This is a genomic window from Streptomyces sp. NPDC007856 (assembly GCF_042868225.1).
Lineage (GTDB): Bacteria > Actinomycetota > Actinomycetes > Streptomycetales > Streptomycetaceae > Streptomyces.
This window is the reverse complement of record NZ_JBIAEC010000007.1, coordinates 281254-338924: the sequence shown is the minus strand read 5'-3', so window position 1 is coordinate 338924 and position 57671 is coordinate 281254. Positions and strand designations below refer to the sequence as shown.

Here is a 57671-nt window from a genome sequence, read left to right as displayed (position 1 = left end):
GGGCGCGATCCTGATGGCCCGCGCCGAACAGGACACAGGGCCCTTGGCCACGGCGGTACGGGAACTCGGGCCGCTGCTCGACTCGGCGGTGGGCCCGCCGGGGTGACGCCACGGAGGCCACCGGCCGGGTGGGCGTGACGGTGGGCGTCGGTCCGGGGTGGGCGCGGCCGGGGTGGCGGGCGTGGGTGGTCGGGGCGATGGGGTGGTGGCTGCGGTGGGCAGCTCGTGTGGCGGATGGGGCGGATCGTGCCCGGGCGCTGCGCCAGTTGGGGCCGTGCGGTCGGTGTGGCGGGGCGGCAGCGGCATCGGTGTGTGGGTGCAGCCGGTGCGGCTGGAGCATTCGGCGTGACGGACGCCGACGAAACTTGATGACCTGCGGTGACGGCATGGATCGGTGCGTCCAGATCCCGGGATTCCCGGTGGGTCTTCCCGCCGAACGAGCTTGGAGGAGCAGAGTGCTGTCCCACGGGAGGCTGTCAGTGCTCCTTCATAGGATCACGGCATGTCTGATGCCTTCACTGTCTTGTGGACCCATGACACGTGCCGTGCCCTGCGTAAAGCGGGTCGCGTGGGAGAGCGGCCGCCGGTCGCCTTCAGCGGCGTCCATTCCTCGCTGCCCGCCTGGTCGGGGGCCCGAGCCGGGGACGTGGTGTACGCACTGCACGTCAACCGGCGCGTCGTGCACGTCGTGAGCCGGATGCGGGTGATCGACATGGAGCGGCGCGACTGCTGCGGCACGGCCCCCGGGACGTGGCAGGACCCAGCGTTTCCCGGGCACAGCGCCTGGTCGATGCTCGGTGCCGGCGGCTGCGGTGCTACGGCAGTGCACGTGGACGCGACGCCCATACGCTTCGACATGCCGATACCTGGCGATCTTTTGATGAGGCTCACCTGGCGTAATCGCCGAGGCCAGACCCGCGGTCCGAAGTACGTGGTCGACGGCCGGCTCGAGCGCTCGGTCAGCCTCCAGGGCTTCTACCGGCTGACCACCGAGTCGGCCGACGAGTTGGCAGAGCTTGTCGGCGACAACGGCGGTTCGCGGGTCGCCCGGTGCTTGTCCGGCCCTCCTCGGCGCACTACCCTCCGCCCGTGATCAACGGTGCACATGTGGTGCTCTACAGCCGGGACGCGGAGGCGGACCGGGTCTTCCTGCGCGACACCCTCGGGTGGGCGCACGTCGACGCGGGCCACGGATGGCTGATCTTCCGGGCGCCGCCCACCGAGGTGGCCTGTCACCCCACCGACGGCGAGCCCGCGCACGAGCTGATGCTGATGTGCGACGACCTCGATGAAACGCAGCGTGAACTCGCCGAGCGGGGAGTGGAGTTCACCCGGCCGGTGGAGGAGGCCCGCTGGGGCCGGGTGACCGCCCTGCGCCTGCCGGGCGGCGGCGAACTCGCCCTGTACGAGCCGCGCCACCCGACCCCCTGAGCGGACGGTCCCCGGCCGTGGACGCACCGGGCGCACCTCGGACCGGGCCGGTCTCAGGCAGTCACCCGTTCCGCCCGCTGCGCCTCCCGGCCCGGGCGTTCGCCGAGCAGTTCCGTCGGGACCCTGTGCGTCTCGCGGGCGGTGAGTGCGGCCAGGGCCGGCGGGAGGCACAGCGCGGCCGTGAACAGGGCCACCGCCGACCAGTCGTCGCCGCCCGGACCGGCGATCTCGGCGGCGAAGGTGACCGCGAACCCGGCGACCGCGAAGCCGATCTGCGTGCCGATGGCCATGCCCGACAGCCGTACCCGGGTCGCGAACATCTCGCCGTAGAAGGCGGGCCACACACCGTTCGCGGCGCTGTAGACGAGACCGAAGGCGACGATCCCGAGGAGCAGGGTCAGCGGGCGGGAGCCCGTGGAGATCGCCCACAGATAGCCGGCCATCGCGGCCGCGCTGCCCACCGCGCCGATCAGGAACACCGGCCGGCGCCCGATCCGGTCCGACAGCGTGGCCCACAGCGGGATCGCGGCCAGCGCGAAGAGGTTGGCCAGGGCGCCCACCCACAGCATGAACGTGCGGGACATGCCGACCGCGTCACTGGTGGCGTACGCCAGCGCCCACACCGTGAAGATCGTGCTGACCGAGGCGATGAGCGCGCCCGCGATCACTCGGAGCACATCCGCCCAGTGCTCGCGCATCAGCACCGCGAGCGGCAGCCGGACCACGCCCTCCGTCGCCGCCTGCCGGGTGAAGGCCGGGGTCTCGCGCAGCCGGCGCCGGACGACGTAACCGGCGACGGCGACCGCCACGCTCAGCCAGAACGGCACCCGCCAGCCCCAGGAGAGCAACTGGTCCTCGGGAAGCCTGGAGACGGGGATGAAGACCAGCGTGGCGATGAGCTGACCGCCCTGGGTGCCGCTGAGCGTGAAGCTGGTGAAGAACCCGCGCCGGCCCGGAGGCGCGTGCTCCAGGCTCATCGAACTCGCGCTCGCCTGCTCTCCGGCCGCCGATATGCCCTGCAGCACGCGGCAGAGCACGAGCAGCACCGGGGCGAGCGAGCCGGCCTGGGCGCGGGTGGGCAGACAGCCGATCAGGAAGGTTGACAGGCCCATCAGGATCAGTGTGAAGACCATGATCTTCTTGCGGCCGAGCCGGTCGCCGACGTGCCCGAGGACCAGTGCGCCGAGCGGCCGGGCGGCGTAGGCGACGCCGAAGGTGGCGAGCGACAGCAGGGTCGCCGTCGCCGGGTCGGAGGAGTCGAAGAACACCTTCGGGAAGATCAGTGCTGCGGCGCTGCCGTACACGAAGAAGTCGTAGTACTCCAGCGCGCTGCCGATCCAGGCGGCCGTCGCCGCCTTCCAGGGCTGGCCCGGTGGGGCCTCGGCGGCGGGTGCGGGGGTGGGGACGGACACGGCGGTGCTCCTTCGGGGAAACTCCACCCTAGGGAAGGGCGGGGTGAGCGACGAGGGGAGGGAGCGGGCGAGTGCCGGATCTCGGCTGCTAATTAACCCACTGGATAGTTAGTCGTGGTGGGTGGGATGTTGCGCCCGTGTTTCCCCGCTGTCAAGAGTCCCGGGGGCAGTCCGTACGGCGACGCGCGCCCGCCGGGTCAGCCGGCCGCGCGCTCCGCCGTCAGGTAGGCGATCACCATGTCGCCGAGCATGGTCCGGTAGCGCTCCCGCTGGGCCGGGTCCACCAGGTCCCGGCCGAACAGGGCGCCGAAGGTGTGCCGGTTGGCGACCCGGAAGAAGCAGAAAGAGCTGATCATCGCGTGCAGGTCGACCGCGTCCACGTCGGCCGTGAACAGCCCCGACTCCTGCCCCGCGGTGAGGATCCGGCGGATCACCTCCAGGGCCGGGGAACCGATCCGCCCGAGCTTCGCGGAGGCCGCGATGTGCTCGGCGCCGTGGATGTTCTCGATGCTGACCAGGCGGATGAAGTCCGGGTGCCGCTCATGGTGGTCGAAGGTCAGCTCGGCCAGGCGGCGGATCGCGGCGACGGGGTCCAGATGCTCGACGTCCAGCTGCTGCTCGGCCTCGCGGATCACCCCGTACGCCCGCTCCAGCACGGCCGTGAACAGCTGTTCCTTGCCGCCGAAGTAGTAGTAGATCATCCGCTTGGTGGTGCGGGTGCGGGCCGCTATCTCGTCGACCCGGGCCCCGTCGTAGCCGGCCCGCGCGAACTCCTGCGTGGCCACATCCAGGATCTCGGCCTGGGTGCGGGCCGCGTCGCGCACCCGTCCCCCGGGTCGTACGGGTTCTTCGACGCTGGTCATCGCTGTCCTTCGGGCCGGTGTACGCCTGGGCGGCACGCTCGCTGTGCGTGCCGGTGATTGTAGAAGCAGGACCCCCGACCGTCGCCGAGGTCTTCCTCACGACATCCGCGACTGATATAGCTAACGTACTAGTTCGTACATTAACGCCGCCTTGGGAGGCCCGCATGGCCAAGGACTCGTATCTCGTCGGGCTGATCGGGGCCGGGATCGGCCCCTCCCTCAGCCCCGCCCTGCACCAGCGGGAGGCGGACCGGCAGGGCCTGCGCTACCTCTACCGGATCCTCGACATCGACGTCCTCGGCCGCGCGCCGGAGGCGGTCGGCGATCTGGTCCGCGCCGCCCGCGATCTCGGCTACGACGGGCTGAACATCACCCACCCCTGCAAGCAGCTGGTCATGGACCACCTCGACGCGCTCGATGCGCGGGCCGAGGCGCTCGGCGCGGTCAACACCGTGGTCTTCGAGAACGGCCGGGCCGTGGGCCACAACACCGACGTGACCGGTTTCGCCGCCTCCTTCGCGCGCGGCCTGCCGGACGCCCCGCTGGAGCGGGTCGTCCAGCTCGGCGCGGGCGGCGCGGGCGCGGCCGTCGCGCATGCCGTGCTCACCCTGGGCGCCGGGCGGGTCACCGTCGTCGATGCGCTGCCCGAGCGAGCGGCCGCGCTCGCCGACTCCTTGGTCCGGCACTTCGGCCCGGGGCGGGCGGGCGCGGCGACCGTCGATCGGCTTCCGGCGCTGCTCGGCGAGGCCGACGGCTGTGGGGGGCTCGTTCACGCCACACCCACCGGCATGGCCGCGCATCCCGGGCTGCCCCTGTCCGCCGAGCTGCTGCATCCCGGTCTGTGGGTGGCGGAGGTCGTCTACCGGCCGCTTCGGACGGAGTTGCTGCGGGTCGCCCACTCGCGGGGCTGCGCCGTTCTGCCCGGAGGAGGGATGGCCGTGTTCCAGGCCGCCGACGCGTTCCGGCTGTTCACGGGGAGAGAGCCGGACAGCGGGCGGATGCTGGCCGACTTCGCGGAGCTGGTGGGCGTCGAGCGCTCGGGGAGTGCTGTCGGATGACGACGAACACGGGCATGCACACCTCCATCGCCACCGTTTCCCTGAGCGGTACCCTCACCGAGAAGCTCGCCGCCGCCGCGCGTGCCGGGTTCGGCGGGGTGGAGATCTTCGAGAACGATCTCCTCGCCTGCCCGCTCGCCCCGAGGAGATCCGAGCGCGCTGTGCCGACCACGGGTTGAGCATCGATCTGTATCAGCCGATGCGGGACATCGAGGGCGTGCCCGACGAGGTCTTCGTACGCAATCTGCGGCGCGCCCGGCACAAGTTCCAGCTGATGAACCGGCTCGGCGCCGACACCGTGCTCGTGTGCTCCAGTGTGTCGCCGGACGCCATGGACGACGACGCACGAGCGGCCGGTCAACTCGCTCGACTGGCAGCGCTGGCAGAGGAGTTCGGGATACGGGTGGCGTACGAGGCGCTGGCCTGGGGGCGGCATGTGAACACCTACGAGCACGCGTGGCGGATCATCGAGGCCGCCGACCACCCGGCGCTCGGCGTCTGTCTGGACAGCTTCCACATCCTCTCCCGCGGCTCCGACCCCAAGGGCATCGAGGGCATCCCCGGCGAGAAGATCTTCTTCCTGCAGCTCGCCGACGCCCCGCTGCTCGCGATGGACGTCCTGCAGTGGAGCCGCCACTACCGCTGCTTCCCCGGCCAGGGCGGCTTCGACGTCGCCGGGCTGCTGCGCCACGTGCTCGCCGCCGGATACCGCGGGCCGCTGTCCCTGGAGGTCTTCAACGACGTCTTCCGGCAGGCCGACGCCGGCCCCACCGCCGTCGACGCCCACCGCTCCCTGCTGCTTCTGCGGGAGGCCGTCGGCGCCGCCGAGCTGCCGCCGCCCGGCGTGCCCACCGGCGTGGCCTTCGCCGAACTCCTCACCGCGGACGCCGAACCCGTCACCGCGCTGCTGACCGCGCTCGGCTTCACCCGCACCGCCCGCCATCGCGGTAAGCCCGTCGACCTGTGGCAGCGCGGCGAGGCCCGCGTCCTGGTCAACACCGCCGCCACCGCCCGCCGCGATGGCACCAGGCTGGCCGCGATCGGCCTGGAGTCCCCGGACCCCGCCGCTGCCGCCCGCCGCGCCGAGGCGCTCCTCGCCCCCGTCCTGCCCCGCCACCGCCCGCCCGGGGACGTCCCGCTCGACGCCGTCGCGGCCCCCGACGGCACGGAACTGTTCTTCTGCGCCACCGGCGACCCCGAACTCCCCGACTGGCGGGCCGACTTCGCCGACCTGGCGGACAGCCCGGCGCTCTCCGCGACCCGCATCGACCATCTCGCCCTCACCCAGCCCTGGCACCACTTCGACGAGGCCACGCTCTTCCACCGCAGCGTGCTCGGCCTCACCGCCCAGGAGAGCGTCGACGTCGCCGACCCCTACGGGCTGATGCGCAGCCGCGCCGTCACCGACGCCGACGGCAGGGTCCGTATCGCCCTCGGCGTCGGCGCGGCACCCACCGACGACACCGTGCACGCGGCGCACATCGCGCTGGCCACCGACGACGTGGTGGCCGCGGCCCGCGCCTTCCGCGCCGCGGGCGGCCGGCTGCTGCCGGTGCCGGCCAACTACCACGACGACCTCGCCGCCCGGTACGACCTCGCCGACGACGAGCTGGAGACCTACCGGGAGCTCGGCATCCTCTACGACCGGGACGCGGGCGGCGCCTTCCGGCACTGCTACACCGAGACCGTCGGCCGGGTCTTCTTCGAACTCGTCCAACGCGATGACGGCTACCGTGGTTACGGCGCCGTGAACGCCCCGGTCCGTCTGACGGCCCAACACGCCGGACGATTCTTGCGCTGATCCGACCAGGCTCTTACCAGGTCCCCGGCAGGGGTGAGAGGCCGGTGAGACCTCCATGGGGTTCAACTCCGCTTCAGGTTCCGTACATGTCCGGGCGCGGATACTCCGCAAGATCCGGTATGCGCGCTGCGCCCGGATCACTCCGTTTCCGGGAGCCTGAAAGGCCGTCCATGCTGAGCACCCCCACCGAGTCGGCGGTCCGTGACGACGGACCGACGTCCGTCGCTCCGCCCCGCCCGCGCGCCAGCCGGTACGAGCGTCCCGCGCTGCTCGCCATAGCCGCGCTCGCCGCCCTGCTGTCCCTGTGGGGCCTGAACCACAGCTCGTACCACGGTTTCTACGCCGCCGCGGTGCGCAGCATGACGGACAACCCGGTCGCGTTCTTCTACGGCTCCTTCGACCCGGGCAACACCCTCACCATCGACAAGCTGCCCGGCTTCCTGTGGCCGCAGGCCCTGTCGGCGCTGGTTCTCGGTTTCCACCCGTGGGCGCTGGTACTGCCGCAGGCGCTCGAAGGGGTGGCCTCGGTGGTTCTGCTCCACGTGCTGGTGCGCCGCTGGGCGGGCGTGCCGGCCGGGCTGCTGGCGGCCGCCTTCCTCGTCCTCACACCGGTGATCGTCGGCCTCGGACGCTCCGTCACCGAGGACGCGCCGTTCGTCCTGTTGCTGATGCTGGCCGCCGAAGCCGCCTGGCGGGCGACCGAGCGGGGCCGGATGGGCCCGCTGCTGCTGGCCGGCTTCTGGGTCGGCGTGGCCTTCCAGTGCAAGATGCTGGAGGCCTGGGCGGTGCTGCCCGCACTCACCGCCCTCTACCTGGTCGCCGCTCCGGTGAGCCTGCGCCGCCGGCTGCGCGACCTCGCTGCGGCCACCGCGGTGATGCTCGCCGTGTCGCTGTCGTGGATGCTGGTGGCCGCCCTCACCCCGAGCTCCGACCGCCCGTGGCTCGACGGCACCACCGACAACTCGCCCTTCGGCCTGGTCGTCGGCTACAACTTCCTGACCCGCTTCCACGGGGTCGGCATCGACGCGGCCAGCACCGGCAGTGTCGCGCCCAATGCGAGTCTGCGGGCGGCCGGGACGGGCCCCGGCATGGGCGACAGCGTCTGGAAGATGTTCAGCCCCGGGCTCGCCACCCAGACGGGCTGGCTCTACCCGCTGGCGGCACTCGGACTCGTGGGCGGCGCGCTGGCCCTGTGGCGGCGACGTGCGCCCCGTACCGACCGCGTGCTCGCGGGCCAGGTGCTGTGGGGGGTCTGGCTGGCCACGTTCTTCCTCGTCTTCAGCTTCGGCAGCGTGACCGGGCACACCTACTACATGGGGGTGGTCGCGGTGCCCCTCGCCGCGTTCTCCGCCGCCGGTGTCGTACGGGCCTGGCGGGCGGGACTGCGGGGCGGCCGACGGGCCTGGGTGCTGCCGGCGGCGCTGGCCGGGAACGCCGCCTGGTGCGTGGCGCTGACCCTGTGGTACCCGCACTTCCTCCCGTGGTCGGCTCCGACCGCGACCGCCCTCGCCGTCGTCGCGCTGGTGCTGACGGCGCTGCGCCGCCGTCCGCGTGCCGTCAGCTCCGGCCTGGCCCTGGGCCTGGCCGCGGCCCTGCTCGTGCCCGCCGCCTGGTCGGCGTCGGCGATGTCGTTGCGCTACAACCAGCCCGGTTCCCTCGCCCGCGTCGGCCCCACCAACCACCGGCAGGGCAACCCGCTCGCGAAGCTCACCCCCGCCCAGCGGCAGCTGCTGGCCTACCTCACCGCGCACCGGGCCGGCGCCGAGTACCTGGCCGCAGTCCCCGGCTGGTGGGCGGCCGCGCCCTATGTCATCTCGGCCAACGCGCGCATCCTGCCGATGGGCGGCTTCACCGGAAGGGTCCCGTCCCCCTCGGCCGCCCGCTTCCACCAGCTGATCGACTCCGGCCGGCTGCGTTACCTCCTGCTGCCCGGCAGCGACGCCAGGGCCGCCCGCCGGCACCGGCCGAGCACCCTCGTCGGCCGGCTGGAGCGATGGACCGTGGGGCACTGCACCCACGTCCCGGCCGCCGCGTACGGCTCCCTGGACGCGACGCATCTCCTCTACGACTGCGGCCCGGCCCACCAGAGGTGAACCGGGCCGCGGACGACGGGACGTGCGGACGAAGAGCCGTTACGGCCGTCTGTTCCACTCGGCGATCACGGGCCGCCCGTGCTCGGTGGACAGCCGGCTGACCGTGCCGGTGGCCAGCTGGAACAGCCGGCCCTCGGCGGGCGGCAGGCCCAGCCGGCGGGCGGTGAGCACCCGCAGGAAGTGGGCGTGGGCGACGAGGACCACGTCCCCCTCCGCCAGGGCCGGGGACAGCCGGGCCAGCACCCGGTCGGCGCGTGCGCCGACCTGCTCGGGCGACTCGCCCGGGTGCCCCTCGGGGCCCGGCGGCACACCGTCGGTCCACAGGTCCCAGTCGGGGCGCGTCCGGTGGATGTCGACGGTGGTGACACCCTCGTAGCCGCCGTAGTCCCACTCGTGCAGACCGGGGTCGGGCACGACCCCGGTCAGGCCCGCGAGTTCGGCGGTGCGCAGCGCGCGGTCCAGCGGGCTGGCGAGCGCCAGGGCGTAGGTCCGGCCGGTGAGGAGCGGGGCGAGGGACTTGGCCTGTCGCTCGCCGTCCTCGGTCAGGGGCAGGTCGGTCCAGCTGGTGTGCTGTCCCGACCGGCTCCACTCCGTCTCACCGTGGCGGACCAGCAGGAGGTCCCCCACGGCGGTCAGTCCTTCTTCTCGACCGCGTGGCCGCCGAACTGGTTGCGCAGCGCCGCGATCATCTTCATCTGCGGCGAGTCGTCCTGCCGGGAGGCGAACCGGGCGAACAGGGAGGCGGTGATCGCGGGCAGCGGTACGGCGTTGTCGATGGCCGCCTCGACGGTCCAGCGGCCCTCGCCGGAGTCCTCCGCGTAGCCGCGCAGCTTCTCCAGGTGCTCGTCCTCGTCCAGGGCGTTGACCGCGAGGTCCAGCAGCCAGGAACGGATGACGGTGCCCTCCTGCCAGGAGCGGAAGACCTCGCGCACGTTCTCCACCGAGTGCACCTTCTCCAGCAGCTCCCAGCCCTCGGCGTAGGCCTGCATCATGGCGTACTCGATGCCGTTGTGGACCATCTTGGAGAAGTGCCCGGCGCCGACCCGGCCCGCGTGGACATAGCCGTACGGGCCCTCCGGCTTGAGCGCCTCGAAGATCGGCTCCAGCGGCTCCACGTGCTGCTTGTCGCCGCCGACCATGAGCGCGTAGCCGTTCTCCAGGCCCCACACACCGCCGGAGACACCGGCGTCGACGAAGCCGATGCCCTTGATGCCGAGGGCGGCGGCGTGCTTCTCGTCGTCCGTCCAGCGGGAGTTGCCGCCGTCGATCACCGTGTCGCCGGGCTCCAGCAGGTCGCCGAGCTCGTCGATGACGGTCTGCGTGGCGGTGCCGGCCGGGACCATCACCCACACATGGCGGGGCGCGTCCAGCTTCTCGACCAGTTCGGCGAGGGACTTGACGTCGGAGACCTCGGGATTGCGGTCGTAGCCGATGACGGTGTGGCCGGCGCGGCGGATCCGCTGGCGCATGTTGCCACCCATCTTGCCGAGACCGATGAGACCGAGCTGCATATCAGTTCACTTCCGATGCGTTCTTGAGCGTGCGGTAGGCGGCGACGAGGGCCTTGGTGGACGGGTCGAGACCGGGGACGTCGGCGCCCTCGGTGAGGGCGGGCTCGACGCGCTTGGCGAGGACCTTGCCCAGCTCCACGCCCCACTGGTCGAAGGAGTCGATGTTCCACACCGCGCCCTGCACGAACACCTTGTGCTCGTAGAGGGCGATCAGCTGGCCGAGCACGGACGGGGTCAGCGAGCCTGCGAGGATCGTGGTGGTGGGGTGGTCGCCGCGGAAGGTGCGGTGCGTGACCTGCTCGTCCGGCACGCCCTCCGCGCGGACCTCCTCGGCACTCTTGCCGAAGGCCAGCGCCTGGGTCTGGGCGAAGAAGTTGGCCATCAACAGGTCGTGCTGGGCCTTGAGTTCACCGCTCAGCTCGTCGACCGGCCGGGCGAAGCCGATGAAGTCCGCCGGGATCAGCTTGGTGCCCTGGTGGATCAACTGGTAGTAGGCGTGCTGCCCGTTGGTGCCCGGCGTGCCCCACACCACCGGCCCGGTCTGCCACTCCACCGGCCGGCCGTCCCGCTGCACCGACTTGCCGTTGGACTCCATGTCCAGCTGCTGGAGGTAGGCGGTGAACTTCGACAGGTAGTGGCTGTACGGCAGGACGGCGTGCGACTGGGCGTCGTAGAAGTTGCCGTACCAGATGCCCAGCAGACCCAGGATCAGCGGGGCGTTGGCCTCGGCGGGTGCGGTGCGGAAATGGTCGTCGACCAGCCGGAAGCCGTCGAGCATCTCGCGGAACCGGTCGGGTCCGATCGCGATCATCAGGGACAGGCCGATCGCCGAGTCGTACGAGTAGCGGCCGCCGACCCAGTCCCAGAACTCGAACATGTTGTCCGGGTCGATGCCGAACTCGGTGACCTTCTCGGCGTTCGTGGACAGCGCCACGAAGTGCCGGGCGACGGCCTTCTCGTCGCCGTCGAAGGCGTTCAGCAGCCAGGAGCGCGCCGAGGTGGCGTTGGTGATCGTCTCGATCGTGGTGAACGTCTTGGACGCGACGATGAACAGGGTCTCCGCCGGGTCCAGGTCTCGGGTGGCCTCGTGCAGGTCGGCGCCGTCGACGTTCGAGACGAACCGGAACGTCAACTCCCGTGCGGTGTACGGGCGCAGCACTTCGTACGCCATCGCCGGGCCGAGGTCGGAGCCGCCGATGCCGATGTTGACGACGTTCCTGATGCGCCTGCCGGTGTGGCCGGTCCACTCGCCGGAGCGGACCTTGGCGGCGAAGCCGGCCATCTTGTCGAGGACGGCGTGCACCTTCGGGACGACGTTCTCGCCGTCGACCTCGATCGCCGCGTCCCGCGGGGCGCGCAGCGCGGTGTGCAGGACGGCCCGGTTCTCGGTGACGTTGATCTTCTCGCCGCGGAACATGGCGTCCCGCAGCGTGAACACACCGGTGGCGGTGGCGAGTTCCTGGAGGAGGGCCAGGGTCTCGTCGGTGATCAGGTGCTTGCTGTAGTCGATGTACAGGTCGCCGACCCGTACGACGTACCGCTCGGCGCGGCCGGGGTCCGCCGCGAACAGCTCGCGCAGGTGCGGCTGCCCCTCGGCGCGGTGGTCGGCCAGGGCCGTCCACTCGGGCCGGTTGCTGAGCTTCGGAAACTCGGACTCTGCCATCTCAGGCGTTCTCCTTGGCGGCCTCGCCCTTGAGGGCGATGGCGTACATCTCGTCGGCGTCGAGGCGGCGCAGTTCCTCGGCGATGAGTTCGGAGGTGGGGCGGACCTTCAGGGCCAGGGTGCGCGGCGGCTGGCCGGGCAGGGACAGCGTGGCGAGGGGGCCCTCGGGGCGGTCGATGCGGATCTCGCCGTTCTGGGTGCCCAGCCGTACGGCGGTGACGACCGGTCCGGCGGTGACCACGCGGTCCACGGACACCTGTAGGCGGGCCTCCAGCCAGCGGGCCAGCAGCTCGGCGCTGGGGTTGTTGGCCTCCGCCTCGACGGCCGCCGACGTGATCCGCGCGCGGGCCTGGTCCAGGGCGGCGGCCAGCATCGACCGCCAAAGGGTGAGGCGGGTCCAGGCGAGGTCGGTGTCGCCGGGGGCGTAGTTGCGGGCGCGGGTGTCCAGGACCTCCATCGGCCGCTCGAACGCGTACAGGTCGGTGATCCGGCGCTGCGCGAGCGCACCGAGCGGGTCCTCGGACGGGGCGTCGGGGGCGTCCACCGGCCACCACACGACGACGGGCGCGTCCGGCAGCAGCAGCGGCAGCACGACCGAGTCGGCGTGGTCGGACACCTCGCCGTAGGTGCGCAGCACGACCGTCTCACCGGTGCCGGCCTCGGAGCCGACCCGGACCTCGGCGTCCAGCCGCGAGTGGGTGCGGTCGCGCAGGGTGCGGACATGCCGCTTGATGACGACCAGGGTCCGCATGGGGTGCTCGTGCGAGGCGTCCTCCGCGGCCTTGATCGAGTCGTAGGCGTTCTCCTCGTCCGTGACGATGACCATCGTCAGGACCATGCCCACGGCCGGGGTGCCGATGGCGCGGCGGCCTTGCACCAGCGCCTTGTTGATCTTGCTTGCCGTGGTGTCGGTCAGGTCGATCTTCATGGCCTGCGCCAGCTCCGTCCGTCTCGTGCGAGCATCTCGTCCGCTTCCCTCGGTCCCCAGCTGCCCGACGCGTACTGCGCCGGCCGCCCGTGTGCCGCCCAGTACTCCTCGATCGGGTCGAGGATCTTCCAGGACTCTTCCACTTCCTGGTGACGGGGGAACAAATTCGCGTCGCCGAGCAGCACGTCCAGGATGAGCCGCTCGTACGCCTCCGGGCTGGACTCGGTGAACGACTCGCCGTAGGCGAAGTCCATCGACACGTCCCGGATCTCCATCGAGGTGCCCGGCACCTTGGAGCCGAACCGCACGGTCATGCCCTCGTCGGGCTGGACGCGGATGACGATCGCGTTCTGCCCGAGCTCCTCGGTGGCGGTGGAGTCGAAGGGGGAGTGCGGGGCCCGCTTGAAGACCACCGCGATCTCGGTGACCCGGCGGCCCAGCCGCTTGCCGGTGCGCAGGTAGAAGGGGACGCCCGCCCAGCGGCGGTTGTCGATGCCCAGCTTGATCGCGGCGAAGGTGTCGGTCTTCGACTGCGGGTCGATGCCCTCCTCCTCGAGGTAGCCGACGACCTTCTCGCCGCCCTGCCAGCCGCCCGCGTACTGTGCCCGCACGGTGTGCCCGCCGAGGTCCTCGGGCAGCCGCACCGACTTCAGCACCTTCAGCTTCTCGGTGAGCAGCGCCTCCGCGTCGAACGCGATCGGCTCCTCCATGGCGGTCAGCGCCATCAGCTGCAGCAGGTGGTTCTGGATGACGTCACGGGCGGCGCCGATGCCGTCGTAGTAGCCGGCCCGGCCGCCGATGCCGATGTCCTCGGCCATCGTGATCTGCACGTGGTCGACGTAGCTGCGGTTCCAGATCGGCTCGTACATCTGGTTGGCGAAGCGCAGCGCCAGGATGTTCTGGACGGTCTCCTTGCCGAGGTAGTGGTCGATGCGGAACACCTGGTCCGGCTCGAACACATCGTGCACGATCGCGTTCAGCTCGCGGGCGCTGGCCAGGTCGTGGCCGAACGGCTTCTCGATGACCGCGCGCCGCCAGGAACCCTTGGTCGGGTTCGCCAGGCCGTGCTTCTTCAGCTGCTGCACGACCTTCGGGAAGAACTTCGGCGGCACCGAGAGGTAGAACGCGAAGTTGCCGCCGGTGCCGCGGGAGGCGTCCAGCTCCTCCACGGCGTCCTTCAGCTGCTTGAAGGCGGTGTCGTCGTCGAAGTCGCCGGGGATGAACCGCATGCCCTCGGCGAGCTGCTGCCACACCTCCTCGCGGAACGGGGTGCGGGCGTGCTCCTTCACGGCGTCGTGCACGAGCTGCGCGAAGTCCTGGTCCTCCCACTCCCGGCGGGCGAACCCGACGAGTGAGAAGCCCGGCGGCAGCAGACCGCGGTTGGCGAGGTCGTACACGGCCGGCATCAGCTTCTTGCGGGACAGGTCACCGGTCACCCCGAAGATGACCAGCCCGGACGGGCCGGCGATGCGGGGGAGCCGGCGGTCGCGGGCGTCCCGCAGCGGGTTCTCCCAGTCGGCGGCCGGAGCCACCGGGACCTGCACCGCCTCGGGTGCGGGCGCCTGCGCTGCGGGCGCCTCGGCGGCGGGGGCTTTCTCGGTCATCGGGCGTCAACTCCCTTGCTGTTCAGGGACGTCGCCACGGCGTCCAGCAGTTCCTGCCAGGCCGCCTCGAACTTGGCGACGCCCTCGTCCTCCAGCTGCTGGACGACCTCGTCGTAGGAGATGCCGAGCCGCTCCACGGCGGCCAGGTCGGCGTGGGCCTGTGCGTAGCCGCCGGTCACCGTGTCGCCGGTGATCTCGCCGTGGCCGGCGACGGCGTTCAAGGTGGCCTCCGGCATGGTGTTGACCGTGCCCGGCGCGACCAGCTCGTCCACGTACAGGGTGTCCTTGTAGGCGGGGTCCTTCACACCCGTGGAGGCCCACAGCGGACGCTGCCTGTTGGCCCTGTCCCCGGCGAGCGCGACCCAGCGGGCGGAGGCGAAGACCTCCTCGTACGCCTCGTAGGCCAGCCGGGCGTTGGCCAGGGCCGCGCGTCCCTTGAGGGCGAGGGCGTCGTCGGTGCCGAGGGCGGTCAGCCGCTTGTCGATCTCGGTGTCCACACGGGAGACGAAGAAGGACGCCACCGAGTGGATCGTGGCCAGCTCGATGCCGCGCTCGCGGGCCTTCTCCAGGCCGGCCAGATAGGCGGCCATGACCTCGCGGTAGCGCTCAAGGGAGAAGATCAGCGTCACGTTGACGCTGATGCCGAGCCCGATGACCTCGGTGATGGCCGGCAGGCCCGCCCTGGTCGCCGGGATCTTGATCATCACGTTGGGGCGGTCGACCAGCCAGAAGAGCTGCTTGGCCTCGGCGACGGTCGCCGCCGTGTCGTGCGCCAGGCGCGGGTCGACCTCGATGGAGACCCGGCCGTCCCGGCCGCCGGAGGCGTCGTACACGTCACGCAGGATGTCGGCGGCGTCGCGCACGTCGGCGGTCGTCATCATCCGCACCGCCTCGTCCACCGTCACACCGCGTACGGCGAGGTCGGTGAGCTGCTCCTCGTAGCCCTCGCCGGAGCCGATGGCGGCCTGGAAGATCGAGGGGTTCGTCGTGACACCGACGGCGCTGCCGCTCGCCACCAGCTCGGCGAGGCTGCCCGAGGTGATCCGCTTCCGCGACAGGTCGTCGAGCCAGATCGACACGCCCTCCTCGGCGAGGCGCTTGAGGGCTCCCGGGGTCGCGATTGCTTCGGTCACAGTGATCATTCTTCTTTCGGGTCGTATCGGGCGTCGGTGTCAGGCGCGCGCGGCGGCGAGCGACTCGCGGGCCGCCGCGGCGACGTTCTCAGGGGTGAAGCCGAACTCGGTGAACAGGGTCTTCGCGTCCGCGGAGGCGCCGAAGTGCTCGAGGGAGACGATCCGTCCCGCGTCGCCCACGTACCGGTACCAGGTCAGACCGATCCCGGCCTCCACGGCGACCCGGGCCTTGACGGCCGGCGGCAGCACCCGCTCGCGGTAGGCGCGCGGCTGCTCCTCGAACCACTCCACGGACGGCATCGACACCACGCGCGTGCCGATGCCCTCGGCCTCCAGCTGCTCACGCGCGGTCACGGCCAGCTGCACCTCGGAGCCCGTCGCGATGATGATCACCTCCGGGACCTGCGTCGAGGACTCGCGCAGCACATAGCCGCCCTTGGCCGCGTCCTCGTTCGGCGCGTACACCGGCACGCCCTGGCGGGTGAGCGCGAGCCCGTGCGGGGCGGGGTTCACGGCGTGCCTCTTCAGGATCTCGGCCCAGGCCACCGCGGTCTCGTTGGCGTCGGCCGGGCGGACGACGTTCAGGCCCGGGATGGCGCGCAGCGAGGCCAGGTGCTCGACCGGCTGGTGGGTGGGGCCGTCCTCGCCGAGGCCGATGGAGTCGTGCGTCCACACGTACGTCACCGGCAGCTGCATCAGCGCCGACATGCGCACGGCGTTGCGCATGTAGTCGGAGAACACCAGGAAGGTGCCGCCGTAGATCCGGGTGTTGCCGTGCAGGGCGATGCCGTTCATTTCCGCGGCCATGGAGAACTCGCGGATGCCGAAGTGGACGGTACGGCCGTACGGGTCGGCCTCGGGCAGCGGGTTGCCCTTCGGCAGGAAGGAGCTGGTCTTGTCGATGGTGGTGTTGTTGGAGCCGGCGAGGTCGGCGGAGCCGCCCCACAGCTCGGGGATCACCGGGCCGAGCGCCTGCAGCACCTTGCCGGAGGCGGCGCGGGTGGCGACGGACTTGCCCTCCTCGAAGACCGGGATGCTCTGCTCCCAGCCGTCGGGCAGCTCGCCCTTGGCGATCCGGTCGAAGAGGGCCGCCCGCTCCGGCTGGGCCGCACGCCACTCGGCGATCCGCTTGTCCCAGGCCGCGTGCGCCTCGGCGCCGCGGTCCAGGGCCCGCCGGGTGTGCTTCAGGACCTCGTCCTCGACCTGGAAGGTCTGCTCCGGGTCGAAGCCGAGCACGCGCTTGGTGGCGGCGATCTCCTCCTCGCCGAGCGCGGAGCCGTGGGAGGCCTCGGTGTTCTGCGCGGTCGGGGCGGGCCAGGCGATGATCGTGCGCATCGCGATGATCGAGGGCCGCTCGGTCTCGGCCTGCGCGGCCTTCAGCGCCGCGTACAGGGCGGGAACGTCGATGTCGCCGTCGGCGGTGGGCGCGACGCGCTGGGTGTGCCAGCCGTAGGCCTCGTACCGCCCCAGCACGTCCTCGGAGAAGGCGGTCGCGGTGTCGCCCTCGATGGAGATGTGGTTGTCGTCGTAGAGGAAGACCAGGTTGCCGAGCTTCTGGTGGCCGGCGAACGAGGATGCCTCGGCGGAGACGCCCTCCTCCAGGTCGCCGTCGGAGACGATCGCCCAGATGGTGTGGTCGAAGGGGGAGGTGCCCGCGGGGGCGTCCGCGTCGAACAGGCCGCGCTCGTAGCGGGCCGCCATCGCCATGCCGACCGCGTTGGCGACGCCCTGGCCGAGCGGGCCGGTGGTGGTCTCGACGCCGGCGGTGTGGCCGTACTCGGGGTGACCGGGGGTCTTGGAGCCGTGCGTGCGGAACGCCTTCAGGTCGTCCAGCTCCAGCTCGTACCCGGAGAGGAACAGCTGGGTGTACAGGGTCAGCGAGGTGTGCCCGGGGGACAGGACGAAACGATCCCGGCCGGTCCACTCGGGGTCGGCGGGATCGTGACGCATCACCTTCTGAAAGATCGTGTACGCGGCAGGTGCCAGGCTCATCGCCGTGCCCGGGTGCCCGTTCCCCACCTTCTGCACCGCATCGGCCGCCAGCAGACGGGCGGTGTCCACCGCACGCCGGTCGAGGTCGGTCCACTCGAAGCCGTCGGAAGTCTGCGTGGTCATCTTCAAGAAGTCCTCGTTCAGTGCGGGATTGCTGACCTGACGCGTTCAAACTTAAAAGTATGACTTTTTCGAGGAAAGGTCGGGGTGTGTCAGCCTGTGGTGAATCTGGGACAGTGATCGCGCGACAGGGACGGCACGAAAAGGACATGGCTGACAGAAGATCCCAAGCCGACGGCGACGGCATCAGAACTTTCCCTTTCCCGGCCGAACTGGCCGTGGGCGGCGTCGGCATGCAGGTCGGCCCCATGGGCACCGACCGCACCTGGCACGCCGACGCCCCCCTGCACCGCGTCCACCGCATCGACTTCCACGTCATCATGCTGTTCACCGCCGGCCCCGTACGGCACATGATCGACTTCGCCGAGTACGAGGCCGGCGCCGGCGACCTGCTGTGGATCCGCCCCGGACAGGTCCACCGCCTCTCCCGCGACGCCGTGTACCGCGGAACCGTCCTGACCATGCAGCCCGGCTTCCTGCCGCGCGCCATCGTCGAGTCCACCGGCCTGTACCGCTACGACCTGCCGCCGCTGCTGCACCCGGACCCGGACCGGCTCGCCGCGCTCCAGGCGTCCCTCGACCAGCTGCGCCGCGAGTACGAGGACACCGCGACGCTCCCGCTGAGCCTGCACACGGCCGTCCTCCGCCACACCCTCACCGCGTTCCTGCTGCGCCTCGCGCACCTCGCGGCCAGCTCCGCCGAGGCCGACCGGCAGCACACGGACAGCACCTTCACCCGCTTCCGGGACGCCGTGGAGCAGGGCTTCGCCACCAATCACAGCGTCAGTGCCTACGCCGACGCCCTCGGCTACTCCCGCCGCACCCTGGTCCGCGCCGTCCGCGCCGCCACCGGTGAGACGCCCAAGGGCTTCATCGACAAACGCGTCGTCCTGGAGGCCAAGCGCCTCCTCGCCCACACCGACCTGCCGATCGGCCGCGTCGGGGCGGCCGTGGGCTTCCCCGACGCGGCGAACTTCACCAAGTTCTTCCATCTGCACACCGGGCAGACGCCGGTCGCGTTCCGGGCGGAACTGCGGTGACGCACGAGTCGTCCGCGAGCTGACCGCCCCCCTACATGACGAGGCGGGGGTTGACCCATGGATGCGGGCCAACCCCCTGTCGTCGGCTGATCAGTGCCCGAAGTCGAACCAGTTGACGTTGACGAAGTCGGACGGCTGGCCGCTGGTGAAGGTCAGATAGACATCGTGCGTTCCGGTCACCGAGCTGATGTTGGCCGGAACCGTCCTCCACGTCTGCCAGCCCCCGGTGTTGCCGACGGCGAAGCTGCCGATGGGCGGATTGCCGCGGCTGTCCAGGCGCACCTCGACCAGTCCGCTGACGCCGTCGGCCGCGCCGCTCGCCACCCGGGCGTAGAACTGGGTGGCCGCCGTGGAGCCGAAGTTCACGCCCTTGTACAGCGCCCAGTCGCCGTTCGCGATCCAGCCGATGTCCTGGCCGCCGCCGGTGTCGGTCGTGGTCTCGGTGCTGATGCCGGACTGGCTGTCGTAGGACTCGGCCTGGACGGCGCTGTAGGCGTCGCGGTTGCCGGGCGGCGGGGGAGTGGTGCCGCCGCCGCTGCCCGAGGACTGCAGGACCTGCACGTAGTCGACGACCATCGGGTGGCCCGGCTCCGTGGCGCCGGTCGGGCCGCCGCCGAAGGCCCCGGGGAAGCCGCCGCCCATCGCCACGTTCAGGATGACGAAGAAGCCGTGGTTCGTGGCGTTGGCCCAGGTGGTCGCGTCCATCTGGTTCGCCGTGACCGTCTGGTAGTTGACGCCGTCGACGTAGAAGCGGATCGCCTCCGGGCTCACCGAGCGGTCCCACTCCATGGTGTAGGTGTGGAAGCCCGACTGGCAGGTGGTGTTGGGGCACGCCGTCGAGTTGCCGAGGCCCGTGGTCTCGTTGCAGGGGCCGCCCGGGTTGGTGCCGCAGTGCATGGTGGCCCAGGTCTTGTTCAGGCCCTGGACGTTCTCCATGACGTCCAGCTCGCCGACGCTCGGCCAGTTCTGGTAGTTGCCGCGGTAGGGCGCGCCCAGCATCCAGAAGGCGGGCCAGTAGCCTGCGGCCGCGTCCCCGGTCACATTGGGCATCTGGATGCGGGCCTCCACGCGCAGCTTGCCGCCGGCCGGGGGCTGGAAGTCGGTCCGGGTGGTCTCGATCCGGCCGGAGGTCCAGTTGCCGGAGGCGTCGCGGCGCGGGGTGATGAGCAGGTCGCCGTTGCCGTCCAGTGCCACGTTGTTCGCGCTGGAGGTCATCGTCTCGACCTCGCCGGTGCCCCAGTTCGCGGCACCGCCCGGGTACGAAGTCCCGGTGTCGTACTGCCAGTTGGCCGTGTTGACACCGGAGCCCGCCGCGCCGTTGAAGTCGTCCGCGAAGACCTGGGTCCAGCCGGAGGGCGGGCTGGGGGCGGTGGCGCCGGCGGGGGCGGTGGCGGCCGTGGCGACCGCCACCGCCAGGCCGAGCGTGGCGACGGCTGCGACCAGCGCACGCCGCAGGGGGCGGGGTCTGGGTATGCCGGAGGAATCGCTCATGGGGGCCTCTCGGTAGGTACGGGGAGTGTGCGAGGTGTCGTGAGAGCGCTCCCATACTGAAGCCTGAGAGCGCTCTCAAGGTGTCGCCAATGTGCTCCCCACCCCTGCGGTCGTCAAGATGTGAAGCAAGGAAAGTCGTTGGTACGCAGGGGAGTTCAGGGGGTGAAGCCGCCCGTACCGGCTCAGACCGCGCTGATTCCCGTGAGGAGACAGGCCGGGACGACCACATCGGCAGAGCGGCGTTCTTCGAGCGCTGCTTCCCCACCGCGTACCGGTTCGCCGAGCAGCGCCTGCCGGGTCACCGCTCGCGCCGCCCCGGCCGCCAGCCCAGCGCCCGTGAGATCCCCCGGGCCGCCAGCCGTACCGCAGGAGCCAGGGCCGGCACCTGGGCGCCCGCCCGGGGCACCACCACCGACACGGCCGCCACCACCTCCCCGCCCGGCCCGCACACCGCCGCCGCCACCGACAGCGCGTCCTCCGTCACCTGACGCTCACTCACCGCCACGCCTGAGCGTCGCACTTCGGCGAGCGTACGGCGCAGCCGCACCGGATCGTTGATGGTGTACGGCGTGAAGGCGGCCAGCGGCCCGGCGCAGTACTCCTCCTGCACGTCCGGGTCCGCGTGGGCGAGGAGGGCGAGCCCGACGCCGGTGGCGTGCAGCGGCCAGCGCGCGCCGACCCGGATGTGCACGCCCACCGCCGAACGGCCCGACAGCCACTCGATGTAGACGACCTCCGCGCCGTCCCGCACGGCCAACTGCACGTTCTCGTGCGTCGCTTCGTACAGGTCCTCCAGGTACGGCAGCGCCAGCTGCCTGAGGCCCAGGCCGCGCGGCGCGAGCGCGGCCACCTCCCACAGCCGCAGCCCCACGTGGTAGACCCCGGACGCGTCGCGCTCCAGTGCGCCCCACGCGGTCAGGGCGCCCGCCAGCCGGTGCGCGGTGGTCAGGCTGAGCCCGGCCCGGCGGCCGATGTCCGTCAGGGACAGGGCGGGGTGCTCGTGGTCGAACGCGGCGAGCACGGCCAGCAGCCGGTCGGCCGCGGACCGCTCGCTCACGGACACCCCACCCTGTCGCCGTACGTCGTGGCCCGGATCGTAGCCGACGCCGTCGGCCCAGGCGGGCAGCGGCTGCTCGGTCACGCCGGTCACAGGTCCTCCGGCGGGGTCAGCGCGTCATGAAGGAGGTGACGGGCAGCGCCCGGGAGACGATCCGGACGTCGCCGAGGCGTCCGTGCAGGATCTGGTCGATCCTGTCCGCGTACTCGTAGCCGCCGAGCAGCCAGGGGCGCCCGGACGAGGCGATGCCGATCGCCGGGGCGTGCGGGTTGCGCGCCACCGGGCAGCCCTGGACGTACATGATCGTGTGCTGACCGTCGTTGACCACGGCCAGGTGCCACCAGGTCTCCCGGGCGGTCTCGTCGCCCCAGTTGGTGGCCAGCTGCCGCTGGTTGAGCGGGTGGACCGCCCACTGCGGGCCAGGGCCGTCGGACAGGGACAGCGTGGCCAGCGGTTCGTCCGGGTCGTCCGTGACCGTGCCCACCGAGCCGTTGCGGCCGGTGCGGCTCACCAGCCCGGACCAGGCGTTGTGCGAGGTGTCCCAGTCGGCGGGCAGCCAGTAGAAGGCCTCGATCGTGTAACCGTTCTCGAAAGTGGCCGAGTTGAGCGGCGCGGAGTCGACGGTGCGCAGATACGCGCCCTTCAGCGGCGACTTGTACCCCTGGAACTCCAGGCTGCCGTGGCCGGGCTGGTCGGGGTGGTGGTCCGCCGACCAGCCCAGTGTGCCGCCGCCCACCGAGACCACGGTGAGGTCGTTGCCCCGGCCGGACAGGTCGCGGACGGTGCCGGTAACGGGCGACTCGAAGCGCCAGTAGGCGACCGTGCCCGGTATCAGCATCCTCGACACCGGCCGGGCCGGGCGGGCCGGCACCGGGTCGAAGCCGGAGAAGCGGGCGGCGAAGTCGATCTCGACCGAGAAGCGGTCCGCGTCGCCGCTGAGCTCGATCTCCTGCCGCTCCAGCTCGTTGAGCCCCTGCTTCGCCCGGCCGAGGATCCACGGCGAGACCGTCTCCACGTCGATGACGTTGCGGCCCAGGTCGAAGTGGTAGAGGCGGATCATCGCCGCGCCGCCGAAGTAGCGGTTCTGGTAGTTGGTGAGGTGCAGATGCACCTCGTTGCCGGCCGCGTTCTTGCGGGTCGCGCGGCCCGCGGGCCAGTAGTGGCCGTTCAGGGTCAGAAAGATCTGGTCGTGGTCCTCGATCAGCTGGTCCCACAGCTGCTGCCCGTACGCCGACAACTGCTCGTCAGCGACGACCAGTTCATGCGTGGTGAGCACGACCGGCGTGCTCGGGTGCCGGGCGAGCACCTCCTTCGCCCAGGCGTTTCCCTGCGCCGACAGCCGCCAGTCCAGCGCGAGCACCATCCACTCGCGGCCGGCGGCCCGGAACAAGTGGAAGGTGTTGTAGCCGTCCGGTGAAGCGCCCCCGAACGTCGGCTTGTCCCGGAAGCGCTGCGGCCCGAAGGCGTCCAGGTACGGCGTGGAGCCGCGCTGGTCGTCCGTCGACGACCTGATGTCGTGGTTGCCGGCCAGCACGCTGTAGCCGACCCCCCGACGGTCGAGGACCCCGAACGCCTCCCCGATCACGGCGAACTCGTCCGCGGCACCGTTCTGGGTCAGGTCCCCGAGGTGGCTCAGGAAGACGATGTTGTCGTCCTTGCCGTGCTCCAGGAGATAGCGCAACGAGGCTTCGAGGGGCGCCGGGTAGATGCTCGGGCCGTCGAACAGGTACTGGGTGTCGGGCATCACCGCGAGCGTGAACCGGCGGCTGTCCGAGTCCGGCCGCCAGCCGCTCCGCTCGGCCGCCTCGGCGCCGGCCGGGACGGCGACCCCGGCCGCGGCGGCGGCGCCGAGCAGCGCGGTGGCCCTGAGAAAACCACGTCTTCCGGCACCGGCCTGCACGGCCTCGCCCTGGTTGTGGTCGTGCGACGTACACATGGGTGCTCCGGGAGGGTGACGGGACGGGAGGGCAGGGGGAACGAGGGGGCGGATGAGGGGGGGACAGGGGTGGACGAGGGGGTAGGGTCAGGTGGCCACGGAACGAAGGGCTCGCGGGGCACCGGCCGGACCCTCCGTACGAGGACGAGCCGTCGGCACCGCCCGCAGCCGGATGCGTGGCGCGCACACCTCGGTGCCACGCGGCGCCGACGGCTCGTCCTCGGCCGTCACCACCCGCAGCGTCAGCCACGCCTCACCGCCGCCCTTCGGCAGGGTGAAGGGCAGCGGTACGGCCGCGGTCTCGCCGGGCCGCAGATCGGGCAACGGGGCCGGAGCGGTCAGGGTGGGGCCGTCGGCGGGCGCCAGTTCCCAGGTCGCCGTCAGCCCGGCAAGACCCGGGAAGCGCCGGTGGTTGGCGACGACGATCCCCTCGTGCCGGTAGCACCGGATCCGGACCGGTGCCACGAGCTCCCGACGATGGTGCGGGTCCGGTAGCGGAATGCGGTCGCCGCGGCCGGGGAAGACCACCACTTCGGCCCCTTCGGCCTCGTCCACCCCGTCCGCGGTGCCGGGGCTCTCGTGGTCGCCGCCGTACGCCCGGCGGCAGCCGGGTGGGGTGACACCGTTGTCGTAGTGCCCGGCAGCCGCGTGCCCGGCCGGTCTTCCCTCGCTCACGCGCCGAGGATTCCGTGGTCCCAGGACCCCCGGATGAAGCCGTCCTGAAGGCCCGGCGTGGACTCGGTGGCCGCCCAGTGGTCCGCGCGCCCGGAAATGATGGGATGCCGGTGGACCCGGCCACCGCCCGGTCCGCCCACCAGGGGCCGGGGCCGAGGTGGTCGTGGCGCAAGTTCGGGGAAGGACGCAGACGTGAAGCTGACGATTCTGGGCGGCGGCGGGTTCCGGGTGCCGCTCGTCCACGGTGCACTGCTGACCGACCACGCCGAGGAGCGGGTCACCGAGGTCGTCCTGCACGACCTGGACGAGCGCCGGTTGCACGCAGTACGCCGGGTACTGGACGAACAGGCCGCCGGCGTCCCCGACGCGCCCCGGGTGACCGCGACCACCGACCTCGACGAGGCGCTCGCCGGCGCGGACTTCGTCTTCTCCGCGATCCGCGTCGGCGGCCTTCAGGGCCGGGCGGACGACGAGCGGGTGGCGCTCGCCGAGGGCGTGCTCGGCCAGGAGACCGTCGGCGCGGGCGGCATCGCCTACGGCCTGCGGACCGTGCCCGTCGCCGTCGACATCGCCCGGCGCGTGGCCCGCCTCGCCCCGGACGCATGGGTCATCAACTTCACCAATCCGGCCGGCCTGGTCACCGAGGCGATGTCCCGGTACCTCGGCGACCGTGTCATCGGCATCTGCGACTCGCCCGTCGGTCTCGGCCGCCGAATCGCCCGCGTCCTCGGCGCCGACCCGAAGGAGGCCTTCGTCGACTACGTCGGCCTCAACCACCTCGGCTGGGTGCGCGGCCTGCGCGTCGCAGGACACGACGAACTGCCGCGCCTGCTCGCCGACCCCGCCCGGCTCGGCTCCTTCGAGGAGGGCAGGCTGTTCGGCGTCGACTGGCTGCAGTCGCTCGGCGCGATCCCCAACGAGTACCTGCACTACTACTACTTCAACCGGGAAGCCGTACGCGCCTACCAGCAGGCGGGGCAGACCCGGGGTGCCTTCCTGCGCGACCAGCAGGCCCGGTTCTACACGGAGGCACTGCACCCGGACCGGTCCGCGCTGCAGGTGTGGGACCGCACGCGCGCCGAGCGCGAGGCCACCTACATGGCCGAGAACCGGGAGAGCGCCGGCGCGGGTGAGCGCGAGGCCGAGGACCTGTCCGGCGGCTACGAGCAGGTCGCGCTCGCCCTGATGCGGGCCGTCGCCCGCGACGAGCGGACCACGCTGATCCTCAACGTGCGCAACGGGAACACGCTGTCCGTGCTCGACGGCGACGCCGTGATCGAGGTTCCCTGCCAGGTCGACGCGGGCGGTGCCCATCCGGTCGCCGTCGCCCCGCTGCCCGATCACGCCACGGGACTGGTCTGCTCGGTCAAGGCCGTCGAGCGTGAGGTGCTCGCCGCCGCCGAGTCCGGCTCCCGGCAGACGGCCGTGAAGGCGTTCGCGCTGCATCCGCTGGTCGACTCCGTGAACGTGGCCCGGCGTCTGGTCGAGGGCTACACCGCAGTCCATCCCGGTCTGGCGTACCTTGGTTGATCACCAACCGGTAAGCGCTTTCCAGCCCGCTCGCCCCTCCCTCCCTGGAGGCCCCTGATGCACGACGAACGCCGCCGGATCGAGGAGCGCGCCGAGCGCCTCCACACCCAGCGCATCAAGCCCGCGATCTACGCGGCCACCATCCCGATGGCGGTCGAGGCCTGGCAGGCGCCGGGCGAGCCGGTCTCCTTCGAAGAGGCCGCGTCCGCGCCCTACGAGCCCTTCGCGATGGACACCCCGTGGGGCCCGCCCTGGGGCACGACCTGGTTCCGGGTGAGCGGCCGGGTCCCCGCCGCGTGGGCGGGCCGGCGCGTCGAGGCGGTCATCGACCTCGGCTTCATCGGCGACTGGCCGGGCAACCAGGCCGAGGCCCTGGTCCACCTGCCCGACGGCCGCCCGCTGAAGGCGGTCAACCCGCTCAACCAGTACGTCCCGATCGCCAACCCGGCGGCCGGCGGCGAGCAGATCGACTACCTGGTCGAGGCGGCCTCCAACCCCGACATCCTCGCGGACAACTTCGCGGCGCCGACCCCGCTGGGCGATGTCCTGACCGCCGGCCACAAGCCGCTGTACAGCTTCCGGCGCGCCGACCTCGCCGTCCTCGACGAGGAGGTCTGGCACCTCGACCTCGACCTCCAGGTGCTGCGCGAACTGATGGTCGAACTCGGCGAGCACGACCCGCGCCGGCACGAGATCACGCACGCGCTGGACCGCGCCCTGGACCTGCTGGACCTCGACGACATCTCCGGCTCCGCCGCCGCCGTGCGCGAGGCCCTGCGCCCGGTCCTGTCCAAGCCCGCCCACGCCAGTGCCCACGTCATCTCCGGCGTCGGCCACGCGCACATCGACTCGGCGTGGCTGTGGCCCATCCGCGAGACCAAGCGCAAGACGTCCCGGACGTTCTCGAACGTGACGTCCCTGGCCGACGAGTACGAGGAGTTCGTCTTCGCCTGCTCGCAGGCCCAGCAGTACGAGTGGGTGCGCGACAACCACCCGCACGTCTGGGCCCGCATCAAGGAGTCCGTGAAGAAGGGACAGTGGGCGCCGGTCGGCGGCATGTGGGTCGAGTCCGACGGCAACCTGCCCGGCGGGGAGGCCATCGCCCGCCAGCTCATCCACGGCAAGCGGTTCTTCATCGAGCACTTCGGTATCGAGACCAAGGGCGTCTGGCTGCCGGACTCCTTCGGCTACAACGCCGCCTACCCGCAGCTCGCCAAGCTCGCCGGCAACGAGTGGTTCCTCACCCAGAAGATCTCCTGGAACCAGACCAACACCTTCCCCCACCACACCTTCTGGTGGGAGGGCATCGACGGCACCCGCATCTTCACCCACTTCCCGCCCGTCGACACCTACAACGCCCGCTTCAGCGGCGCGGAGATGGCCCGGGCGGTCCGCAACTACGCCGAGAAGGGCGCGGCTTCGAGGTCTCTCGCTCCCTTCGGCTGGGGCGACGGCGGTGGCGGCCCCACCCGCGAGATCATGGAACGGGCGCGCAGGCTCGCCGACCTGGAAGGTTCGCCCAAGGTCGTCGTCGAACACCCCGATGCGTTCTTCGCCAAGGCCCGCGAGGAGTACCCGGACGCCCCGGTCTGGGTCGGCGAGCTCTACCTGGAGCTGCACCGCGCCACGTACACCTCCCAGGCCCGCACCAAACAGGGCAACCGCCGCAGCGAACACAAACTGCGCGAGGCCGAGTTGTGGGCGACGACCGCCGCGCTGCACGCGCCGGGCTACGCCTACCCGTACGACAAGCTGGACCGGCTGTGGAAGACGGTGCTGCTGCACCAGTTCCACGACATCCTGCCGGGCTCATCCATCGCCTGGGTGCACCGCGAGGCGGAGGCCGAGTACGCCCGCGTCGCACAGGAGTTGGAGGAGCTGACGGCCGAGGCGGTGGCCGCGCTGGGCGCCGGCTCGACCCGGGTCTTCAACACCAGCCCGTTCGACCGTGCCGAGGTGATCCGCACGGCGGCGGGCGCGTCGGCGTACGTGCAGGTGCCCGCGAGCGGCAGTGCGCCCCTGACGGAAGCCGAGCCCCCGCACCCGGTGACGGTCGACGAAAGGGTCCTCGACAACGGCCTGGTCCGCGTGGTGGTCGCCGAGGACGGCACCCTGCCCTCCGTGGTCGACCTGCGCGCCGACCGCGAAGTCCTCGCCGGTCAGGGCAACCTGCTGCGCCTGCACACGGACCTCCCGAACTACTGGGACGCCTGGGACGTCGACAAGCACTACAAGAACCGCTACACGGACCTGCTGGAGGCCTCGCAGATCGAGGTCGTCGGCCAGGACCCGCTGCGCGGCTCGATCCGCGTCACCCGCTCCTTCGGCAAGGGCTCGCGGATCACCCAGACGATCACCCTCCGCGCCGGCAGCCCCCGGATCGACTTCGAGACGGACATCGACTGGCACGAGGCGGAGAAGTTCCTCAAGGCCGGCTTCCCGTTCGACATCCGTGCCCCGCACTCCTCCGCCGAGATCCAGTTCGGCCACATCCAGCGGCCCACGCACACCAACACCAGCTGGGAGGCGGCCCGTTTCGAGGTCTGCGGCCACCGCTGGGTGCACCTCGGCGAGCCCGGCTACGGCGTCGCGCTCATCAACGACTCGACGTACGGCCACGACGTCTCCCGCACCGTCCGCGAGGACGGCGGTACGACGACCAGGGTCAGCCTCAGTCTGGTGCGCGCCCCGCGCATCCCGGACCCGGGTGCCGACCAGGGCCGCCACCGCCTCACCTACTCGCTCCTGCCCGGCGCCAGCATCGCGGACGCCGTGGCCGAGGGGTACGCCCTCAACCTCCCCCTCCGCGTGGCCGATTCGGCGGGCGAGCCGCAGCCGGTCGTCTCGGTGGACGGCGAGGGCGTGACCGTCGAGGCCGTGAAGCTGGCCGACGACGAGAGCGGCGACGTCGTCGTCCGCCTCTACGAGTCCCGCGGCGGCCGCGCGACGGGTGTCGTACGCACCGGCTTCCCCCTCGCGGGCGCCCAGGTGACCGACCTGCTCGAACGTCCGCTGGAAGACGCGGAGTCGACGGACGGCGGAGTCTCCGTTTCCCTCCGCCCCTTCCAGATCCTGACGCTCCGGCTGCGGAGGGCCTGACCGATGGGCATACGACCCCGACTGCCTCCCGACGGGGCGGCCCGATTCCGACGGTCACTCACAGGTAGCCGTCGTCCCGGTCCTCGCTGGGCTGCTGCCGGGCCTCCCGCCGTCCTCGTACGAGCTCGGTCAGGGGAGCCCGGAGCGCGTAGACGCCGGCCAGGGCGCCCGCGATGCCCGCCGCCGTGTACAACCCGTCCTGCATCGAGGCGAATCGGTGCGACCAGGTGTCGCGCACGCTCAGGTGGACGCTGATCGGCGGGGCTAGGGTGTCCAGGGCACGATCCGAGTCACCCTGGAAGGTGGTGACGGTGAGGGCGAGGTCGTGGTCGCCCGGCTCGCCGGCGGACACACTCCACTGCCACTCCGCGAGGTCCCCGGGCTGTGCGATGACCTGCTTGACGTCGGGGGTCAGCGACACCACCCGCACGTCCGAGTCGCCGGCCGACAGAGCGGCCTCCTCCACCCCGCCCACCTGGAACGACCGGGTCACCAGCGCGGCCTGCGCGGTGCCGTGCGAGGACTTCTCGCCCCGCGCGGTGAGGCGGACGTCGTAGGTGAGGCTGTCGCCGACGGACACCGAGACGGAGGGGTCGTAAGCGAGGGAACCGTCGAAGAGGTGCTTGCGGTCGTCGACGATCGAGGACTGCAAGTCCGCCTGACCGGGGCGCTGCCCCACGGACTCGGGACCCTTGTTGCTCTCCCCGGGCACCCCGCAGGCGGCGAGGCCGAGCGCGAGGAGGAGCAACAGACACCAGGCGGCCGCGATCCTCTTCTTCACGCCTGTGCCGCCCCCGATTTCCGTCATGCCGAACCACGGGGAGGCCCCCGCAGCGGGACAAGATTCTTCCCGCCGCGGAGGCCCGGGCGCCAGCCCTCCTTCCGGTCGCCGTCAGCCGGTGAAACCGGCCGTGATCGAGGTGAACTGCCAGTCGTTCTGGCTGATGCCGGAGCAGTTGCTCACCACCCCGCCGCCCGGGCACGGCCGGTCACGGTTGACCGACCAGAACGCGAGGCGGGCGATGTGGTGGCTGTTGGCCCAGTCCCTGATCTGGGTCCAGATCGCCGTGGTCGTGTTCTCCTGCTGGTCGGACAGGCCGTTCATGCCGGAGATGCCGATGTGGGAGTACGCGGTGGCGTCGTCCCACCCGAACGTCGACTTGAGCTTGGCCTTCAGCCCTTCCGCCGCGTTCACGGTGTTGCCGTACATGTCCGAGCCGCCGCCGAAGTCGAACGGCATGATGGTGAACACGTCGATGTTCGCGCCGAGCGACTGCGCCTGCTCGATCAGCCGGTTGCCGTAGTAGGTCGGGCCCGTGGTCGAGGTGCCGAAGGTGACGATGGTCTTCAGGCCGGGGTTGTTCGCCTTGACCGTCTTCAGCGCGGTGAGGATCTTCGCCTGCACGGCCTCGTTCTCGAACTCGTCCGTGTTCTCGATGTCCATGTCGACGGCCTTCAGGCCGTAGGCGTCGATCACCTTCTGGATGGCTCCCGCGAGCGTGGCCGCGGAGGAGCAGTTGGCGCCGAGCTTGCTGCCCTGCCAGCCGCCGAAGGACGGCACGATGTCACCGCCGGCGGACCGGACGGCGTTGATCGCGCTCTGGTCGGCGCCACCGGTGAGCGGCCGGCTGCCGTCCCAGGCCGGGGTGCAGCCGCCGGAGTCCAGCACGAACGCCATCGTGAACCACTTGATCCCGGTCGCGCTCATCACCGTCGCCGGGCTCGGCGGATCGCCCCAGCCCTCGTACAGATACGGCGCGGCCTGAGTGAACCCGGTGCCGCCGCCGCTGCCCGCGTCCGTGGTCACGGAGACGGCGTTGGAGGCGGCCGAGACGTTCCCGGCCGCGTCGTGCGCCTTGACCGTGAAGGTGTACGAGGTGCTGGTCGACAGCCCGCTGACCGTGGCGGATGTGCCGGAGACGGTCAGCACCTGGTTCGGGCCACGGTAGATGTCGTAACCCGTTACGCCCACATTGTCCGTGGCGGCGTTCCACGACAGCGAAACGCTGGACGAGGTCTTGCCGGTGGAGATCAGGCCCGTCGGCGCGGTCGGCGCCTGGGTGTCCCCGCCGCCCCCGCCGCCCGGGCCGTCCAGACCGATGTCGTCGGCCCAGTAGGTGCCCTGGGCGTACCAGCCGTGGACATAGATGGTGGCGCTGGTCTGCGAGGCACCCGTGGTGAAGGACACGCTCAACTGGCTGTACGCCGTCGGCGAGGTCGTCCAGGTCGAGGCGCCGCCGTTCACGCCCAGGTACACATAGCTGCCGCGTACCCAGCCGCTGAGGGTGTACGTCGTGTTCGGCTGCACGGCGACCGTCTGGCTGCACTGCGCGTCGTCGCTGTCGGTCACCGCGCCCTGCAGCGCCTTGGAGCCGCTGTGCACGGGGGAGGAGACGACCGAGCCGAGATTGCCGGTGCAGGTCCAGGGGGACAGGCCGCCGGACTCGAAGCCGGGGTTGGTGAGGATGTTGGCCGCCTGAGCGGTGCCCGGAAGGGCGATGGCCCCGCCGACCGCGAGGGCGACGGAACCGAGGAGAGCGAGAAGCCGACGTCTGTGACGTCCGAGTGGATTGCGCACGCGATCTCCCTGTGGGGATGGGGTGTTCGGGAGTGCACGGCTGTGCGGAGGTGCGCTGAAGAATTTGGTATGGACCAATGCGGGTGTCAAGGGACTTGGCTGGATTGGTCCATACCGACGAGCGAAGACGCGCCCCAAAGGGGAGCGGGGCTGTATGAGATATCCGGCTCCGCCGCGCGGGCGCGACAAGCCACGATGTACCCGCAGTCGGCATACCGCCTAAATCGGCAGGGCCTCCACCGCCGAACCCGCCTGCACAGGCAACGTCGGAAGGGGCGTCTCCGCCTCCCTCTGCTGCGGAAGCGCCGCAGGCACGGGCAGAAGCGACCGCGGCCCCGCCACCACCGTGTAGTCCTGCCCCAGGAACGGCGGCTCGATCACCCCGGGATCCTCACCCAGAGCCAACTGCACGGCGGCCCAGGGCACGTTCACCCCGCACAGCGACACCTGGTGCAGGCCCCCGGAGGGCCTCGTGTTGACATCCAGCAGCACGGGCCGGTCGCCGAACATACGGAACTGGATGTTGGACAGGTGGTGCAGCCCGAAGCCCTCCGCGATCAGCCGGGCCGGCTCCAGCCACCGCTCGTCCAGCGTGAAACCCCTGCGGCGGCCGTTCTTGGTGCGGCCCACCGCGAGCCGCAGCCGGTTGTCGGGCCCGGTCAGGCAGTCGACCGACACCTCGGGCTGCTCCAGGCGCGGCATCACCAGCCAGTCCACCGGTTCCCCGGACCGCCGCAGCGCCTCGACGACGAGGTCCAGCTGGACGTACGGGCTCGGGAACCCTTCGAGGTGGCCGAGCGAGAACGGGGCGCGGGTGATCACCCGGAAACCGACCCCGCCGGCACCCGCGGCCGGCTTGAAGCAGGGCTTGTGCCCGGCCGCCTCCAACTCCTCCACGGCCACGAGGAGTTCGTCGGCCGTACGCACCCGCCACCACGGCGGCACCGGGACGCCCACCGAGCGGACCGCCTCGTACGCGGTCGCCTTGTCCTCGAAGACGGCCACCGCCTCGGGTGTCGGCGCCAGCAGCGCCGTACCGGCCGCGGCGAACTCCGCGCGGTGCCGCACGATCGCCGCCTGGTGCAGCCGGGGCACGAACACGTCGATGCCGCGTCGGGCGCACTGGTCGAGCGCGTACTCCACGTAACCGGCCGGGGACAGGCCCTCCGGCTCCAGGTCGGCGGTGTCGGCGGCGGCCAGGACGGGGGAGTCGGGGTCCCCGTGCGTGGCATGGATCTCCACCGCGCGATCGCTGGGATTTCTGCGCAGCTGATCCATGAAGAAGACGTTCTCCGCGTACGTGCGGTTGAGCCAGACGCGTACGCGAGAGAGCATGCAGGCCGCCTTTCACGGTTTTCGGGCAGGGCTCGGCGGCCCGTGCCCGGGCAGGAGGGAGGAAGGGACGCCAAAGGACCCCTGAGAAAAGGGAGATTGGGGTGATGGTGTCGGGGCGATCATACGGCTTTCGAGAGCCCGCGCGTGCAACGCGGATGTTACGGATTTCCGGGACTCGTCCAGTAGGCTCGCCGGAGTCCCCCAGGGCGGCGCCGACCCGCCGCCGCGCCCCGCGACACGGTCGCCGGGGCCCCTTGTCGGGGTGTCCGGGAATGTGTTCTCGTGGTCCCCGGCGGAGGAAGATCGGAAGGGGTGCAGGGTGGAGTCTGCGGCCGGGGCCGGGCAGCTGCTGGCCATCAGCGACCTGCACATCACCTATCCGGAGAACCGCGCCCTGGTCGAGGAGATGCGGCCCGCCGGCGACGAGGACTGGCTGATCGTGGCCGGTGACATCGCCGAGACGGTGGCCGACATCCGCTGGACCCTTCAGAAGCTCGCGGGCCGTTTCCGCAAGGTGCTGTGGGCCCCCGGCAACCACGAGCTGTGGACGCACCCGAAGGATCCGGTCACCCTGCGCGGCGTCGCCCGCTACGAGCACCTGGTCGCGCTGTGCCGCGAGCTGGGCGTCGTCACCCCCGAGGACCCCTATCCGGTGTGGCGCGGCCCCGGCGGCCCGGTCGTCGTCGCCCCGCTGTTCCTGCTGTACGACTACTCGTTCCTGCCGCCCGGCTGCGCCACCAAGGCCGAAGGTCTGGCCTACGCGCAGAGCACCGGCATCGTCTGCAACGACGAGTACCTGCTGCACCCCGATCCCTATCCGACCCGTGACGCCTGGTGCCGGGCACGGGTCGCCGAGACCGAGCGCAGGCTCGCCGAGCTGCCCGCGGACCTGCCGGTCGTACCGGTCAACCACTATCCGCTGCACCGGCATCCCACCGAGGTGCTGCGGTACCCCGAGTTCGCCATGTGGTGCGGCACCCTGCTGACCGCCGACTGGTACCGCCGGTTCCACGTCGCGACCATGGTCTACGGCCATCTGCACATCCCCCGCACCACCTGGCACGACGGAGTCCGCTTCGAGGAGGTCTCCGTAGGCTATCCCCGAGAATGGCGCAAGCGCTCGGAGCCGCCGGGACAGCTGCGCCGCATCCTGCCGATGGAGGTCGAAGCCGGTGATCGAGGAGCTGCTCCCGGAGTCGGTCGTGGCCGTGGAGGCACACCGTGACGACGCGGTGTGGGACGCCCCGTTCTACCCCGGGGAGGCAGCGCTCGTCGAGCGTGCCGTGGCCAAGCGCCGCCGCGAGTTCGCCGCCGTGCGCGGCTGCGCCCGGCGCGCCATGGAGAAACTCGGCGTGCCCGCCCAGCCCGTCCTCAGCGGCGAGCGGGGTGCCCCGCGCTGGCCGGACGGCCTGATCGGCAGCATGACCCACTGCGACGGCTACTGCGCCGCCGCACTGGCCCGGGCCGGCGACCTGGCCTCCCTCGGCATCGACGCCGAACCGCACGGGCCGCTCCCGGACGGCGTCGGCGCCTCCATCCTCCTGCCCGCCGAGGCCGAGCGGCTGGACCGCCTCGCCGCGCGGCGACCCGGTGTGCACTGGGACCGGATCCTGTTCAGCGCCAAGGAGTCCGTCTACAAGGCGTGGTTCCCGCTGACCCGCACCTGGCTGGACTTCTCCGAGGCCGACATCACCCTCGACCCGAGCCCAGGCGACGAGCCGCACGGCACCCTGCGTGCCGAACTCCTCGTCCCCGGGCCCCGGGTCGGCGACCGCCGGCTCCAGGTCTTCGACGGCAGGTGGGCCGTACGCGACCAAGTGGTCACCACCGCCGTGGTCGTCCCGCATCCCTGAATCCCCGGCAGCGGCTCGGAGCACCGGGCTCGGTCAGGCCGGCGGGCACCAGTCGCGCAGCAGCCGGAAGAACTGCTCCTCGTTGCCCGCGAGGCCCGCGCGCGCCAGGGCCTGTTCCGCCTCGGCCAGCACGGCGGGCGGCACCACGGCGGGCCGGCCGGCGTCCGGTGGCCCGTCGAAGGCGGCGCGCACGGTATGCAGCAGCCGCAGATAGGCCTGTACGGCGGTGCGCTCGCGGTCGGTCAGTACGGCGGTGGGCATCGATCGGCTCTCCCCGAATAGGCGTCACGGTCGCGCGCCCTGCGGCGCACCTCTCCAGCTTGCCGCCCACCACTGACAACGCCGTTCGGTCCCGTCCCGGTTCGCCCGCTCAGCCGAGGCCGAATCCTTTCGGTACGGCCTGCAGGGGTGAGCGGCGTGTCGTCCGCGGCCCGACCCTGCGCCGTACGGCCGGATCAGCCCTGTGACCCCGGATAGCCCAGGGACGCCTCGATGCGCCCGGCCACGTCGTCCCGCTGCACCGGGCCCCGCAGGGCCGAACCGGCCAGCCAGGTACGGCACTTGCTGGCCAGCAGCAGACCGAAGGCCTCCGCGTCCCGCTCCTCGGCGCGGTCGAAACGGGTCCGGGCCGCGATCCGCTGCACCGTGGCCTGGAGCGCCTCCTGGTCGGTGTCGTCGTGCAGCAGCCGCGTGGCGACCCCGACGCCATCGACGTGGTGTCCGCGGTGGTCGGCATGCATGTGCCACAGCTCGTGGCCGAGAATCACCAACTGGTGGTCGGGCGCGGTGCGTTCCTCCACGACGACGAGGTCGCGGTCGGTCAGGTCCAGCCACAGCCCGCTCGCCGTGCCCGGCGGGAAGGCGGCCGCGCGGAAGTGCACCGGGCGACCCCGGCGGCGGCTCATCGCCTCGCACAGCGCGCCGTACAGCTCCCGCGGTGGCGCCGGCGCGGGCAGCGCGAGCCCGCCCACCAGCTCGCCGCACAGCCGGCGCATGTCCCTGCCGATGCCCACAGTCCTCCCCCGGCTCACGACTCGGGCCGTTTGACGCTCTCCAGGAGCATGTCGAGCCACTCCGCGACCTTGTCCCGGTGCTGGTCGGTGGGCAACTGCGCGGCCCGCCAGGCTATTCCGCGCACCCCGTGGTCCTGCAGCAGCCGCTCCAGCGGATCCTCCTCGGCCCCGGCGGCGGCCCGTTCCCGGTCGGCGAGCTTCGTCAGCAGCTCCTGCTCGGTGCGCTGCAGGGCGCCCGCCAGCGCCTCGGGGTCCTCCGCGGTCAGGAAACCGGCGTGCACCCGGAAGAAACGCTGCAGCGCGTCGCAGTGCTCCATGGTCGGCCGCCGGTCGCCGTTGATGAGGGCGCCGGCCTGCTGCCGTGACATGCCCGCGCCGTCGGCGATCTCCTGCTGGGTGTACTTGCGGCCGTTGGGTTTCAGCCGGGTGCGCCGCAGCAGGCCCAGGCGCTGCAGAAAGCGTGCCTGGACATCCGGTTCTCCGGCGGGCCGGCCGGCGAGCAGGGCCTTGACCACCGGCTCCGGCACCCCGCAGGCCACGGAGAGCCGCCCGACGTCGAAGACCTCGGCATGCGGCACGCCGAGCCGGTCGGCGAGCGCGGTGACGCGGGCGACGACGGCCGGCAGCTGGGCGGTCGCCGTGGCGCCCGGATCCTCGTAGCCATCCGTCACCGACAGAACTCCTACGTCTCTCGAGGGCTTCAGATGTGTCCGTGCTTCTGAGTCCGTGATTCTCACGAGCGATCGCCGTGAACTTCCCGGAGAGTATCGGGTGCCTCGAACTCACATCCAGGTGTCGCCACAACTGTGGCGAATTTCAGCCGTCAATGCGCGCGGAATGCCACGATAGTTGACACGGTCTTGTCGCGGGCCGCAGGATCGCAGGGCCGCGTGAAGGCCGCAGAGGCAAGAGGGGTGACCTCCCGATGGCACATCAGGCAGGAGGGCAGCGGCCGGCACCGCGGCCCGTCCCCGAGACCTGCGAGACCCAGGCGTATCTCCAGGACTACGCCGCACTGCTGGAGTCCCTCGGCTGCCCGTCCCTGGTCGTCGACCACCGCTGGGACGTGGTCATGGCCAACGGCGCGTTCGAGACACTTTTCCGGGGGGTGCGCCCGCACGCGACGGCCATGCCCGGTGACAACTTCCTGCGGTTCGTCCTGTTCCATCCGGACGCGGGAGAGGTCCTCGGCGAGCACGAGCAGGGCTGGTGCCTGCCGATGCTGGCCCACCTCAGGACCGCCCTGGAGACGTACGGTCACGACCAGGAACTCCAGGCGATCCGCCGGGACATCGCCCAGGACCCGCTGATGGAGGCCGCCTACCGGCAGGGCCTGCCGCACTGGATCCGTGCCGTCGGCGAGAGCGCGACCCGGCTCGACGGGGCCGTCCGCCTGCTGGTCCACCCCGATCCGCGGCGCGGCCGCGCCGAGTGCCGCCTTGTCGAGGAGACGCCGGAGATCCTGCGCGGTCTCGGCTACCGGCGCCTTTCGATGGTCGTGCGGGAGAACCGTCGGCCCGCGGCGCCCGTACGCCGCCCGCGCCGCCTCCGAGGCACGGCGGCCCATCTGACTGTCGTACCGGCCACCGAGAGCTGACCCGGCACCGCCGGCGTTCAGGTCGCCGGCGGCGCCGGGTCGGAAGAATCCGTCGCCCGGCAAGGAGCGCTCTGAAAGGCGCTCTGCTTCCGCCCTTACGCAAATCGCTTGCATGACTTGCGCTAGGCTTGCGTACATGACACGACGACTTGCGGAAGTGGCGAAGAAGGTCGGCGTCAGCGAAGCGACCGTCAGCCGGGTGCTCAACGGCAAACCCGGGGTCTCCGACGCCACCCGGCAGGCGGTGCTGACGGCACTCGACGTGCTCGGTTACGAGCGCCCCACCCAGCTGCGCGGCGAACGCGCCCGGCTCGTCGGCCTGGTGCTGCCGGAGCTGCAGAACCCCATCTTCCCGGCGTTCGCCGAGGTCATCGGCGGCGCGCTCGCCCAGCTCGGACTCACCCCGGTGCTGTGCACACAGACCAAGGGCGGGGTCTCGGAGGCGGACTACGTCGAACTGCTGCTGCAGCAGCAGGTCTCCGGCGTCGTGTTCGCCGGCGGCCTGTACGCGCAGGCGGACGCCCCGCACGACCACTACCGGCTGCTCGCCGAGCGCAACATCCCCGTCGTGCTGGTCAACGCGGCCATCGAACACCTCGGCTTCCCGGGCGTGTCCTGCGACGACGCGGTCGCCGTCGAGCAGGCCTGGCGGCACCTCGCCTCCCTCGGTCACGAGCGCGTCGGACTGGTCCTCGGCCCCGGCGACCATGTGCCCTCGGCCCGCAAGCTGGCCGCCGCGCGGGCGATCGCCGGCGACCTGCCGGAGGAGTTCGTCGCCCGGGCGATCTTCTCCATCGAGGGCGGTCACGCCGCCGCGTCCCGGCTGATCGACCGCGGTGTCACCGGTATCATCTGCGCCAGCGACCCGCTCGCCCTCGGCGCGATCCGGGCCGCCCGCCGCAAGGGACACGACGTCCCCGGCCGTATCTCCGTCGTCGGCTACGACGACTCGGCCTTCATGAACTGCACCGAGCCCCCGCTCACCACCGTCCGCCAGCCCATCGAGGCCATGGGCCGCGCGGCCGTCGAGCTGCTGAACGCGCAGATCGGCGGCACCGCCGTACCCGCCGACGAGCTGCTGTTCGAACCCGAGCTGGTGGTGCGGGGGTCCACCGGGCAGGCTCCGCGCGGCTGAGATCGAGAAGATCCGACTGCTTGTCGAACAATTTCAGATTCTGCGCGACATCTTGCGTCACGATGTCGGCGGTGCTTGAGTGTGCGGCGCCCACCGGTCCTGCCATGAGTGCCATCAGGGGGTCCACCGATGAGAAGCACCGGGTTCCGTCGTACCTTCGTCGCGATCGGCGTCTGTTCCTCGCTCGCCCTTGCCGCCACCGCCTGCGGCTCCGGCGGCGACGACTCGGCCGGCGGCAAGACGCGCATCACTGTCAACTGCGAGCCGCCCAAGAGCGCCAAGGTCGACCGGAGGTTCTTCGAGGAGGAACTCGCCTCCTTCGCCAAGCAGAACCCGGACATCGACGTCGTCGCGCACGACGCCTTCCCCTGCCAGGACCCGAAGACCTTCGACGCGAAGCTCGCCGGCGGTCAGATGGAAGACGTTTTCTACACGTATTTCACCGACGCCCGGCATGTCGTGGACATCCACCAGGCGGCCGATCTCACGCCGTACCTGAAGGACCTGAAGTCCTACGGCACCATCCAGAAGCAGCTGCGGGACATCTACACCGTCGACGGAAAGGTCTACGGCATCCCGCGCACCGGATACAGCATGGGGCTGATCTACAACCGCAAGCTGTTCCAGAAGGCCGGCCTCGACCCCGACAAGCCGCCGACGACCTGGGACGAGGTCCGCGCCGACGCCAGGAAGATCGCCGACCTCGGCAACGGCACCGTCGGATACGCCGACTACAGCGCGCAGAACCAGGGCGGCTGGCACTTCACCGCCGAGCTGTACTCCCAGGGAGGGGACGTCGTCGCCAGCGACGGCAAGAAGGCCACCATCGACACCCCCGAGGGCCACGCAGTCCTGCGGAACCTGCACGACATGCGGTGGACCGACAACTCGATGGGCAGCAAGCAGCTCCTCGTCATCAACGACGTGCAGCAGATGATGGGTTCGGGCAAGCTCGGCATGTATCTCGCCGCCCCCGACAACATCCCGATCCTGGTCAAGGAGAAGGGCGCGAACTACGACGACATCGCCATCGGCCCGATGCCGGGCGGCAAGGGCACGCTCATCGGCGGCGACGGCTACATGTTCGACAAGAGCGACACGCCCGCCCAGATCCGGGCCGGCCTGAAGTGGCTGGACCACATGTTCCTCACCCCGGGAACGGGCTTCCTCGGTGACTACGCCCGCGCCAGGAAGAACAACGCCCCCGTCGGCCTGCCCGAGCCGCGCCTGTTCACCGGCGCCGCCGACGCCAAGGACCAGCAGGCCAAGAAGGCCAACGCCAACGTCCCGGTGGAGAACTACCAGTCCTTCCTCGACGGCAACCAGCAGCTGCAGATGAAGATCGAGCCGCCGGACGCGCAGCAGATCTACTCCGTCCTCGACTCGACCGTCTCCGCCGTCCTCACCGAGAAGGACGCCGACATCGACCAGCTCCTCAAGGACGCCTCCGGAAAGATCGACGGCATCCTGGCCCGGAGCTGACCGCCATGACGAAGACAGCCGACCGGCGGCCCGCGACCCGGGCCGCCGTCCACCCGGTCCCGGCGCCGCCCCCGGTAGGGGGCCGGAGGCGGCGCCGCCTCCTCGACCAGGCCCGCGCCTACGCCTTCCTCCTCGGCGGCCTCGTCTGCTTCGCCCTGTTCTCCTGGTACCCGGCGATCCGCGCGGTCGTCATCGCGTTCCAGAAGTACACGCCCGGCTCGAAGCCCGAGTGGGTCGGCACCGCCAACTTCACCCGAGTGCTGCACGACCCCGAATTCGGCGCGGCATGGCGCAACACCCTGTACTTCACCCTGCTCGCCTTGCTGATCGGCTTCGCGATCCCCTTCCTCCTCGCCCTCGTCCTCAACGAGCTGCGGCACGCCAAGGCCTTCTTCCGGGTCGTGGTCTATCTGCCGGTGATGATCCCGCCGGTGGTCAGCGCCCTGCTGTGGAAGTGGTTCTACGACCCCGGAGCCGGCCTCGCCAACGAGGCGCTGCGCTTCCTCCACCTGCCGGCGTCCAACTGGTCCAACGGCACCGACACCGCGCTCGTCTCCCTGGTGATCGTGGCGACGTGGGCCAACATGGGCGGCACCGTCCTCATCTACCTCGCCGCCCTGCAGTCCATCCCGGGCGAGCTGTACGAGGCCGCCGAACTGGACGGCGCGAACCTGCTCCAGCGCGTCCGGCACGTCACCGTCCCGCAGACCAGGTTCGTGATCCTGATGCTGATGCTCCTGCAGATCATCGCCACCATGCAGGTGTTCACCGAGCCGTTCGTCATCACCGGCGGCGGACCGGAGAACGCCACGGTGACCGTTCTCTACCTCATCTACAAGTACGCCTTCCTCTACAACGACTTCGGCGGCGCCTGCGCCCTCAGCGTCATGCTCCTGGTGCTGCTCGGCGCCTTCTCCGCCGGCTATCTGCGGCTCACCCGCACCGAGGGGGACAGCGTATGAGCACCCGCACCCTGATCTCCCCGGCCACCCTCGCCCGCCCGCGCGGCAAGGCCGTCTACTGGACCGTGTTCACGGCCGTCGTCGTCCTCTTCGCGTTGGCGTTCCTCTTCCCGGTCTACTGGATGGTGACCGGCGCGCTGAAGTCGCCGGACGAGGTGGCCCGCACACCGCCGACGCTGATCCCCGAGCACTGGCACCTCGGCGGCTACACCGACGCCTGGGACCTGATGCAGCTGCCGCGGCACCTGTGGAACACGGTGGTGCAGGCGGCCGGCGCCTGGGCGTTCCAGCTGGTGTTCTGCACGGCCGCCGCCTACGCCCTGTCCAAGCTGAAACCGGCCTTCGGCAAGGTGATCCTCGGCGGCATCCTGGCCACCCTCATGGTCCCGGCGCAGGCCCTCGTCGTACCGAAGTACCTCACGGTCGCCGACCTGCCGCTGATCCACACCAGCCTGCTCAACGACCCCCTCGCCATCTGGCTCCCGGCCGTCGCGAACGCCTTCAACCTCTATCTGCTCAAACGGTTCTTCGACCAGTTGCCCCGCGATGTGCTGGAGGCCGCCGAGATCGACGGCGCCGGCAAGACGCGCATCCTGTGGTCGGTGGTGCTGCCCATGTCCCGGCCGGTGCTCGGCGTGGTGTCGATCTTCGCGCTGGTCGCCGTCTGGCAGGACTTCCTGTGGCCGCTGATGGTCTTCTCCGACACCGACAGGCAGCCGATCAGCGTGGCCCTGGTCCAGCTGTCGCAGAACATCCAGCTCACCGTGCTCATCGCCGCCATGGTGATCGCCAGCATCCCGATGGTGGCGCTGTTCCTCGTCTTCCAGCGGCACATCATCGCCGGGATCAGCGCGGGCAGCACCAAGGGCTGACGCCGCCGCCACGTATAGAAAGGGAAGCTCCGTGGGACAGCCCACCCATGCCCGAACGGACCGCGACTGGTGGCGCTCGGCCGTCATCTACCAGGTCTACGTCCGCAGCTTCGCGGACGGCGACGGCGACGGCACCGGCGACCTCGCGGGCGTCCGCGCCAAGCTGCCGTATCTCGCCGAACTCGGCGTGCACGCACTGTGGTTCACCCCCTGGTACCTGTCACCCCTGAAGGACGGTGGCTACGACGTCGCCGACTACCGGACCATCGACCCGGCCTTCGGCACCCTCGCCGAGGCGGAGAAACTCATCGCGGAGGCCCGGGAGCTGGGCATCCGGACCATCGTCGACATCGTGCCCAACCACGTCTCCGACCAGCACCCCTGGTTCCGGGCCGCGCTCGCCGCCGGACCCGGCAGCCCGGAGCGCGAGCTCTTCCACTTCCGGCAAGGGCTCGGACCGAACGGCGAACTCCCGCCGAACGACTGGCCGTCGCAGTTCGTCGGCTCCACCGAACCGGTGTGGACGCGGCTGCCCGACGGCGACTGGTATCTGCACCTGTTCACGCCCGAGCAGCCGGACCTCAACTGGGCCCACCCGGCCGTCCGCCAGGAGCACGAGGACATCCTGCGGTTCTGGTTCGAGCGGGGCGTCGCCGGTGTCCGCGTCGACTCCGCCGCCCTGCTCGCCAAGGACCCGGCCCTGCCCGACCTCGCCTGGCACCCCGAGCCGCACCCCTTCGTCGACCGCGACGAACTCCACGACGTCTACCGGTCCTGGCGGCGCGTCGCGGACGAGTACGACGGCGTCTTCGTCGGCGAGGTCTGGCTGCCCGACGCCGAGCGCTTCGCCCGCTATCTGCGCCCCGACGAACTCCACACCGCCTTCAACTTCTCCTTTCTCTCCTGCCCCTGGGACCCCGGCCGGCTGCGCGCCTCGATCGACACCACCCTCGCCGAGCACGCCCCCGTCGGTGCCCCGGCCACCTGGGTGCTGTGCAACCACGACGTCACCCGCACGGTCACCCGCTACGGCCGCGAGGACACCGGGTTCGACTTCGCCTCCAAGGCCTTCGGCACCCCGTCCGACCTGGCGCTCGGGACCCGGCGGGCGCGGGCCGCCGCCCTGCTGTCGCTGGCCCTGCCGGGCGCGGTGTACCTCTACCAGGGGGAGGAACTCGGGCTGCCGGAGGCCGAGATCCCCGTCGACCGCATACAGGACCCGATGTACTTTCGCTCGCGGGGAGCCGACCCGGGCCGGGACGGCTGCCGGGTGCCGCTGCCGTGGGTCGCCGGTATGCCGCACGCGGGATTCGGTGCGCAGCAGGAGCCCTGGCTGCCCCAGCCGGCCGACTGGCCGTCGTACGCCGTCGACCGTCAACAGCGGGACCCCGGCTCCATGCTCTCCCTCTACCGCCAGGCCGTCGCCACCCGCCCGGTCTTCGGCGACGGCCCCCTGACCTGGCTGCCCGCCCCCGACGGGGTACTGGCCTTCATCCGTGCCGAGGGGGCGATGTGCGTGGTCAACTTCGCGCCCACACCCGCCGACCTCCCCGCGCACTCCCGACTCCTGCTGAGCAGCGGCCCGCTGGACGACGCCGGCCGGCTGCCCCAGGACACGGCGGCCTGGCTGCGGAGCTGAGCCGCCGACGCACCGCGCTATCCCCGCACCCCCACCTCGAAGGGATCAGCACATGCAGATAACTGTCAGGAGCATGCCAGCCGTTGGGGTGGCTGTGGTTCTCGCCGCCGGAATGCTCGTCGCCGTCGCGCCCGCCGCCCACGCCGCCGCCGGCGCGGCCCTCCCCTTCACTTCGGTGGAGGCGGAGTCGGCGACCACCTCCGGCACCAGGATCGGCCCGGACTACACCCAGGGCACGCTCGCCTCCGAGGCCTCCGGACGGCAGGCCGTGCGCCTCACCTCCGGACAGCGCGTCGAGTTCACGGCGCCCCAGGCCGCCAACGCCGTCAACGTCTCCTACAGCGTCCCCGACGGCCAGACCGGCACGCTCGACGTCTACGTCAACGGGGTCAAGCTCGCGAGCACCCTGACCGTCACCTCCAAGTACTCCTACATCGACACCGGCTGGATCCCCGGCGCCAAGCAGCATCACTTCTTCGACGACGCGCGCCTGATGCTCGGCCGGAACATCCAGGCGGGCGACAAGGTCACCTTCGAGTCGACCGGCACCCAGGTCACGGTCGACGTCGCCGACTTCGAGCAGGTCGCGGCGCCCGCCACCCAGCCCGCCGGCTCCGTGTCCGTCGTCTCCAAGGGCGCCGACCCCAGCGGCAACGGTGACTCCACCCAGGCCTTCCGGGATGCCATCGCCGCCGCCCAGGGCGGAACGGTCTGGATCCCACCGGGTGACTACAAGATCACCTCGTCCCTCAACGGCGTGCAGAACGTGACACTCCAGGGCGCCGGCAGCTGGTACTCGGTGGTGCACACCTCCCGGTTCATCGACCAGTCCAGCTCCTCCGGGAACGTCCACATCAAGGACTTCGCGGTCATCGGGGAGGTCACCGAGCGCGTCGACTCCAGTCCCGACAACTTCGTCAACGGCTCCCTCGGCCCGAACTCCTCCGTCTCCGGCATGTGGATCCAGCACCTGAAGTGCGGCATGTGGCTGACCGGCAGCAACGACAACCTGGTCGTGGAGAACAACCGCTTCCTCGACACCACCGCCGACGGCATCAACCTCAACGGCACCGCCAGGGGCGTCGTCGTCCGCAACAACTTCCTGCGCAACCAGGGCGACGACGCCCTCGCCATGTGGTCGCTGTACTCGCCGGACACGAACTCCAGCTTCGAGAACAACACGATCACGCAGCCCAACCTCGCCAACGGCATCGCCATCTACGGCGGTACCGACATCTCCGTGAAGAACAACCTGGTCTCCGACACCAACGCCCTCGGCAGCGGTATCGCGATCTCCAACCAGAAGTTCATGGACCCCTTCTCCCCGCTGTCGGGCACCATCACGGTCGACGGCAACACACTCGTGCGCACCGGAGCGATGAACCCCAACTGGAACCACCCGATGGGCGCGCTGCGGGTCGACTCCTACGACAGCGCGATCAACGCGACCGTGAACATCACCGACACGACGATCGCCGACAGCCCGTACAGCGCCTTCGAGTTCGTCTCCGGCGGCGGACAGGGCTACCCGGTGAAGAACGTCGACGTCACCGGAGCGACGGTCAAGAACACCGGAACGGTCGTCGTCCAGGCCGAGGCACAGGGCGCGGCCACCTTCAGGAACGTCACCGCCACCCAGGTCGGGGCCGCCGGCATCTACAACTGCCCCTACCCGGCGAACTCCGGCTCCTTCACCCTCACCGACGGCGGCGGCAACTCCGGCTGGTCCAGCACCTGGTCGGACTGCTCCACCTGGCCCCAGCCCGGCCAGGGCAACCCCGACCCCGACCCGAACCGCAACCTCGCCAAGGGCAGGCCGGCCACCGCGACCGGCTCCCAGGACGTCTACACGCCCGGCAAGGCGGTCGACGGTGACGCGAACTCCTACTGGGAGTCCACCAACAACGCCTTCCCGCAGTCCTGGACGGTCGACCTCGGCTCGTCCTACGCCGTACGCCGCCTGGTGCTGAAGCTGCCGCCGTCTGCGGCCTGGAGCGCCCGCACCCAGACCATCACCGTGCTCGGCAGCACCGACGGCGCGACCTACGCGACCGTCGTGGGCTCCCAGGGCTACCGCTTCGACCCGGCCACCGGCAACACGGCCACCGTCGCCCTGCCGAGCAGCACGAACCTGCGGTACCTCCGCCTCACCGTCAGCGCCAACACGGGCTGGCCGGCCGGGCAGTTCAGTGAGGTGGAGGCCTACCTGACGTCCTGAATCCAGGACCACCCTCACAGATCCAGCACCAGACGGGCGCCCCGGCACCGGGACACACAGATCATCATCGTGTCTCCCGCCGACCGCTCCTCCTCGGTGAGGACCGAGTCCCGGTGATCCGGGGCGCCCTCCAGCACATCGGTCTCGCAGGTGCCGCACGTCCCTTCCGTGCAGGAGTAGAGCACCTGAACCCCGGCGGCGCGTACCGCGTCCAGTACGGACACCTCCGGCGGGACGGTGACGGTCCGGCCGCTGCGGGCGAGCACGACCTCGAACGCCCCGTCCATGCCCGGCTGTTGCTCCTTCGGCTGGAAGCGCTCCACACGCAGCACTCCGGCCGGGCAGCGCTCCTCGACGGCGTCCAGCAGGGGCCCCGGACCGCAGCAGTACACCAGGGTGCCCTCGGGCAGGTCGTCGAGCACCGGGCCCAGGTCCAGCAGGCCGGTCTCGTCCTGCGGGGCTAGGGTGACCCGGTCGCCGTAGCGGGCGAGCTCCGGGGTGAACGCCATGGACGAGCGGGTGCGTCCGCCGTAGAGCAACGTCCAGTCGGCGCCCGCCTGTTCGGCTGCGGCGAGCATCGGCAGGATCGGGGTGATGCCGATGCCGCCCGCGATGAACCGGTAGCGGGGCGCGGGCTCCTGCCGGAAGTGGTTGCGCGGCCCGCGCACCCGGATCTTTCCGCCCTCGCCCACCTGCTCGTGCACATGGGCCGACCCTCCCCGCCCGGCCGGTTCGCGCAGCACCGCGATCCGCCACGCCGACCGGTCCGCCGGATCCCCGCACAGCGAGTACTGCCGCTCCAGCCCCGGCCCGAGCAGCAGGTCCACATGGGCGCCGGGCTCCCAGTCGGGCAGCTCACGGCCGAGCGGATCGCGCAGCGTCAGGGCCAGGACTCCCTGGGCGGCGAACTCCCTCGCGGCCACGACGAGTTCGAGTTCGGTCACCGTACGGCCTCTTCGCTGTCGTGTCCTTCGGGATGCGCCAGCATCCACTCCCACATCAGCACCGGGTCATCGGCGGTGTGCTCCGCACCGCAGTGGCAGGTGCCGTGCAGCAGGTCCGTGCCCGGCAGCCAGTCGATGCGGTAGACCTCGCCGGTACCGGGGCTCACCGGACCTCCTCGACGGGCTTGTCGCCCTCCTCGACCAGGCGGGCCAGGATACGGCGCGCGGCCAGGCCGCCGGTGTCGATGTTGATGCTCAGCTCCTGGTAGCCGGTGCGTTCGGTGCCGAGGGTGCGCTGCAGCAGATTGAGCGCGTCCACGTCCTGCATCACCACGGTGTGGTTGTTGGCCCGCAGGAACTCGGTGACCTCGGCGTCCTCGGTCGCCCAGTCCCGGGACACCGCCCAGAAGTCGTACACCTTGCCGTCCGCCGAGGGCGTGATGGCGTAGGTGATCTCGGTGTGGAAGCCGTGCGGGTCGCCGCCGTCCGGCTCCGGCACGACGCCCACCGGCGCGATCCGGCTGTGCAGCAGATACAGACAGGGTGCGTGGTACTCGATGTCCTGCCAGCGGGTGATCCGGCCCTCGATGCCGGTCGAACGGGCGTAGAACGACGGGCACTCGGCGTCGTCCATGTGCCGGCTGACCCGGACCACGCCCGCGCCCTCGTCCACCTCGGTGGTGATGGGCGTCTCGGCGACCTCGGGGGTGCCGATGTATCCGCCGTGCAGATACGTCTCGTGCGACAGGTCGAGGAGGTTGTCGACGAGCAGGCCGTAGTCGGCGTCGATCGGCTCCATGCCGCGCACGGTGGTCCAGCCGGGGGAGTCCAGGTGCCGGGCCCGCGGGATCGTCCGCGGGTCGGCGAGCGCCGGGTCGCCGATCCACACCCAGACCAGCGAGTCCTGCTCCACCACCGGGTAGGAGGCGACGCGCGCGGTGCGCGGGATGCGTTTCTGGCCCGGTACGTAGACGCAGGCGCCGGTGCGGTCGTAGGTGAAACCGTGGTAGCCGCAGACGATCCGGTCGCCGTCCAGGCCGCTGGAGGAGAGCGGGTAGCGGCGGTGGACACACCGGTCGTGCAGGGCGACCGGGCCGCCGTCCTCCTCGGCACGGTAGAGGACGAGCGGTTCCCCGAGGATCGTCCGGCCGAGCAACTCGCGTCGGACCTCCTCGCTGTATGCGGCGACGTACCACTGATTCCGTGCGAAAGCGGTCATGTGCGGCATGGCTGCGACTCCCGTCTGTGGGTGGTGGCCACATCGTCGGGACGTGCCGCACACGGCGCAACGCCGACTTCCGTCTGACGGAAGCCCGCGTGCGAACGATTGCCGCACCACACGGACCACCGAGTTTCACATGGGCGCCACCAGACCCTTCCCTGACGTTTGTCGCTCTTGGAACACTCGCTGCGCGCAGATTCCGTCATTTGGGCGGATCACGTACGTCAGGACGAGAGGACCCGCAGACCCATGCCCGAAGTCAATCGGCGCCGATTCCTCCAACTCGCGGGCGCCACCACGGCGTTCACCGCACTGTCCAGCAGCATCCAGCGTGCCGCCGCGCTGCCCGCGAACCATCGCACCGGAACGGTACGGGACGTCGAGCACATCGTCGTCCTCATGCAGGAGAACCGATCCTTCGACCACTACTTCGGCACGCTCCGAGGCGTCCGCGGCTTCGGTGACCCCCGCTCCGTCACGCAGAACGGCCGCTCGGTCTGGAAGCAGTCGGACGGCACCAAGGACATCCTGCCCTTCCACCCGGACGCCGACGACCTGGGCCTCGCGTTCATCCAGGACCTGCCGCACGGCTGGCAGGACACCCACGCCGCCTTCAACGGGGGCAAGTACGACAAGTGGGTGCCGGCCAAGGGCACCACGACCATGGCGCACCTGACCCGCGAGGACATACCGTTCCACTACGCCCTCGCGGACGCCTTCACCATCTGTGACGCCTACCACTGCTCGTTCATGGGCTCGACCGACCCGAACCGCTACTACATGTGGAGCGGTTACGTCGGCAACGACGGCCAGGGCGGCGGCCCGGTCCTCGGCAACGACGAGAAGGGTTACGGCTGGACGACGTACCCCGAGCGCCTGGAGAAGGCCGGGGTCTCCTGGAAGATCTACCAGGACGTCGGCGACGGCCTCGACGCGAACGGCGGCTGGGGCTGGATCGACGACGCCTACCGCGGCAACTACGGCGACAACGCCCTGCTCTACTTCAACCAGTACCGCGACGCCAAGCCCGGCGACCCGCTGTACGACAAGGCCCGCACCGGCACCGACGCACGCAAGGGCGAGGGCTTCTTCGACCAGCTGAAGGCCGACGTCAAGGCCGGCAAGCTGCCACAGGTCTCCTGGATCGTCGCCCCTGAGGCCTTCACCGAGCACCCCAACTGGCCCGCCAACTACGGCGCCTGGTACGTCTCCCAGGTCCTGGACGCGCTCACCTCCAACCCCGAAGTCTGGGGCAGGACCGCGCTGTTCATCACCTACGACGAGAACGACGGCTTCTTCGACCACGTCATCCCGCCGTACCCGCCGGCCTCCGGCGCCCAGGGCAAGTCGACCGTGGACGCCACCCCCGACCTGTACAAGGGCGACGCGAGCCATGTCGCCGGCCCCTACGGGCTGGGCCAGCGCGTCCCGATGCTGGTCGTCTCTCCGTGGAGCAAGGGCGGCTACGTCTGCTCCGAGACCTTCGACCACACCTCGATCATCCGGTTCATCGAACGCCGCTTCGGCGTGCAGGAGCCGAACATCTCCCCGTGGCGCCGCGCCGTCGTCGGCGACCTGACGGCCGCCTTCGACTTCTCCCGCAAGGACACCAAGCCGGTCGCGCTGCCGTCCACGGCCGCGTACGAGCCGCCGGACCACAACCGGCACCCCGACTACGTGCCGAAGCCGCCCGCCCACCCCGCCCTGCCCAAGCAGGAGCGCGGCAGCCGGCCCACCCGCCCGCTGAAGTACGCCCCGGTGGTGGACGGTTCCGCGGACACCGCGGCCGGCACCCTCACCCTCACGTTCGCCTCGGGGGCGCACGCGGGCGCCGCCTTCCTGGTGACCTCCGGCAACCGCACCGACGGCCCCTGGACCTACACCACCACGGCCGGCAAGTCCCTGACCGACACCTGGAACTCGGCCTACTCCGGCGGTCTGCACGACCTCGCCGTGCACGGCCCCAACGGCTTCCTGCGCGTCTTCAAGGGCAAGGGCAAGGCCGCGGGACCGGAGGCGACCGCGCGGCACAAGGGCGACGACCTGGAACTCACCTTCACCAACAAGGGCTCCGGCACGGTGAAGCTGAAGGTCGTGAGCGGTTACGGCGGCGCCCCGGCGACGGTGACCGTACGGCCCGGCGCGACCGTCAGGCACATCGTGGACCTCACGGCGAGCAAGCGCTGGTACGACGTGACGGTGACCTGTGACGCCGACCCGGCCTTCCTGCGCGGCTTCGCCGGCCACGTCGAGAACGGCCACCCCGGCGTCAGCGACCCGGCGATCGCCTCGGAGTGAACGGGCGATGAAGACCGCTCCGTGCGGACTGGTCAGGTACCGGTCACATCGGGGTAGTGTGCCCCGGTGACCACGCAATCGAACACTCCGGCAGGCTGGTACCCGGATCCGCACGGAGCGCCCCAGACGCTCCGCTACTGGGACGGCGCGCAGTGGACCCAGCACACCAACCCGGCGGGGCAGCCCGCCGGTCAGGTTCCGCAGCAGCAGGCCGGTCCCCAGCAGTACGGCGCCCCGCAGGCGCAGGGCGTCGACGCCAAGGTGCAGCGTCAGGTGCAGCAGCAGGCCGGGGTCGCGGCCGGCGGCCCCGGCGGCGGCACCCTCTTCACCGAGCCCGTCCTGGTGGTGAACCAGAAGGCCAAGCTGATCGAGGTGACCAACGAGTACAAGGTCATGGATCAGAACGGCCGGGACATCGGCTCGGTCACCGAGGTCGGGCAGGGCGTGCTGAAGAAGATCCTGCGCTTCGTCTCCAGCCTCGACCAGTTCATGACCCACAAGCTGGAGATCCGCGACGCCTACGGCCAGCCGCAGTTGCTGCTGACCCGGCCCGCGAAGTTCTTCAAGTCCCGCGTGATCGTGTCGCGTCCGGACGGGTCGCAGGTCGGCGAGATCGTCCAGCAGAACATGATCGGGAAGATCAACTTCGCGATGAACGCGAACGGCCGGCAGGTCGGCGCGATCAAGGCGGAGAACTGGCGGGCGTGGAACTTCGCGATCGTCGACCACGCGGACAACGAGGTCGCCCGGATCACCAAGACCTGGGAGGGCCTCGCCAAGACGCTCTTCACGACCGCGGACAACTACGTCCTGCAGATCCACTACCAGCTGCCCGAGCCGCTGCTGAGCCTCGTGGTGGCGACGGCCCTGACCGTCGACACCGCGCTCAAGCAGGACTCGCGGGGCTGGAACTGAACAGTCCCCGACGGGGGAGCAGGCCGACGGCGGCCGGTGCACGCGGAACGCGTGGCACCGGCCGCCGCTGTATGTCGTGACCGAGCCGCCGTGCGGCACTGAGCGGCACTCGTGGCATACGACGCCGCTCGCCCAGGACGGCGCTTGCGCACGGCGCCGTTCGCCCGGGACAGCGTTCGCTCGGGAGGTGGCTTGCGCACGGCGCCGTTCGCCCGGGACAGCGCGCGCTCAGGGCGCCGTTCGCGCACGACGCGGCTCGCGCACGACGCGGCTTGCTTGCGACGCGGCTTGCCCACGGCGCCGTTCGCTCAGGGCGCCGCTCGCCCAAGGGCGGCCGTACGCCTAGGCCGAGAACGCGTCGACGCCCGTCAGCTGCGCCGACAGCTCCCAGAGCCGAGCCGCCTGCTCCGCGTCGATCGCCCAGTCCTTGACGCCGGCGCGCTCCTCGCCCTCCGGCGCGAGCTCGGCGATGTCGCAGTCCTCCAGATAGACGCCACCGAGCCCGTCCAGCTGTGGCGAGGTCGCCGCCCACACCTGGGTCGCCGCACCCTGCTGCGGGGTCTTGAAGCCCTCGGGGTTGAGCACGTTGCCGTCCTCGTCGATCCAGCCGCGCTCGATCATCTCCTCCTTGGGCAGGTGCCGTTGGAGCGGGGTGATGATGCCGCCGGGGTGCAGGGCGAAGGCGCGGACGCCGGCGTCACGGCCGAGCTTGTCGAGCTGGACGGCGAACAGGACGTTGGCGGTCTTGGCCTGGCCGTACGCCTCCCACTTGTCGTAACCCCGCCGCCAGTGGACGTCGTCCCAGCGGATCCCGGAGAAGTGGTGGCCGCGGGAGGAGACGGAGACGACCCGGGCACCACCCGGTGCGATCGCGGGCCACAGACGGTTGACGAGGGCGAAGTGGCCGAGGTGGTTGGTGGCGAACTGGGCCTCCCAGCCGGGCCCCACCCTGGTCTCCGGGCACGCCATGATCCCGGCGCTGTCGATCACGATGTCGATGGTCCGCCCCGAGGCGAGGAACCGCTCGGCGAAACCGCGCACGCTCTCCAGGTCGCCGAGGTCCAGCTCGTCCAGTTCGACGCCGGGGATGTCGGCCACCGCCTGCTCGGCGGTGACCGGGCGGCGGGCGGGCACGACCACGTGGGCTCCGGCCTTCACGAGCGAGCGGGTGGTCTCCAGGCCGATGCCCGAGTAGCCGCCGGTGACGAGGGCGAGCTTTCCGGTCAGGTCGATGCCCCGCAGGACTTCGTCGGCGGTGCTGGTGGCGCCGAAACCCGATCCGATCTTGTGCTGTGCAGTGCTCATGCCGGGAACGCTACGAGTTCAAGTGCTCTCGAAGTCAAGCGCGACACCGGGCGGCAACCGGGGGGCGGCACGCACGCTGACGAGGGCCGACCCTCTGGGAATCCTCAAGTCTCGTGCCAGGCGGCGGGCATGGCGGTCACGATGATCTACATGGCAGCTCTCACAGGATTCAACAGGAAGCACGACGTCGTGCCGGTCATCCGGGACGCGGACATGGTCGCGGTCGCCCTGCGCCAGGCGCTGGCCGAGGCATCGCCTCAGGAACGCCCGGGTCTGGCACGCGCCGCCGCGCTGGTCGAGGCCGCGGCGGCCGCCACCGAGTCCCAGGTGCGCGCGCGTTGGGTCCGCTCCCGGCTGGCCGCTGTCGGCTTCGCCGGGGACATCGCCTCGGTCGCGGCGGTGAAGGCACTGCGTCAGGCGGAGCCCAGGCTGAGCCTGCTGGCGGCGGTGCACCTGCAGAAGGAGGCGGTGGCCCATCCGGAGTGATCCGGCCGCCCGCGGCGCGTCACAGCGCCGTGAGGTGTCCGGGCTGGTCCGGCTGCCGCGGAATCAGGGCCGGTTCGGTGGTCGCGCTGCCCGGCTCCAGAGCCAGTACCGCGGCCACGGGGTGGTCGTGGTCCCCGGGCACCGGCTCCGGCGTGACCCGGGTGAGCAGGACCACGCCCCAGGACGCCAGGCCCGCTCCGGCGAGGGCCAGCAGGACGCCGGCCGGGCCACCCCGGAGACCCTGGCCGAGCAGGCTGAGGCCGATGACCGCGGCGGCCACCGGGTTGGCGAGGGTCACCACGGCCAGCGGCGCGCCGAGGCCGCCGCGGTAGGCGGTCTGCGACAGCAGCAGCCCGCCGACGGCGAACCCGGCGACGAGCACGGGGACCACGACGACCTCGGTGCTCAGCGCCGGGCCCGTGCGGTCCGTGGCCGCCACGGTGACCGTCTGGGTCAGTGCCGAGGCGACGCCGGAGGCGAAGCCGGACGCCGTCGCGTGCCGGAGGCCGGGCCGGGCGCCGGGCCGGGACAGCATGCCGATCGCGGCGGCGGTCGTACCCGCGACGGCCAGTGCCTCGGTCAACGACAGCACGCGCGCGGGTGCCGGACCGGAGGCGGTGACGAGCAGCGCGGCGAGCCCGAGCAGCGTCAGCGCCGTACCGCGCCATTCCACCGGGCTGACCCGGCGCCCGGCCGCCCGTGCGCCGAGCGGTACGGCCGCGACCAGGGTGAGCGCGCCCAGCGGCTGGACGAGGGTGAGCGGGCCGTACTTGAGGGCGACGACGTGCAATAGGGCGGCCGCCGCGTTCAGACCGACCGCCGACCACCAGGCGCCGGTGCCGAGCAGCCGCAGCAGGCCGGTCGCCGTGGTGCGGGAGGCGAGGCGTTCCTGGGCGACGGCGGCCAGCGCGTAGGCGATCGCGGAGACGAGGGAGAGGGCGACGGAGATCAGGGCGGCGGCGCTCATCGGGGCGCTCCCACCAGGACGGGCTCGCGCGGCGCGAGCCGGCCGGCGCCGCGTCCCGCCGTGCCGGCCGTCCGGTGCGGCGGACGGATCACGGTGAGCGCGAGGCCCAGCATGGCCGTCGCGACGATCGCGTCGAGCCAGTAGTGGTTCGCCGTGCCCACGATCACCAGCAGGGTGATCAGCGGGTGCAGCAGCCACAGCCAGCGCCACCGGGACCGGGTGGCCACGATCAGGCCGATCGCCACCATCAGCGCCCAGCCGAAGTGCAGCGACGGCATCGCCGCGAACTGGTTGGACAGATGGTCGCTGGACGGCGGTCCGTACACGGACGGGCCGTAGCGGCGGGCGGTGTCCACCAGTCCGGTGCTGGTCAGCATCCGCGGCGGTGCCAGCGGGAACGTGAACGGCAGCACCAGCGCGGCCGTGGTGACGACCGCGAGGACCCGGCGGGCCCACACGTAGTGGGCGGGCCGCCTCAGATACAGCCAGACCAGGAAGGCCAGCGTCGCCGGGAAGTGGACGGTGGCGTAGTGGGCGTTCGCCAGGTGGACGAGGGTGTCGCCGTGCAGCAGTGCGGACTGCACGGAGTTCTCGTGGGGGAGGTGCAGCGCCCGCTCCAGGTCCCACACGCGGTGGGCGTTGTGGAAGGCGTTGCCGGTGTGCCCGGTGGCCAGCTGCCGGCCCAGCTTGTAGACGAGGAAGAGCCCTGCGACCAGCAGAAGCTCACGTATGAGTGCCGGGCGCGCGGTCGCGTCCGGCGGCTCCGCTGCTGCCTCTGCAGGCTCGGTTCGGGCATTCATCCCCCGGCCCCTTCGCTGACGGTGGTGCGTGTGGTGGTGCGGGCGAGCACCGACCCCGGGGCGGAGCTCATCGATACGTCATCGTACCGATACGTCAGTGTACCGATACGGCTGAGTACCGGTACACTTGCGTATCGGTTGATCTGCGACACACTGGAGACAGCCTCGGGAGCCCGGCTTGAGCGGTGCTTCAGCGGGCGTGCAGGAATGACCGCAGTACACGAGTGAGGGGAAACACCGCATGACGTCGCAGGCCGCGGAGGGACCGGAGACGGTCGTCGCCTCGCGCCGCTCCAAGATCACGGCCGAGCGTGAGCGGGAGTTCTTCGACGCCGTGCTGGACCAGATCCGCGAATGCGGTTACGAGTCCGTCACCATGGAGGGCGTCGCCGCCAGCACCCGGTGCAGCAAGTCCACGCTCTACCGGCAGTGGAAGACCAAGCCCCAGTTCGTCGCCGCCGCGCTGCGTGCCAACCGCCAGGTGCGGTTCACCGGCATCGACACCGGATCGCTCGCCGAGGACCTGCGCCAGGCGGCGCGGGCCGCCGGGGACTGGTCCGGCAAGGACACCAGACTGCTGCAGGCGCTCGGGCACGCGGTCACGGCGGACCACGAACTGGCCCAGGCGCTGCGCGAGGCGCTGGTGTATCCCGAGATCGCCGCGCTGCAGGAGATGCTCGCCCGCGGCGTGGCCCGGGGCGAGGTGCGCGCGGACCATCCCGCGCTGGAGTACATCCCCGCCATGATGTTCGGCGTCCTGCGCGTCCGGCCGGTGCTCAGCGGTCAGTACGCCGACAGCGACTATCTCGTCCGGTTCGTGGAGGCCACCGTGCTGCCCGCGCTCGGACTGACGCAAGAACCGACCTGAGACCCAGGCCGCCGTTCACGGGATGACTGAACGGTGACCTGACCGCGCCGCACCGTGGGGACGGGGGCGGCGCGCACCCCCGGCCGGGTGGGGCTCCTCTTGAGCGGAGGGGAGCCCCACCCGGCCGCATCATGTCCCGGCCACCGTCGGTCAGACGTCCTGGCCGTTCCCGCCGCCGGACGACACCTTGATCCCCTTGAGGATGTCGTCGATGACCGAGGTCTTCTGCCCGACGTCGATGCCGAAGCGCACCACCACGATCTGCTTGGCGTCGTCGGGCGAGGGGAAGGCGACCGACTCCACATAGCCGTCGGCGCCCTTGCTGGTGACCGCCTTCCAGCGCACCATGTACCCCTTCTGCCCGGCCACCGTCACCGCCCCGGAGCCCAGCACCTGGTGTGAGGTGATGCTGCCGTAGGTGGTGCCGCCGTACGACTCCTTGGCATTGGCCGCGATGTCCGCCTCGGCGACCTTCTCGGCCGTGTCGCCCTTGATGCCCAGCGCCTGGGCCGGAGCCGAGTAGGCGCCGCCCGAGGTGCAGGTCTGGGTGGAGTTGCCCGGGCACTTGTAGGAGTCGTCGGAGGTCACCTGCGCACCGACGCTGATCGTCTGCCCGGTCCAGCCCTCGGGCACCGGCAGGCTGATGCCGTTGACCGGGTCCGGCACCGTGCCGCCGCCCTTGACCTTGGGCGCCTCGGACTGGCCCGGCGACGGCGAGGTCCCGCCGGGACCGCCGGAGCCCCCCGTGCCCCCGGAGCCGCCCTGGCCGCCGAAGCCGCCGCCCGGCCCGCCCTGTCCGCCGTCCTGTCCGCCCGCCGCGCCCTGCCGCGACCCGGCGTGGTCGGAGCTTGCGCCGCCGGGGTCCTTGGTGAGGGCCCACACGCCGACGGCGATGCTCGCCAGGACCGCGGTCGCCACCACGACGGCTATACCCGTTCGCACACCCCGCCGGGGGCCGGCCGGCGGCGCGGCGGGGTAGACCGGATACGCCGGATACGCGGCCTGAGCGCCATAGGCGGGGGGAGCCGCGGGAGCGGCCGGCTGGGGGCCGCCGGCCGGCGGCGGCTGCGTCGGGGGACCCCACGTGGCGGCCGTCCCGGCGGGGCGGGTCTGGTCCGTCCAGGCCTTGCCGTCCCACCAGCGCTCGGTGGGCGGACCGTCGTTCGTCTGCCCGGGGTCGGGGTACCACCCGGGGGGAGTCACCTGCGTCATGACCCCACCGTATGAGGCGACAGTGAAAGTGTGATGAGAGGATCCGCCGCCAATCGGCCGGACCGGACATTTCGCCACCGGGATTTTTCCCACAGCCCTGTTCTGACTCTCCGTCATCGACGTCCGCGCGCTCGGACGCCGAGCGTCGTGATCGCTTGCGGCGGGGGCCTGAGCAGCTCTGCCGCCGTGAAAGGGGCGTACGCCTTCGCGGTCCGCGGCCTGTCACCGTCCACGGCCTGCTGGGCACGGATCCGCGCAATGCGGGCTCCGTCGCGCCGACGGACCGCACCGCGTCCGCGACCGTCAGGGCCGTCCGGGCCGTCAGCAGGGTGAGCGTCGCCGACGCGTCCTCGGGGCGGACGCCGTCGCGGCAGCGCGAGCGGAAACGGCGACCAGTGGCAACTGGCCTCGTGCCGACCATGGTTGACGCCTCGTCCGCTGCTGACCGGCCCTTCGGGCCGGGTGTGCGTCGCCCGCCCGCGCCCGCTTTCACCCGTCGGGGCAAGAGCTGCCCCGACCGGCCACCACACCTCCCAGCGGAGGGCTACGCTCAGGTTCTGTACGTCATTCGGGCGACCTGGGGAGGTAACGGGATGACGGAGGAACGGCCGCCGACGGCCGCCTCGGCTTCCCTGTGGGAGCGGGACGCGGAGATCGCCACCGTCGCACAGGCACTCGACCTCCTGTGCGCCGACCAGTTGTCCGCGGGCAGTCTGCTGGTCTTCCGCGGCGAGGCGGGATTCGGCAAGACCGCGCTGCTGGCCGAGGCACGCCGCATCGCCGAACGCCGCGGCTGCGCCGTGTGGTCCGCGCGCGGCGCGGAGACCCTGAAGTCCGTCCCGTTCAACGTGGTACGGCAGCTCCTGCAGCCGGCCCTGCTGTCGTTACTGCCCGAGGAGGCCCGCGAGTACCTCGGCGACTGGTACGACATCGCCGGACCCGCCCTCGGCATAGCGGACCCGCAGGAGGGCAGCGCCGACCCGCAGTACGTGTGCGACGGACTCGTCGCCGCGGTGCGCCGGCTCGCCCGCCGCGAGTGGCCGCTGGTGCTGCTGATCGACGACGCGCACTGGGCCGACCAGGAGACCCTGCGCTGGCTCGCCGCGTTCTCCGAGCGCCTCGACGACCTCTCCGTCCTCGTCGTGGTCGCCCGCCGCCCCGGCGAGGTCAGCGGCGACGGCGCCCGCCACCTCGACGCGGTGGCCGCCGCCGCGGCCCGCCCCGTCAACAACCTCAGCGCCCTCACGCCCGACGCGGCGGCGGGGCTCACCCGTGCCACCCTCGGCCGCCACGCGGACGACGCGTTCTGCCGCGAGGTCTGGGCCGTCACCGCGGGCAACCCCTACGAGACCACCGAACTCCTCGCCAGGGTGCAGGACAGCGAACTGCAGCCGGTCGAGGCCCGGGCCGGTGAACTGCGCGCCCTCAACCGCGCCGCCCGCGGCGGCGGACTGGTCGACCGGCTCAAGGGGCTCGGCCTGGAGGCCACCCAGTTCGCCTGGGCGGCCGCCATCCTCGGTACCGGTATCACCG

Annotated in this window: 47 protein-coding genes and 2 pseudogenes (2 of these 49 only partly in view); 23 read left to right on the top strand and 26 right to left on the bottom strand. The window is 71.3% G+C overall.

Features of this window, described 5'->3' with window-relative positions; genetic code table 11:
- From ACFYOH_RS19570 to ACFYOH_RS19560, 3 genes are all read left to right on the top strand, one after another.
- Window positions 1-106, top strand: partial view of a TetR/AcrR family transcriptional regulator gene (locus ACFYOH_RS19570; protein ID WP_388627076.1) — the 3' portion only. The gene continues 491 nt to the left of window position 1, outside the view; 106 of the gene's 597 nt are visible here — the last part of the coding sequence; its start codon lies off the left edge, out of view; the stop codon is at window positions 104-106.
- A gap of 396 nt (window positions 107-502) precedes the next feature.
- Window positions 503-1093 carry a hypothetical protein gene (locus ACFYOH_RS19565; RefSeq protein WP_388627074.1) on the top strand — a complete coding sequence of 197 codons (591 nt, stop codon included), beginning with the start codon at window positions 503-505 and terminating at the stop codon, window positions 1091-1093.
- Entirely contained in the window at window positions 1090-1431 is a 342-nt protein-coding gene (locus tag ACFYOH_RS19560) for a VOC family protein (RefSeq protein ID WP_388627072.1), read from the top strand. The genes ACFYOH_RS19565 and ACFYOH_RS19560 overlap by 4 nt, the downstream gene beginning before the upstream one ends.
- Before the next feature lie 53 nt (window positions 1432-1484).
- Here ACFYOH_RS19560 and ACFYOH_RS19555 read toward each other — a convergent pair whose 3' ends face one another.
- Window positions 1485-2843 carry an MFS transporter gene (locus tag ACFYOH_RS19555; protein ID WP_388627070.1) on the bottom strand — a complete coding sequence of 453 codons (1359 nt, stop codon included), beginning with the start codon at window positions 2841-2843 and terminating at the stop codon, window positions 1485-1487.
- A gap of 197 nt (window positions 2844-3040) precedes the next feature.
- Window positions 3041-3706, bottom strand: a complete 666-nt coding sequence (locus ACFYOH_RS19550; protein WP_388627069.1) for a TetR/AcrR family transcriptional regulator — start codon at window positions 3704-3706, stop codon at window positions 3041-3043.
- 164 nt (window positions 3707-3870) lie between these two features.
- On the opposite strand from ACFYOH_RS19550, the gene ACFYOH_RS19545 reads away from it, so the two are divergent.
- The 3 genes and pseudogenes from ACFYOH_RS19545 to ACFYOH_RS19535 all read left to right on the top strand — a co-directional run bounded on the left by ACFYOH_RS19545 (window position 3871) and on the right by ACFYOH_RS19535 (window position 8658).
- A complete protein-coding gene (locus tag ACFYOH_RS19545) occupies window positions 3871-4764 on the top strand; it encodes a shikimate dehydrogenase (protein ID WP_388627067.1) in 894 nt (297 codons plus the stop codon).
- A 14-nt stretch (window positions 4765-4778) separates the two neighbouring features.
- Window positions 4779-6565: pseudogene (locus ACFYOH_RS19540) on the top strand (TIM barrel protein).
- 170 nt (window positions 6566-6735) lie between these two features.
- On the top strand, window positions 6736-8658 hold the full coding sequence (locus ACFYOH_RS19535) for a glycosyltransferase family 39 protein (RefSeq protein WP_388627066.1): 1923 nt from the start codon (window positions 6736-6738) through the stop codon (window positions 8656-8658).
- 39 nt (window positions 8659-8697) lie between these two features.
- Here the strand turns inward: ACFYOH_RS19535 and ACFYOH_RS19530 are convergent, their stop codons facing one another.
- Genes ACFYOH_RS19530 through tkt form a run of 7 tightly spaced genes read right to left on the bottom strand, consistent with a single transcriptional unit; the run spans window position 8698 to window position 17612 of the window.
- Window positions 8698-9285: a histidine phosphatase family protein gene (locus ACFYOH_RS19530; RefSeq protein ID WP_388627064.1), complete on the bottom strand. Its 588-nt coding sequence runs from the start codon at window positions 9283-9285 to the stop codon at window positions 8698-8700.
- A 5-nt stretch (window positions 9286-9290) separates the two neighbouring features.
- Entirely contained in the window at window positions 9291-10169 is an 879-nt protein-coding gene (gnd, locus tag ACFYOH_RS19525) for a phosphogluconate dehydrogenase (NAD(+)-dependent, decarboxylating) (protein ID WP_388627063.1), read from the bottom strand.
- Between the two features lies 1 nt (window position 10170).
- A complete protein-coding gene (pgi, locus tag ACFYOH_RS19520; protein ID WP_388627061.1) occupies window positions 10171-11832 on the bottom strand; it encodes a glucose-6-phosphate isomerase in 1662 nt (553 codons plus the stop codon).
- Between the two features lies 1 nt (window position 11833).
- Complete coding sequence (opcA, locus tag ACFYOH_RS19515) at window positions 11834-12760, bottom strand: glucose-6-phosphate dehydrogenase assembly protein OpcA (protein ID WP_388627060.1); 927 nt, start codon at window positions 12758-12760, stop codon at window positions 11834-11836.
- Complete coding sequence (zwf, locus tag ACFYOH_RS19510; RefSeq protein WP_388627058.1) at window positions 12757-14364, bottom strand: glucose-6-phosphate dehydrogenase; 1608 nt, start codon at window positions 14362-14364, stop codon at window positions 12757-12759. The genes opcA and zwf overlap by 4 nt, the downstream gene beginning before the upstream one ends.
- Entirely contained in the window at window positions 14361-15506 is a 1146-nt protein-coding gene (gene tal / locus ACFYOH_RS19505; RefSeq protein ID WP_388627057.1) for a transaldolase, read from the bottom strand. Before tal ends, zwf begins: the two co-directional genes overlap by 4 nt.
- Before the next feature lie 30 nt (window positions 15507-15536).
- On the bottom strand, window positions 15537-17612 hold the full coding sequence (tkt, locus tag ACFYOH_RS19500) for a transketolase (RefSeq protein ID WP_388627055.1): 2076 nt from the start codon (window positions 17610-17612) through the stop codon (window positions 15537-15539).
- Window positions 17613-17758: 146 nt separating this feature from the next.
- Here tkt and ACFYOH_RS19495 point away from each other — a divergent pair, with 146 nt between their 5' ends.
- Entirely contained in the window at window positions 17759-18649 is an 891-nt protein-coding gene (locus tag ACFYOH_RS19495) for a helix-turn-helix domain-containing protein (RefSeq protein WP_388627053.1), read from the top strand.
- Window positions 18650-18739: 90 nt separating this feature from the next.
- Here ACFYOH_RS19495 and ACFYOH_RS19490 read toward each other — a convergent pair whose 3' ends face one another.
- From ACFYOH_RS19490 to ACFYOH_RS19475, 4 genes and pseudogenes are all read right to left on the bottom strand, one after another.
- Window positions 18740-20140: a glycoside hydrolase family 16 protein gene (locus ACFYOH_RS19490; RefSeq protein WP_388627052.1), complete on the bottom strand. Its 1401-nt coding sequence runs from the start codon at window positions 20138-20140 to the stop codon at window positions 18740-18742.
- A gap of 298 nt (window positions 20141-20438) precedes the next feature.
- The gene (locus tag ACFYOH_RS19485) at window positions 20439-21197 is read right to left on the bottom strand and encodes an IclR family transcriptional regulator (protein ID WP_388627212.1); all 759 of its coding nucleotides are present in this window, start codon (window positions 21195-21197) and stop codon (window positions 20439-20441) included.
- 109 nt (window positions 21198-21306) lie between these two features.
- Window positions 21307-23133, bottom strand: coding sequence for a LamG-like jellyroll fold domain-containing protein (locus tag ACFYOH_RS19480; RefSeq protein ID WP_388627050.1), 1827 nt, complete (start codon window positions 23131-23133; stop codon window positions 21307-21309).
- A gap of 147 nt (window positions 23134-23280) precedes the next feature.
- Window positions 23281-23894, bottom strand: a pseudogene (locus ACFYOH_RS19475) (beta-galactosidase domain 4-containing protein); the annotation flags it as partial.
- Between the two features lie 106 nt (window positions 23895-24000).
- Here ACFYOH_RS19475 and ACFYOH_RS19470 point away from each other — a divergent pair.
- The gene (locus tag ACFYOH_RS19470) at window positions 24001-25338 is read left to right on the top strand and encodes a 6-phospho-beta-glucosidase (RefSeq protein ID WP_388627048.1); all 1338 of its coding nucleotides are present in this window, start codon (window positions 24001-24003) and stop codon (window positions 25336-25338) included.
- 57 nt (window positions 25339-25395) lie between these two features.
- On the top strand, window positions 25396-28437 hold the full coding sequence (locus ACFYOH_RS19465; protein ID WP_388627047.1) for an alpha-mannosidase: 3042 nt from the start codon (window positions 25396-25398) through the stop codon (window positions 28435-28437).
- Between the two features lie 58 nt (window positions 28438-28495).
- Here the strand turns inward: ACFYOH_RS19465 and ACFYOH_RS19460 are convergent, their stop codons facing one another.
- The 3 genes from ACFYOH_RS19460 to ACFYOH_RS19450 form a co-directional block, all read right to left on the bottom strand.
- Window positions 28496-29245 carry a hypothetical protein gene (locus ACFYOH_RS19460; RefSeq protein ID WP_388627045.1) on the bottom strand — a complete coding sequence of 250 codons (750 nt, stop codon included), beginning with the start codon at window positions 29243-29245 and terminating at the stop codon, window positions 28496-28498.
- 84 nt (window positions 29246-29329) lie between these two features.
- Window positions 29330-31015 carry a carbohydrate binding domain-containing protein gene (locus ACFYOH_RS19455; protein ID WP_388627043.1) on the bottom strand — a complete coding sequence of 562 codons (1686 nt, stop codon included), beginning with the start codon at window positions 31013-31015 and terminating at the stop codon, window positions 29330-29332.
- 219 nt (window positions 31016-31234) lie between these two features.
- On the bottom strand, window positions 31235-32350 hold the full coding sequence (locus ACFYOH_RS19450) for an ATP-grasp domain-containing protein (protein WP_388627042.1): 1116 nt from the start codon (window positions 32348-32350) through the stop codon (window positions 31235-31237).
- Between the two features lie 319 nt (window positions 32351-32669).
- On the opposite strand from ACFYOH_RS19450, the gene ACFYOH_RS19445 reads away from it, so the two are divergent.
- Entirely contained in the window at window positions 32670-33575 is a 906-nt protein-coding gene (locus ACFYOH_RS19445) for a metallophosphoesterase family protein (RefSeq protein WP_388627040.1), read from the top strand.
- Window positions 33523-34203: a 4'-phosphopantetheinyl transferase gene (locus ACFYOH_RS19440; protein WP_388627039.1), complete on the top strand. Its 681-nt coding sequence runs from the start codon at window positions 33523-33525 to the stop codon at window positions 34201-34203. Before ACFYOH_RS19445 ends, ACFYOH_RS19440 begins: the two co-directional genes overlap by 53 nt.
- A 33-nt stretch (window positions 34204-34236) precedes the next feature.
- Here the strand turns inward: ACFYOH_RS19440 and ACFYOH_RS19435 are convergent, their stop codons facing one another.
- The 3 genes from ACFYOH_RS19435 to ACFYOH_RS19425 form a co-directional block, all read right to left on the bottom strand.
- Window positions 34237-34464, bottom strand: coding sequence for a hypothetical protein (locus ACFYOH_RS19435; protein WP_388627037.1), 228 nt, complete (start codon window positions 34462-34464; stop codon window positions 34237-34239).
- A gap of 194 nt (window positions 34465-34658) precedes the next feature.
- Window positions 34659-35216 carry a toxin-antitoxin system, toxin component gene (locus ACFYOH_RS19430; RefSeq protein ID WP_388627035.1) on the bottom strand — a complete coding sequence of 186 codons (558 nt, stop codon included), beginning with the start codon at window positions 35214-35216 and terminating at the stop codon, window positions 34659-34661.
- A 14-nt stretch (window positions 35217-35230) separates the two neighbouring features.
- Window positions 35231-35887, bottom strand: a complete 657-nt coding sequence (locus ACFYOH_RS19425) for a helix-turn-helix domain-containing protein (RefSeq protein WP_388627033.1) — start codon at window positions 35885-35887, stop codon at window positions 35231-35233.
- A 254-nt stretch (window positions 35888-36141) separates the two neighbouring features.
- On the opposite strand from ACFYOH_RS19425, the gene ACFYOH_RS19420 reads away from it, so the two are divergent.
- The 7 genes from ACFYOH_RS19420 to ACFYOH_RS19390 all read left to right on the top strand — a co-directional run bounded on the left by ACFYOH_RS19420 (window position 36142) and on the right by ACFYOH_RS19390 (window position 45121).
- Window positions 36142-36813 (top strand): hypothetical protein, encoded by a 672-nt coding sequence (locus ACFYOH_RS19420; protein WP_388627032.1) that lies wholly within the window; start codon window positions 36142-36144, stop codon window positions 36811-36813.
- Window positions 36814-36949: 136 nt separating this feature from the next.
- Window positions 36950-37948, top strand: coding sequence for a LacI family DNA-binding transcriptional regulator (locus ACFYOH_RS19415; RefSeq protein WP_388627030.1), 999 nt, complete (start codon window positions 36950-36952; stop codon window positions 37946-37948).
- 129 nt (window positions 37949-38077) lie between these two features.
- The gene (locus ACFYOH_RS19410; protein ID WP_388627028.1) at window positions 38078-39430 is read left to right on the top strand and encodes an ABC transporter substrate-binding protein; all 1353 of its coding nucleotides are present in this window, start codon (window positions 38078-38080) and stop codon (window positions 39428-39430) included.
- A gap of 5 nt (window positions 39431-39435) precedes the next feature.
- A complete protein-coding gene (locus ACFYOH_RS19405) occupies window positions 39436-40392 on the top strand; it encodes a carbohydrate ABC transporter permease (RefSeq protein WP_388627027.1) in 957 nt (318 codons plus the stop codon).
- The gene (locus tag ACFYOH_RS19400) at window positions 40389-41264 is read left to right on the top strand and encodes a carbohydrate ABC transporter permease (protein ID WP_388627025.1); all 876 of its coding nucleotides are present in this window, start codon (window positions 40389-40391) and stop codon (window positions 41262-41264) included. The genes ACFYOH_RS19405 and ACFYOH_RS19400 overlap by 4 nt, the downstream gene beginning before the upstream one ends.
- A 31-nt stretch (window positions 41265-41295) precedes the next feature.
- Window positions 41296-42903 (top strand): glycoside hydrolase family 13 protein, encoded by a 1608-nt coding sequence (locus tag ACFYOH_RS19395; RefSeq protein ID WP_388627023.1) that lies wholly within the window; start codon window positions 41296-41298, stop codon window positions 42901-42903.
- Between the two features lie 73 nt (window positions 42904-42976).
- Window positions 42977-45121 (top strand): discoidin domain-containing protein, encoded by a 2145-nt coding sequence (locus ACFYOH_RS19390; protein WP_388627022.1) that lies wholly within the window; start codon window positions 42977-42979, stop codon window positions 45119-45121.
- 14 nt (window positions 45122-45135) lie between these two features.
- On the opposite strand, the gene ACFYOH_RS19385 is transcribed toward ACFYOH_RS19390, so the two are convergent.
- From ACFYOH_RS19385 to ACFYOH_RS19375, 3 genes are read right to left on the bottom strand one after another with little or no spacing between them, the layout of a single operon-like run.
- On the bottom strand, window positions 45136-46065 hold the full coding sequence (locus ACFYOH_RS19385; protein ID WP_388627021.1) for a PDR/VanB family oxidoreductase: 930 nt from the start codon (window positions 46063-46065) through the stop codon (window positions 45136-45138).
- Window positions 46062-46232 (bottom strand): hypothetical protein, encoded by a 171-nt coding sequence (locus ACFYOH_RS19380; protein WP_388627020.1) that lies wholly within the window; start codon window positions 46230-46232, stop codon window positions 46062-46064. The genes ACFYOH_RS19385 and ACFYOH_RS19380 overlap by 4 nt, the downstream gene beginning before the upstream one ends.
- The gene (locus ACFYOH_RS19375) at window positions 46229-47293 is read right to left on the bottom strand and encodes a Rieske 2Fe-2S domain-containing protein (RefSeq protein ID WP_388627018.1); all 1065 of its coding nucleotides are present in this window, start codon (window positions 47291-47293) and stop codon (window positions 46229-46231) included. Before ACFYOH_RS19375 ends, ACFYOH_RS19380 begins: the two co-directional genes overlap by 4 nt.
- A 243-nt stretch (window positions 47294-47536) precedes the next feature.
- Here ACFYOH_RS19375 and ACFYOH_RS19370 point away from each other — a divergent pair, with 243 nt between their 5' ends.
- Window positions 47537-49585: a phosphocholine-specific phospholipase C gene (locus tag ACFYOH_RS19370; RefSeq protein ID WP_388627017.1), complete on the top strand. Its 2049-nt coding sequence runs from the start codon at window positions 47537-47539 to the stop codon at window positions 49583-49585.
- A 66-nt stretch (window positions 49586-49651) separates the two neighbouring features.
- Window positions 49652-50500, top strand: a complete 849-nt coding sequence (locus ACFYOH_RS19365; RefSeq protein WP_388627015.1) for a phospholipid scramblase-related protein — start codon at window positions 49652-49654, stop codon at window positions 50498-50500.
- Between the two features lie 342 nt (window positions 50501-50842).
- Here ACFYOH_RS19365 and ACFYOH_RS19360 read toward each other — a convergent pair whose 3' ends face one another.
- Entirely contained in the window at window positions 50843-51805 is a 963-nt protein-coding gene (locus ACFYOH_RS19360) for an SDR family NAD(P)-dependent oxidoreductase (RefSeq protein WP_388627013.1), read from the bottom strand.
- Between the two features lie 150 nt (window positions 51806-51955).
- On the opposite strand from ACFYOH_RS19360, the gene ACFYOH_RS19355 reads away from it, so the two are divergent.
- Window positions 51956-52291 carry a hypothetical protein gene (locus tag ACFYOH_RS19355; RefSeq protein ID WP_388627011.1) on the top strand — a complete coding sequence of 112 codons (336 nt, stop codon included), beginning with the start codon at window positions 51956-51958 and terminating at the stop codon, window positions 52289-52291.
- Between the two features lie 19 nt (window positions 52292-52310).
- On the opposite strand, the gene ACFYOH_RS19350 is transcribed toward ACFYOH_RS19355, so the two are convergent.
- Window positions 52311-53258 carry a hypothetical protein gene (locus tag ACFYOH_RS19350; RefSeq protein WP_388627009.1) on the bottom strand — a complete coding sequence of 316 codons (948 nt, stop codon included), beginning with the start codon at window positions 53256-53258 and terminating at the stop codon, window positions 52311-52313.
- A complete protein-coding gene (locus ACFYOH_RS19345; RefSeq protein WP_388627007.1) occupies window positions 53255-54058 on the bottom strand; it encodes a phosphatase PAP2 family protein in 804 nt (267 codons plus the stop codon). The genes ACFYOH_RS19350 and ACFYOH_RS19345 overlap by 4 nt, the downstream gene beginning before the upstream one ends.
- 241 nt (window positions 54059-54299) lie before the next feature.
- Here ACFYOH_RS19345 and ACFYOH_RS19340 point away from each other — a divergent pair, with 241 nt between their 5' ends.
- Entirely contained in the window at window positions 54300-54926 is a 627-nt protein-coding gene (locus ACFYOH_RS19340; protein WP_388627006.1) for a TetR/AcrR family transcriptional regulator C-terminal ligand-binding domain-containing protein, read from the top strand.
- 150 nt (window positions 54927-55076) lie between these two features.
- Here ACFYOH_RS19340 and ACFYOH_RS19335 read toward each other — a convergent pair whose 3' ends face one another.
- Entirely contained in the window at window positions 55077-56138 is a 1062-nt protein-coding gene (locus tag ACFYOH_RS19335; protein WP_388627005.1) for a DUF2510 domain-containing protein, read from the bottom strand.
- 593 nt (window positions 56139-56731) lie between these two features.
- Here ACFYOH_RS19335 and ACFYOH_RS19330 point away from each other — a divergent pair.
- Window positions 56732-57671, top strand: partial view of an ATP-binding protein gene (locus ACFYOH_RS19330; RefSeq protein ID WP_388627003.1) — the 5' portion only. 1745 nt of this gene lie beyond the right edge of the window; only the first 940 of its 2685 coding nucleotides appear in the window; the start codon lies at window positions 56732-56734; its stop codon lies beyond the right edge, outside the window.

Bases quoted from the DNA above. Each gene is read 5' to 3' on its own strand.
- ACFYOH_RS19565 (WP_388627074.1), top strand. From the start codon at position 503: ATGTCTGATGCCTTCACTGTCTTGTGGACCCATGACACGTGCCGTGCC.
- ACFYOH_RS19550 (WP_388627069.1), bottom strand. From the start codon at position 3,706: ATGACCAGCGTCGAAGAACCCGTACGACCCGGGGGACGGGTGCGCGAC.
- ACFYOH_RS19545 (WP_388627067.1), top strand. From the start codon at position 3,871: ATGGCCAAGGACTCGTATCTCGTCGGGCTGATCGGGGCCGGGATCGGC.
- ACFYOH_RS19535 (WP_388627066.1), top strand. From the start codon at position 6,736: ATGCTGAGCACCCCCACCGAGTCGGCGGTCCGTGACGACGGACCGACG.
- gnd (WP_388627063.1), bottom strand. From the start codon at position 10,169: ATGCAGCTCGGTCTCATCGGTCTCGGCAAGATGGGTGGCAACATGCGC.
- pgi (WP_388627061.1), bottom strand. From the start codon at position 11,832: ATGGCAGAGTCCGAGTTTCCGAAGCTCAGCAACCGGCCCGAGTGGACG.
- opcA (WP_388627060.1), bottom strand. From the start codon at position 12,760: ATGAAGATCGACCTGACCGACACCACGGCAAGCAAGATCAACAAGGCG.
- zwf (WP_388627058.1), bottom strand. From the start codon at position 14,364: ATGACCGAGAAAGCCCCCGCCGCCGAGGCGCCCGCAGCGCAGGCGCCC.
- tal (WP_388627057.1), bottom strand. From the start codon at position 15,506: ATGATCACTGTGACCGAAGCAATCGCGACCCCGGGAGCCCTCAAGCGC.
- tkt (WP_388627055.1), bottom strand. From the start codon at position 17,612: ATGACCACGCAGACTTCCGACGGCTTCGAGTGGACCGACCTCGACCGG.
- ACFYOH_RS19495 (WP_388627053.1), top strand. From the start codon at position 17,759: ATGGCTGACAGAAGATCCCAAGCCGACGGCGACGGCATCAGAACTTTC.
- ACFYOH_RS19490 (WP_388627052.1), bottom strand. From the start codon at position 20,140: ATGAGCGATTCCTCCGGCATACCCAGACCCCGCCCCCTGCGGCGTGCG.
- ACFYOH_RS19480 (WP_388627050.1), bottom strand. From the start codon at position 23,133: ATGTGTACGTCGCACGACCACAACCAGGGCGAGGCCGTGCAGGCCGGT.
- ACFYOH_RS19465 (WP_388627047.1), top strand. From the start codon at position 25,396: ATGCACGACGAACGCCGCCGGATCGAGGAGCGCGCCGAGCGCCTCCAC.
- ACFYOH_RS19460 (WP_388627045.1), bottom strand. From the start codon at position 29,245: ATGACGGAAATCGGGGGCGGCACAGGCGTGAAGAAGAGGATCGCGGCC.
- ACFYOH_RS19450 (WP_388627042.1), bottom strand. From the start codon at position 32,350: ATGCTCTCTCGCGTACGCGTCTGGCTCAACCGCACGTACGCGGAGAAC.
- ACFYOH_RS19435 (WP_388627037.1), bottom strand. From the start codon at position 34,464: ATGCCCACCGCCGTACTGACCGACCGCGAGCGCACCGCCGTACAGGCC.
- ACFYOH_RS19420 (WP_388627032.1), top strand. From the start codon at position 36,142: ATGGCACATCAGGCAGGAGGGCAGCGGCCGGCACCGCGGCCCGTCCCC.
- ACFYOH_RS19415 (WP_388627030.1), top strand. From the start codon at position 36,950: ATGACACGACGACTTGCGGAAGTGGCGAAGAAGGTCGGCGTCAGCGAA.
- ACFYOH_RS19410 (WP_388627028.1), top strand. From the start codon at position 38,078: ATGAGAAGCACCGGGTTCCGTCGTACCTTCGTCGCGATCGGCGTCTGT.
- ACFYOH_RS19405 (WP_388627027.1), top strand. From the start codon at position 39,436: ATGACGAAGACAGCCGACCGGCGGCCCGCGACCCGGGCCGCCGTCCAC.
- ACFYOH_RS19400 (WP_388627025.1), top strand. From the start codon at position 40,389: ATGAGCACCCGCACCCTGATCTCCCCGGCCACCCTCGCCCGCCCGCGC.
- ACFYOH_RS19390 (WP_388627022.1), top strand. From the start codon at position 42,977: ATGCCAGCCGTTGGGGTGGCTGTGGTTCTCGCCGCCGGAATGCTCGTC.
- ACFYOH_RS19375 (WP_388627018.1), bottom strand. From the start codon at position 47,293: ATGCCGCACATGACCGCTTTCGCACGGAATCAGTGGTACGTCGCCGCA.
- ACFYOH_RS19370 (WP_388627017.1), top strand. From the start codon at position 47,537: ATGCCCGAAGTCAATCGGCGCCGATTCCTCCAACTCGCGGGCGCCACC.
- ACFYOH_RS19360 (WP_388627013.1), bottom strand. From the start codon at position 51,805: ATGAGCACTGCACAGCACAAGATCGGATCGGGTTTCGGCGCCACCAGC.
- ACFYOH_RS19355 (WP_388627011.1), top strand. From the start codon at position 51,956: ATGGCAGCTCTCACAGGATTCAACAGGAAGCACGACGTCGTGCCGGTC.
- ACFYOH_RS19350 (WP_388627009.1), bottom strand. From the start codon at position 53,258: ATGAGCGCCGCCGCCCTGATCTCCGTCGCCCTCTCCCTCGTCTCCGCG.
- ACFYOH_RS19345 (WP_388627007.1), bottom strand. From the start codon at position 54,058: ATGAATGCCCGAACCGAGCCTGCAGAGGCAGCAGCGGAGCCGCCGGAC.
- ACFYOH_RS19340 (WP_388627006.1), top strand. From the start codon at position 54,300: ATGACGTCGCAGGCCGCGGAGGGACCGGAGACGGTCGTCGCCTCGCGC.
- ACFYOH_RS19335 (WP_388627005.1), bottom strand. From the start codon at position 56,138: ATGACGCAGGTGACTCCCCCCGGGTGGTACCCCGACCCCGGGCAGACG.